The sequence below is a fragment of the Brevibacterium sp. VCM10 genome, from assembly GCF_000583215.1.
GTDB lineage: Bacteria > Actinomycetota > Actinomycetes > Actinomycetales > Brevibacteriaceae > Brevibacterium > Brevibacterium linens.
In genome coordinates this window covers 1-56,866 of the sequence record NZ_JAJB01000008.1, presented here as the reverse complement: position 1 = coordinate 56,866, position 56,866 = coordinate 1, and the positions used below count along the sequence as shown (strand labels likewise).

The 56,866-nt window shown below is 65.1% G+C and carries 54 protein-coding genes, 2 pseudogenes and 1 riboswitch (1 of these 57 cut by a window edge); of the genes and pseudogenes, 40 read left to right on the top strand and 16 right to left on the bottom strand.

The window, feature by feature from the left end; translation table 11 throughout:
* Nucleotides 1–370 carry the 5' end (the start) of an acyl-CoA thioesterase gene (locus tag AD89_RS19825; protein ID WP_155807349.1) on the bottom strand. Its footprint begins 470 nt before the window's first position, so only the first 370 of its 840 coding nucleotides appear in the window; its start codon is at nt 368–370; the stop codon falls past the left edge of the window.
* A gap of 233 nt (nt 371–603) precedes the next feature.
* On the opposite strand from AD89_RS19825, the gene AD89_RS20445 reads away from it, so the two are divergent.
* From AD89_RS20445 to AD89_RS0101665, 5 genes are all read left to right on the top strand, one after another.
* Nucleotides 604–1,290 carry a CoA transferase gene (locus AD89_RS20445; protein WP_155807348.1) on the top strand — a complete coding sequence of 229 codons (687 nt, stop codon included), beginning with the start codon at nt 604–606 and terminating at the stop codon, nt 1,288–1,290.
* Nucleotides 1,287–1,808: a CoA transferase gene (locus AD89_RS20440; RefSeq protein ID WP_155807347.1), complete on the top strand. Its 522-nt coding sequence runs from the start codon at nt 1,287–1,289 to the stop codon at nt 1,806–1,808. Before AD89_RS20445 ends, AD89_RS20440 begins: the two co-directional genes overlap by 4 nt.
* Nucleotides 1,809–1,811: 3 nt before the next feature.
* Nucleotides 1,812–2,990, top strand: a complete 1,179-nt coding sequence (locus AD89_RS0101675; protein ID WP_025776875.1) for a CaiB/BaiF CoA transferase family protein — start codon at nt 1,812–1,814, stop codon at nt 2,988–2,990.
* Between the two features lie 106 nt (nt 2,991–3,096).
* Complete coding sequence (locus AD89_RS0101670; protein ID WP_197021695.1) at nt 3,097–4,572, top strand: aldehyde dehydrogenase; 1,476 nt, start codon at nt 3,097–3,099, stop codon at nt 4,570–4,572.
* Nucleotides 4,573–4,618: 46 nt separating this feature from the next.
* Nucleotides 4,619–5,713, top strand: coding sequence for a Zn-dependent alcohol dehydrogenase (locus tag AD89_RS0101665; RefSeq protein ID WP_025776873.1), 1,095 nt, complete (start codon nt 4,619–4,621; stop codon nt 5,711–5,713).
* 540 nt (nt 5,714–6,253) lie between these two features.
* Here the strand turns inward: AD89_RS0101665 and AD89_RS0101660 are convergent.
* Entirely contained in the window at nt 6,254–6,706 is a 453-nt protein-coding gene (locus AD89_RS0101660; protein ID WP_025776872.1) for a MaoC family dehydratase, read from the bottom strand.
* 305 nt (nt 6,707–7,011) lie between these two features.
* Here AD89_RS0101660 and AD89_RS20275 point away from each other — a divergent pair.
* Both AD89_RS20275 and AD89_RS20270 read left to right on the top strand, forming a co-directional pair.
* Nucleotides 7,012–7,155, top strand: a pseudogene (locus AD89_RS20275) (DUF1990 family protein); the annotation flags it as partial.
* Between the two features lie 153 nt (nt 7,156–7,308).
* Nucleotides 7,309–7,593 carry a DUF1990 family protein gene (locus AD89_RS20270; protein ID WP_025776871.1) on the top strand — a complete coding sequence of 95 codons (285 nt, stop codon included), beginning with the start codon at nt 7,309–7,311 and terminating at the stop codon, nt 7,591–7,593.
* Nucleotides 7,594–7,602: 9 nt separating this feature from the next.
* On the opposite strand, the gene AD89_RS0101650 is transcribed toward AD89_RS20270, so the two are convergent.
* From AD89_RS0101650 to AD89_RS20600, 4 genes and pseudogenes are all read right to left on the bottom strand, one after another.
* Nucleotides 7,603–8,505: an alpha/beta hydrolase gene (locus AD89_RS0101650; protein ID WP_025776870.1), complete on the bottom strand. Its 903-nt coding sequence runs from the start codon at nt 8,503–8,505 to the stop codon at nt 7,603–7,605.
* A gap of 91 nt (nt 8,506–8,596) precedes the next feature.
* The gene (locus AD89_RS0101645; RefSeq protein WP_025776869.1) at nt 8,597–9,223 is read right to left on the bottom strand and encodes an SDR family oxidoreductase; all 627 of its coding nucleotides are present in this window, start codon (nt 9,221–9,223) and stop codon (nt 8,597–8,599) included.
* Nucleotides 9,224–9,283: 60 nt separating this feature from the next.
* Nucleotides 9,284–9,574 (bottom strand): hypothetical protein, encoded by a 291-nt coding sequence (locus AD89_RS20265; protein WP_231488351.1) that lies wholly within the window; start codon nt 9,572–9,574, stop codon nt 9,284–9,286.
* Between the two features lie 9 nt (nt 9,575–9,583).
* Nucleotides 9,584–10,093, bottom strand: a pseudogene (locus AD89_RS20600) (SDR family NAD(P)-dependent oxidoreductase); the annotation flags it as partial.
* A 215-nt stretch (nt 10,094–10,308) separates the two neighbouring features.
* Between AD89_RS20600 and AD89_RS20595 the strand changes: the two are divergent.
* Nucleotides 10,309–10,728, top strand: a complete 420-nt coding sequence (locus AD89_RS20595) for a hypothetical protein (protein WP_197021694.1) — start codon at nt 10,309–10,311, stop codon at nt 10,726–10,728.
* A gap of 243 nt (nt 10,729–10,971) precedes the next feature.
* On the opposite strand, the gene AD89_RS19810 is transcribed toward AD89_RS20595, so the two are convergent.
* Nucleotides 10,972–11,166: a hypothetical protein gene (locus AD89_RS19810; RefSeq protein ID WP_155807346.1), complete on the bottom strand. Its 195-nt coding sequence runs from the start codon at nt 11,164–11,166 to the stop codon at nt 10,972–10,974.
* Nucleotides 11,167–11,297: 131 nt separating this feature from the next.
* Between AD89_RS19810 and AD89_RS0101625 the strand changes: the two genes are divergently transcribed.
* Together AD89_RS0101625 and AD89_RS0101620 are read left to right on the top strand one after the other, a co-directional pair.
* Entirely contained in the window at nt 11,298–12,155 is an 858-nt protein-coding gene (locus tag AD89_RS0101625; protein WP_025776865.1) for a helix-turn-helix domain-containing protein, read from the top strand.
* 284 nt (nt 12,156–12,439) lie between these two features.
* Complete coding sequence (locus AD89_RS0101620) at nt 12,440–12,688, top strand: integrase core domain-containing protein (RefSeq protein ID WP_197021693.1); 249 nt, start codon at nt 12,440–12,442, stop codon at nt 12,686–12,688.
* 460 nt (nt 12,689–13,148) lie between these two features.
* Here the strand turns inward: AD89_RS0101620 and AD89_RS0101615 are convergent, their stop codons facing one another.
* On the bottom strand, nt 13,149–13,601 hold the full coding sequence (locus tag AD89_RS0101615; protein WP_155807344.1) for a hypothetical protein: 453 nt from the start codon (nt 13,599–13,601) through the stop codon (nt 13,149–13,151).
* Between the two features lie 183 nt (nt 13,602–13,784).
* Between AD89_RS0101615 and AD89_RS0101610 the strand changes: the two genes are divergently transcribed.
* From AD89_RS0101610 to AD89_RS0101530, 16 genes are all read left to right on the top strand, one after another.
* On the top strand, nt 13,785–14,870 hold the full coding sequence (locus AD89_RS0101610; protein WP_025776862.1) for a pseudouridine synthase: 1,086 nt from the start codon (nt 13,785–13,787) through the stop codon (nt 14,868–14,870).
* 9 nt (nt 14,871–14,879) lie between these two features.
* Nucleotides 14,880–15,542 (top strand): GntR family transcriptional regulator, encoded by a 663-nt coding sequence (locus tag AD89_RS0101605; RefSeq protein ID WP_025776861.1) that lies wholly within the window; start codon nt 14,880–14,882, stop codon nt 15,540–15,542.
* A gap of 134 nt (nt 15,543–15,676) precedes the next feature.
* On the top strand, nt 15,677–17,203 hold the full coding sequence (gene guaB / locus AD89_RS0101600; protein WP_025776860.1) for an IMP dehydrogenase: 1,527 nt from the start codon (nt 15,677–15,679) through the stop codon (nt 17,201–17,203).
* Nucleotides 17,204–17,644: 441 nt separating this feature from the next.
* Nucleotides 17,645–18,874 carry an MFS transporter gene (locus AD89_RS0101595; protein ID WP_025776859.1) on the top strand — a complete coding sequence of 410 codons (1,230 nt, stop codon included), beginning with the start codon at nt 17,645–17,647 and terminating at the stop codon, nt 18,872–18,874.
* A 678-nt stretch (nt 18,875–19,552) separates the two neighbouring features.
* On the top strand, nt 19,553–21,034 hold the full coding sequence (locus AD89_RS0101590) for a pyridoxal phosphate-dependent decarboxylase family protein (protein ID WP_081770308.1): 1,482 nt from the start codon (nt 19,553–19,555) through the stop codon (nt 21,032–21,034).
* A complete protein-coding gene (locus tag AD89_RS0101585; RefSeq protein ID WP_025776857.1) occupies nt 21,031–22,467 on the top strand; it encodes a lysine N(6)-hydroxylase/L-ornithine N(5)-oxygenase family protein in 1,437 nt (478 codons plus the stop codon). Before AD89_RS0101590 ends, AD89_RS0101585 begins: the two co-directional genes overlap by 4 nt.
* Nucleotides 22,464–25,223 (top strand): GNAT family N-acetyltransferase, encoded by a 2,760-nt coding sequence (locus AD89_RS0101580; protein ID WP_025776856.1) that lies wholly within the window; start codon nt 22,464–22,466, stop codon nt 25,221–25,223. The genes AD89_RS0101585 and AD89_RS0101580 overlap by 4 nt, the downstream gene beginning before the upstream one ends.
* A gap of 128 nt (nt 25,224–25,351) precedes the next feature.
* Nucleotides 25,352–25,699 carry a TfoX/Sxy family protein gene (locus AD89_RS0101575; protein WP_025776855.1) on the top strand — a complete coding sequence of 116 codons (348 nt, stop codon included), beginning with the start codon at nt 25,352–25,354 and terminating at the stop codon, nt 25,697–25,699.
* A gap of 321 nt (nt 25,700–26,020) precedes the next feature.
* The gene (locus tag AD89_RS0101570) at nt 26,021–27,118 is read left to right on the top strand and encodes a LacI family DNA-binding transcriptional regulator (RefSeq protein WP_025776854.1); all 1,098 of its coding nucleotides are present in this window, start codon (nt 26,021–26,023) and stop codon (nt 27,116–27,118) included.
* Between the two features lie 92 nt (nt 27,119–27,210).
* On the top strand, nt 27,211–28,305 hold the full coding sequence (locus AD89_RS0101565) for a substrate-binding domain-containing protein (RefSeq protein ID WP_025776853.1): 1,095 nt from the start codon (nt 27,211–27,213) through the stop codon (nt 28,303–28,305).
* A 98-nt stretch (nt 28,306–28,403) separates the two neighbouring features.
* Nucleotides 28,404–29,228 (top strand): ATP-binding cassette domain-containing protein, encoded by an 825-nt coding sequence (locus AD89_RS0101560; protein ID WP_025776852.1) that lies wholly within the window; start codon nt 28,404–28,406, stop codon nt 29,226–29,228.
* The gene (locus tag AD89_RS0101555; protein ID WP_025776851.1) at nt 29,225–30,436 is read left to right on the top strand and encodes a sugar ABC transporter permease; all 1,212 of its coding nucleotides are present in this window, start codon (nt 29,225–29,227) and stop codon (nt 30,434–30,436) included. Before AD89_RS0101560 ends, AD89_RS0101555 begins: the two co-directional genes overlap by 4 nt.
* 207 nt (nt 30,437–30,643) lie before the next feature.
* Nucleotides 30,644–30,777: riboswitch (TPP riboswitch) on the top strand.
* Complete coding sequence (locus AD89_RS0101545) at nt 30,765–31,694, top strand: hydroxyethylthiazole kinase (protein ID WP_025776849.1); 930 nt, start codon at nt 30,765–30,767, stop codon at nt 31,692–31,694. Its footprint overlaps the riboswitch before it by 13 nt.
* Complete coding sequence (thiE, locus tag AD89_RS0101540) at nt 31,691–32,506, top strand: thiamine phosphate synthase (RefSeq protein ID WP_025776848.1); 816 nt, start codon at nt 31,691–31,693, stop codon at nt 32,504–32,506. Before AD89_RS0101545 ends, thiE begins: the two co-directional genes overlap by 4 nt.
* Nucleotides 32,503–33,432, top strand: coding sequence for a bifunctional hydroxymethylpyrimidine kinase/phosphomethylpyrimidine kinase (gene thiD / locus AD89_RS0101535; RefSeq protein WP_025776847.1), 930 nt, complete (start codon nt 32,503–32,505; stop codon nt 33,430–33,432). The genes thiE and thiD overlap by 4 nt, the downstream gene beginning before the upstream one ends.
* 101 nt (nt 33,433–33,533) lie before the next feature.
* Nucleotides 33,534–34,274, top strand: a complete 741-nt coding sequence (locus AD89_RS0101530) for a TenA family protein (RefSeq protein WP_025776846.1) — start codon at nt 33,534–33,536, stop codon at nt 34,272–34,274.
* A gap of 53 nt (nt 34,275–34,327) precedes the next feature.
* Here the strand turns inward: AD89_RS0101530 and AD89_RS0101525 are convergent, their stop codons facing one another.
* From AD89_RS0101525 to nadA, 6 genes are all read right to left on the bottom strand, one after another.
* Nucleotides 34,328–34,852, bottom strand: a complete 525-nt coding sequence (locus AD89_RS0101525; protein ID WP_025776845.1) for a DUF1648 domain-containing protein — start codon at nt 34,850–34,852, stop codon at nt 34,328–34,330.
* Nucleotides 34,853–34,958: 106 nt separating this feature from the next.
* Nucleotides 34,959–35,174 (bottom strand): hypothetical protein, encoded by a 216-nt coding sequence (locus AD89_RS0101520; protein WP_025776844.1) that lies wholly within the window; start codon nt 35,172–35,174, stop codon nt 34,959–34,961.
* Between the two features lie 161 nt (nt 35,175–35,335).
* A complete protein-coding gene (locus AD89_RS0101515) occupies nt 35,336–36,553 on the bottom strand; it encodes a cysteine desulfurase family protein (protein WP_025776843.1) in 1,218 nt (405 codons plus the stop codon).
* Between the two features lie 2 nt (nt 36,554–36,555).
* Nucleotides 36,556–37,407 (bottom strand): carboxylating nicotinate-nucleotide diphosphorylase, encoded by an 852-nt coding sequence (gene nadC / locus AD89_RS0101510; RefSeq protein WP_025776842.1) that lies wholly within the window; start codon nt 37,405–37,407, stop codon nt 36,556–36,558.
* Entirely contained in the window at nt 37,401–39,074 is a 1,674-nt protein-coding gene (gene nadB, locus AD89_RS0101505; protein WP_025776841.1) for an L-aspartate oxidase, read from the bottom strand. Before nadB ends, nadC begins: the two co-directional genes overlap by 7 nt.
* Nucleotides 39,074–40,357, bottom strand: coding sequence for a quinolinate synthase NadA (nadA, locus tag AD89_RS0101500; RefSeq protein ID WP_025776840.1), 1,284 nt, complete (start codon nt 40,355–40,357; stop codon nt 39,074–39,076). Before nadA ends, nadB begins: the two co-directional genes overlap by 1 nt.
* 330 nt (nt 40,358–40,687) lie before the next feature.
* Here nadA and panB point away from each other — a divergent pair, with 330 nt between their 5' ends.
* The 3 genes from panB (at nt 40,688) to AD89_RS0101485 (ending at nt 44,206) form a co-directional block, all read left to right on the top strand.
* On the top strand, nt 40,688–41,683 hold the full coding sequence (panB, locus tag AD89_RS0101495) for a 3-methyl-2-oxobutanoate hydroxymethyltransferase (protein WP_025776839.1): 996 nt from the start codon (nt 40,688–40,690) through the stop codon (nt 41,681–41,683).
* On the top strand, nt 41,683–42,582 hold the full coding sequence (gene panC, locus AD89_RS0101490; protein WP_025776838.1) for a pantoate--beta-alanine ligase: 900 nt from the start codon (nt 41,683–41,685) through the stop codon (nt 42,580–42,582). Before panB ends, panC begins: the two co-directional genes overlap by 1 nt.
* A gap of 211 nt (nt 42,583–42,793) precedes the next feature.
* Nucleotides 42,794–44,206, top strand: a complete 1,413-nt coding sequence (locus tag AD89_RS0101485) for a mechanosensitive ion channel (protein WP_081770301.1) — start codon at nt 42,794–42,796, stop codon at nt 44,204–44,206.
* 90 nt (nt 44,207–44,296) lie between these two features.
* Here AD89_RS0101485 and AD89_RS0101480 read toward each other — a convergent pair whose 3' ends face one another.
* Nucleotides 44,297–45,085, bottom strand: a complete 789-nt coding sequence (locus tag AD89_RS0101480; protein WP_025776836.1) for a LysE family translocator — start codon at nt 45,083–45,085, stop codon at nt 44,297–44,299.
* A 179-nt stretch (nt 45,086–45,264) separates the two neighbouring features.
* Between AD89_RS0101480 and AD89_RS0101470 the strand changes: the two genes are divergently transcribed.
* The 10 genes from AD89_RS0101470 to AD89_RS0101420 all read left to right on the top strand — a co-directional run bounded on the left by AD89_RS0101470 (nt 45,265) and on the right by AD89_RS0101420 (nt 54,642).
* Nucleotides 45,265–46,167, top strand: coding sequence for a LysR family transcriptional regulator (locus AD89_RS0101470; protein WP_025776835.1), 903 nt, complete (start codon nt 45,265–45,267; stop codon nt 46,165–46,167).
* 135 nt (nt 46,168–46,302) lie between these two features.
* Nucleotides 46,303–47,436, top strand: a complete 1,134-nt coding sequence (locus AD89_RS0101465) for a GuaB3 family IMP dehydrogenase-related protein (RefSeq protein WP_025776834.1) — start codon at nt 46,303–46,305, stop codon at nt 47,434–47,436.
* Nucleotides 47,437–47,490: 54 nt separating this feature from the next.
* Complete coding sequence (locus AD89_RS0101460) at nt 47,491–48,441, top strand: SURF1 family protein (RefSeq protein ID WP_231488347.1); 951 nt, start codon at nt 47,491–47,493, stop codon at nt 48,439–48,441.
* Nucleotides 48,442–48,443: 2 nt separating this feature from the next.
* Entirely contained in the window at nt 48,444–48,881 is a 438-nt protein-coding gene (locus AD89_RS0101455) for a DUF3817 domain-containing protein (protein ID WP_025776832.1), read from the top strand.
* Between the two features lie 170 nt (nt 48,882–49,051).
* Nucleotides 49,052–50,635 carry a glutamine-hydrolyzing GMP synthase gene (guaA, locus tag AD89_RS0101445; protein ID WP_025776831.1) on the top strand — a complete coding sequence of 528 codons (1,584 nt, stop codon included), beginning with the start codon at nt 49,052–49,054 and terminating at the stop codon, nt 50,633–50,635.
* A gap of 182 nt (nt 50,636–50,817) precedes the next feature.
* The gene (locus AD89_RS0101440) at nt 50,818–51,474 is read left to right on the top strand and encodes a biotin transporter BioY (RefSeq protein ID WP_025776830.1); all 657 of its coding nucleotides are present in this window, start codon (nt 50,818–50,820) and stop codon (nt 51,472–51,474) included.
* Nucleotides 51,471–52,199: an energy-coupling factor ABC transporter ATP-binding protein gene (locus tag AD89_RS0101435; protein WP_025776829.1), complete on the top strand. Its 729-nt coding sequence runs from the start codon at nt 51,471–51,473 to the stop codon at nt 52,197–52,199. Before AD89_RS0101440 ends, AD89_RS0101435 begins: the two co-directional genes overlap by 4 nt.
* Nucleotides 52,196–52,846, top strand: coding sequence for an energy-coupling factor transporter transmembrane component T family protein (locus AD89_RS0101430; RefSeq protein WP_025776828.1), 651 nt, complete (start codon nt 52,196–52,198; stop codon nt 52,844–52,846). Before AD89_RS0101435 ends, AD89_RS0101430 begins: the two co-directional genes overlap by 4 nt.
* A 188-nt stretch (nt 52,847–53,034) precedes the next feature.
* Entirely contained in the window at nt 53,035–53,967 is a 933-nt protein-coding gene (locus AD89_RS19135; RefSeq protein ID WP_025776827.1) for a hypothetical protein, read from the top strand.
* 105 nt (nt 53,968–54,072) lie between these two features.
* Nucleotides 54,073–54,642 (top strand): cysteine hydrolase family protein, encoded by a 570-nt coding sequence (locus AD89_RS0101420; protein ID WP_231488344.1) that lies wholly within the window; start codon nt 54,073–54,075, stop codon nt 54,640–54,642.
* 247 nt (nt 54,643–54,889) lie between these two features.
* Here AD89_RS0101420 and AD89_RS0101415 read toward each other — a convergent pair whose 3' ends face one another.
* Nucleotides 54,890–56,071, bottom strand: a complete 1,182-nt coding sequence (locus AD89_RS0101415; protein WP_025776825.1) for a glycosyltransferase family 4 protein — start codon at nt 56,069–56,071, stop codon at nt 54,890–54,892.
* A gap of 193 nt (nt 56,072–56,264) precedes the next feature.
* Between AD89_RS0101415 and AD89_RS0101410 the strand changes: the two genes are divergently transcribed.
* A partial coding sequence (locus AD89_RS0101410) for a LemA family protein (protein WP_025776824.1) occupies nt 56,265–56,866 on the top strand: 602 nt, incomplete at its 3' end.

Below are 56,866 nucleotides of genomic sequence, written 5' to 3'. Positions count from 1 at the left end.
CTAGTTCGGTGAAGTCGACGACCGGCAGATCGAGCTGGGAGCCGTGTGTGCCGAGTTCAAGGCATGTGGCGGACAGAACTCCTGAGCTGGTGAGCAGATGTACGACTGCCCCATCGTGCTCTCCGCCGCCTACTAGCAGTGAGCGCACTGAGACCGATGAGGTAGAACGGAGTTCGCGATGGAAGCGCACATGCCACTGCCGCGGTGCCGGCTCAGCATCTGAGTGCGATGGCATGCTCGGTCGAACCGCCTCCGATGCATGCTGAAACGAACGGAAATAGTAGCGGGTGCTCCAGTGCCTGTTGTAGTCGAGCTCCCATGCCTCGACCCGAGTAAGATGACTGCGGATTCCAGCGTTGTTCCATTCCAAGGCGCCTCCTGAGCATCGAAAGTGTGCCGCGAGTCAGTGCTGTCGCGGCACCAACTTCTGAAAGACGCAACTCGCGAACGGCACGCAACTTGCTGTATAGAATATTTTATGTCCGTGCTAAAATGTAACTCAAATCTCGTTCGGTGTCACAGGTCATTGCTGGCCATCGCGTGCACGATGCCCGTCGCGAGCGAGCGTCGGGTGGCGCTATAGAGTACGGGAAGGAGGCAACGATGCCTGGAGCACTTGAAGGCGTTCGGATCTTCGACATGTCATCCAGCTTCATGGGGCCGTTCGCGACCCTTCTGTTGGCGGAGATGGGCGCCGAAGTCATCGAGGTCGAATCACCCGCGAGATACACGACCCGCGGAGTAGGGCTTTCACGACACGACGGGATGGCCGCAATCTTCTTGCACCTCAATCGGAACAAGAGGTCGCTGTGTCTCGACTTCAAAACTACCGAGGGCATCGAAGTACTCAAGGGGATGGCAAGGGTCGTGGACGTTGTTGTCTCGAGTCTGCGACCGGCAGCAGTCGAAAGGCTTGGCCTGTCCTATGAGTTGCTTTCCGAAGAGAACCCCGGGCTCGTCTACTGCTCGGTATACGGATTCGGCGAGGGCGGCCAGTATGCCGGCAAGCCCGCATACGACGACCTGATCCAAGCAGCTGTCGGTATGCCGTACCTGCAGAGTAAGAATGTCGGTGATCCGAAGTATGTTTCTTCGGCTATTGCCGACCGCATCGTCGGAATGTACGCCGCGATCGCTATCGCAGCAGCCGTTGCCGGAAAGGAGCGAGCCGGCGTCGGTCAGAAGGTTGACGTGCTGATGTTCGAGCCCTTCGCGCACTTCGTTAAAGGCGATCATCTCTATGGGCACTCATTCGTCCCCTCGATCGGAACTTCGGGTACGCGCGCATGATGAGTCAGGACCGACCTCCATACAAGACACTCGATGGATACATTGCCGACTCTGTCTATATTGACGAGCACTGGCAGCGGTTGTTCGAACTCACAAGGCACCCGGAGATGAACGAGGACGAGCGGTTCTGCACCATCGCCGGTCGCACCGAGAACATCGATTACCTCTGCAAATTCGTCAGCGACAGTTTGGAAACCAAGACGACTGACGAATGGGTGCGGCTGCTCGAAGACGCGGATATCCCCGTGATGCGTCTCAATACCCCCGAAAGTCTGATCGAGGATCCGCAGATGGACGATGTCGGGTTCTGGATCGAAGAAGAGCACCCGACCGAAGGTCTGATTCGACAGAAGGCGGTTCCGCACAAGTGGAGCGGCGGAGATCCTGGACTGCGGCATCCCGCTCCTCGACTGGGTGAGAACTCCACCGAGTTCTTGGAAGAGTTCAGCATTTCCAAGGACAGGATCGACGCGCTCCGGCAGAAGCGCATCCTGCTCGAACCGGATCAGGAGGGCTGAGCCTTGGCTGCAAAACAAAGCAGGAAGGGTCCGCTTGTTGGAATACGGGTCCTGGAACTGGGCGGAGTAGGACCGGGGCCGTTCGCATGCATGCTGCTTGCTGATCTCGGAGCGGAAGTCGTGCGAATCGACCGTCCGCCTGCCGGCTACGATGGTGGCGCGCCTGTCGAGTCCCGCTTCAATCTGCTGCAACGCAGCCGTCGAAGTCTCGGCCTCGACCTCAAGGCCGACGGTGCGAAGGACATCGTATTGCGCCTGGCGCGCGAGAGCGACGTGGTCATCGAAGGTTTCCGCCCAGGAGTCGCCGAACGCTTGGGTTTGGGCCCAAAAGCGTGCATGGCTGAGAATCCTCGATTGGTCTATGGACGAATGACCGGGTGGGGTCAGGACGGCCCACTGGCTCGGCAACCTGGACACGATATCAACTATGTCTCGCTCAGCGGCGTTCTCGGTGCCATCGGCGAGGCAGGGGGGCCACCGGTCATTCCTCTGAACCTCGGAGGTGACTTCGGAGGTGGATCCCTGTATCTGGTGATGGGAGTTCTCTCCGCTCTCATCGAGTGCCGAACCTCGGGATACGGTCAGGTCGTTGACGCGGCGATGATTGACGGCTCTTCCTCTTTGATGACGCTCTTCCACGGACTGACGGCGTCTGGATATTGGCAGGACCAGCGTGGTGTCAATCGCCTTGATTCGGGCGCACCGTGGTACTCAGTTTACGAAACATCCGACGGTCAGTGGATGAGCATCGGCGCGAGCGAAACACGGTTTTGGCGCAAAGCCTGCACCGTGCTCGGTCTCGTACCGGAAGACATGCCGGACCAGCACGACCAGAGTCGATGGCCCGAACTCAAGGCCAAGCTGGCAGCGCGATTCGGCGAGAAGACCAGGGAAGAGTGGACTCAACTAGCGGAGAAGGCCGACGCGTGCATCTCACCGGTAATGTCCCTTGGCGAGGTATCCCGCCACCCGCACCTGCAGGCACGCAACACATTCGTCGAGGTCGGAGACATCGAGCAGCCAGCACCTGCACCAAAGTTCAGTAGGACTCCGGGCGCAATCCAGAATTCTCCGCCGACGATCGGTGCCGACACGCTCGCAGTGCTCACTGAATGGGGATTCGAGCTGGAGGAAGTCCAGGCCTATCGAAAACGAGGCGCAATATTCGAATCATCTGGTTGAGACGGCCTCGGACATCAGGACGCAGGATCACCGGTGTAAACGGCCCTTGACGAACTGAGACGATGGCTGGGTGCAAATCACTGCGTTGGTCGCAGAGGACATGGCAATGAACGGAGAAGAAAAGATGACTGAAGCAATGTGGCAAGGAAACTATGGCAGCCTGTTCGTCGGCGGCGAATGGCTCCCGGGAACCAGCGGGGAGAAGCTCGAGGTGGTTTCTCCGTATACCGAGCAGACTATCGCCGAGGTGCCTCTCGGATCGAACGAGGACATCGACCGCGCAGTGGCCGCCGCCCGCCGTGCGTTTGACGAGGGACCGTGGCCGAAGATTAGCCTCGATGAGCGGATTGCGGTCGTCGAGCGACTCGCGGCAGAGATGAAAACGCACGAACTGGACATGGCCACCTTGGTCACGGCTGAGATGGGAACTCCGATCGCCCATTCAGTTCCGATTCAGGCCGAGCGGCCCCGCCGAGTAGTCGAAGAGATGATCGAGGTCGCCCGCACCTATCCTTTCGACGAAATCCGAGAGGCCGCGACCGGGCGGGCGAAAGTCACGCGCACGCCAAAGGGTGTGCTCGCCGCCATGGTCCCGTGGAATGCGCCGCACCTCATCACCATGTACAAGCTGACTCCAGCCCTCTTGACTGGCTGCACCGTCGTCGTCAAGTGCTCTCCCGAAGCGCCGCTGGACCAATATCTCCTGGCAGAGATGGCGACCCGCGCCGGCGTACCTGCCGGAGTCATCAACTTCGTCCCGGCACGACGTGGACCTAGCCAGCACCTGGTCCAGCACCCCGGCGTCGATATGGTCTCCTTCACGGGGTCCTCCCCGGTCGGCAAAGACATCGCATCCAAGTGCGCCCCCATGCTTCGTCCCTGCACTCTTGAGCTCGGTGGCAAGTCCGCGGCCCTAGTGCTCGACGACGTCGATGTGGACACGATCGCCAACGGCCTCATCCAGATGGCTTACCGCAGCAACGGCGAAGTCTGCACGGCGAAGACACGGTTCATTCTGCCGCGCAGCCGATCCCAAGAAGTGATCGAGGCAATGAAAGCCATTCTTGACGAACTCAAGATCGGTGATCCTTTTGATGACGAGACGTACTTCGGACCGCTTGTCAGCTCCGGACATAGAGACCGCGTTGCAGGCATGATTGAGCGAGCTATTGCCGACGGCGCCACTCCTGTTGTGGGCGGTGCCGGCCGGCCCGAAGGGCTCGATACAGGATGGTTCGTCCGTCCGACCCTCTTCACCAATGTCGAACGCGATTTTGAGGTGCATCAGGACGAAGTATTCGGCCCCGTCGGGATCGTCCTCGAGTACGACACCCTGGAGGAGGGAATCGAGATCGCCAACGATTCTCAGTACGGCCTCAGCGGTTCTGTTTTCAGCCAAGACGTGGACCGCGCAGTGGATGCGGCTTCTCGCATCGACACCGGCATGGTCGAGGTCAATGGAAATCCGGCTGGAATCGCCGCGCCATTCGGCGGTTGGAAAGACAGCGGCATCGGGTACGAACTCGGGTCGGAAGGGTTTGACGATCTTGTCATGCTCAAGAGCATCGGATTGCCTCGATAAGGCAACCAACACGAAAGACAAACGTACGCAAAGGAGCGCAAGGACTATGAAAGCAGCCGTGATGACCGAGGTGGGTAAACCCCTCGAGATCTTAGATGTCGACATCGACGACCCGCAGTCGCGCGAGGTGGTGGTGTCCGTCAAAGCCAGCGGACTCTGCCACAGCGATCTTCACACATTGAAGACCGACTTCGGATGGCCGGTCCCGTTGGTGCTCGGGCATGAGGCCGCCGGAGTAGTCGAAGAAGTCGGCTCGCTTGTGACTTCGGTCAAGGTCGGAGACCGGGTCGTGGGCAATCTGATTTCGAGTTGCGGAGAGTGCTCGCGCTGCCGCCAGGGCTATCCGACGATGTGCAGCAATCCGGACGCCATCCGACGCCCGGCCGGTGATCGTCCGCGGTACTCGATGAATGGCGAAACAGTCACGCAGATCGGTGACATCGGAGGCTTTGCCGAGAAGATCCTCGTGCACGAACGCAACGTGGTGAAGGTCGATGACGCCGTGCCGTTTGACCGAGCAGCATTGCTGGGTTGCGGGGTGATCACAGGAATCGGTGCCGTGAAGAATGTCGCCAAGGTGCAGCTCGGTGACACAGTCGCCGTGATCGGCTGCGGGGGAGTGGGACTCAACACGGTGCAGGGTGCTGCGCTTGCCGGGGCCCGCCGCATCATTGCAATTGACCTTCAGCCGACCAAGCTCGACCTGGCCCGTCGATTCGGAGCTACCGACGTCATCAACTCAGGTACGGAGGACGATGTCGTCGGCCGCGTACGAGAGATCGCAAGCGAGGGCGGAGTCGATCACGCTTTCGAGGTCATCGGCCTCGAAGCGACGGCACAGCTGGCCGTGGAGCTCACCCGCGTGGGCGGCGGGACCTACGTGATCGGCAAGGTCAAACCCGGTTCCGGCGTGCAGCTGAGCGCAGACGACCTTCTGAGGGGGCACAAGAAGCTTAAAGGCCTATTCATGGGCTATACGATCGCCGATCTCGATATCCCCCTCTACGCTGATCTCTACCAACAGGGACGCCTGAACCTCGACGATCTCGTCTCCGAGACAATCTCACTCGACCAGATCAACGAAGGGTACGAGAAGCTGGAATCCGGCGAGATTGCGCGCAGCGTCGTAGTCTTCGACTGACGACGAGCTCGGTTGCTGAGCCGAGTCGCCACGTGGCCAGGTCGCTACAGTCGACCGCCGACCACGGAGTCGGCCAAATCATGCAGTGCTGGGGCACACATCGCCACTTTCGGACGAAATGGCAAGCACAGCTTGGGAAAGGAAGGGAAGTCACAGCACTTGGACTCAACGGGCCACAATGCTCAAAGAACACCACGTGCCCAAGTACGACATCAGAGAGCTCAATATGAGATTGTCCCAGAACTCTCTGTCGCTCTGGCGTCCGGCGACCCGATCTCGCTCGGAGGGCGGAACGTCGAGGAGGAACACGTGTCGGCCGATGGTCTATTGGCTCTCCAGCAGCTGGACAGAGACTGTGCAACGGTCAGGGAAGTCGCTGCGGCTCAGGCCTCGACCACCGCTGCAGGCTGATCCCGATGCATGCGGGCAGAGGCCATCGTTGCACGTAGAATCTGCGTTTCTGCCGGACTGGGAATCGAGGCCGGAGAAGAGGCACCCGCGGCGGCGCGGGTCTCCACTCAGATCATTCGAGCCGCTGTTTCACTCGATGAGGAGGGTGACCACCTCGGCGATGCAGGCCGGGCGCTGCTCGCCTTCGATCTCGATCGTATGGGCAAGGATGACCTGGGTGCCCTTGTCGCCGCGGATGACGTCCTTGACCTCGACCTTGCCGCGCAGCCGCGACCCGACGACGACCGGCTGGAGGAAGCGGACCTTGTTGAGTCCGTAATTGATCTTCATCGACATTCCCTCGATCGAGAAGATCTCGGCCGAGAACTTCGGGATGAGGGAGAGAGTGAAGAAGCCGTGGACGATCGTCGCACCGTACGGGCCATCGGCTGCGCGCGCCTCGTCGACGTGGATCCACTGGTGATCATCGGTGACATCGGCGAAGGCGTTGATGTCGTCCTGGTCCTTCGTCGTCCACTCGGAGGTGCCGAGCTCCTGCCCGATGAGCGACTCGATGTCGTCGATGCCGTTGAGTGTGCGCATTGCGGTTCTCCTGTGATCCTGGGGCGTGGCGCCCCGCTGAGCGGTCGTGCATCATCGTCCGCAGCCACGCAACCATGGCGTGCGTCAGAGCGATGTGGCCGGTGAGCGGACACTCGATCAATGATGCGTCGTCATTGAGAACCGTACTTGGTCAGAGCGAAACTCGCGACGGCTTGTCCGGCATTCGGTAGGTTGGATGCACGGCCCGATCCCACCGCGAGCAGACGTCAGCCCCGGTCGAGTCGCGCGGCGGCCGCCCGCGAACGCTCACTGATCCGCACTCGCCGAGGCGGCTCGAGCGTCCCCACGGCTATCGGAACTTCGAAGCCGCGTACTTCGTCGGGCGTGGGAAGGAGACTTTCGATCGCTGCGCCGAGGAGGTCCTCAACTGGGAGGTGAAGACTCGCAGCGGATTCGACATAGAGATCGCCAAGGGGATGCCGGGGTAGGCTGGGGAGGACGCGAACACCGCACGAACTGACGCAGGCAGGGGGCAGCGGCCGGCCGCCGCGCGTCGAGGCAGGACAGGAGCCGACGATCAAGGTCCGGCTCGGGCCGTTCCGGCTGCCCGAGCCCTCCCGCGTCATCGAGACCGAGGACCGGTGCGGGTTTACCTTCGGCGCGAAGCCCGGGCATCGATCGCCGTCGAGGAGTCGTTCATCCTCATTCGCACCGCCGACGACCGTGTCTTCTTGGTGCTGCGGTCGGCCTCACGAGCAGGGTTCGGGATCTGGCGCCTCGGCGAAACTGTCGTCCGGCTCGCGCAGGTGATCTACCAGTGGCGCTACGGAAGGACTCTGCGTCGAAGTGCTATGTCCTGCTACGCGATGCGACGCACATGCGCCCTGCGGTCAGACTTGCACGGTCCGACCGCAGGGCGCATGTGAGGGTCGCGATTAAGCGCGGGTCAGGTGCTGATCGAAGAAGGGTCCGATCTTCTCCACTGCCGGATCGATGAACTCGGCTTTGTCATAGAGATCGACGTGTGAAGCACCCTCGATCAGGAACAGTTCCGCGGAGTCACCCGCTGCCGCCACGGCCTGCTCCGAATGGGGAAGGGTGTCGGCTTCGGTTCCTGCGACCATCAACAGGGGGCGCGGAGCCAGTTGATCGATGAAGCGGTACGACTCGTACTCGGCCATGCGATCGAAGCTGGACGGGTCTACTGTGTTCGGCGCACGGTCATCTTTCGCCCGGTCGGTGCGGTAGTAGTAGTACGCCTCCTGGAAGAGCGAGCGATCCGGCATGGAATCGGCGGCGTCTTTCGTCATGGGAATCATCGGCTGCGGTTCCACAGTCTTGCCGTTGGCCCGATCGGTCCGTGCCTGCGCCGCGGCTTCGAGCTGTTTGCGGAGCTCGTCAGGTTGGGAGCGATAGAGGTCACCGACATCGGCTCCACTGACCGTGGCGACGGCCTTGATACGGAGATCGGAGACCGCAGCGAAGGGAACGTATCCGCCTGAGGCGCAGATGCCAAGGGCGCCGATCCGCTCGGCGTCGACCTCATCCAGAGTGGTCAACCAGCTGACGGCGTCCTTGATGTTCTCGACACGAACGAACGGATCCTCGAGTTGTCGCGGTTCGCCGGTGCTCTCACCTTGGTAGGCGGCGTCAAAGGTCAGGACGACGAAACCGCGCTCGACGAGTCGGGTCGCGTAGTGGATCGGAGACTGTTGACGCACAGATCCGAACGGGTGGCTGACGACGATTGCGGCCGTTGGCCCCTGCACGTCGTCCGGGACGAAGAGTGAGCCGGCCACGGTCTGGCCCTGGCTGGGGAACGTGATGTCCTTTTGCATGGTGTTCCTTTCGTAGTCGAAGCGCGTCCTGCGCCTCGTGATCGGTGTGTCGGCGCGTGGACCGCGCCGACGGGTGGAATGGTGGTGCGGATCAGTACCAGGACGGCTTATCGCCGTCGGTTCCTGGCTTGTCGATACCGAGGTTCGCCCGAGAGTGCTGCTCGGGGTGAGAGACAACAACGGCGACAAACGCACCGACGCTCTTGCGGGAGACCTCTGTGCCTTTGTACTCCTCGTCACGGCCGGTCAACTCATAGTCGACCTCGCTCGTGTCAGTGAGCCATGCCGGGCGGATGATGGTGTAGTTGAGGTCGGAGGATTCTATGAGGTCCGCGGCCCGGCGGTAGACGTTCAGAACCTCTCCGATCATCTGACGGTTCCAGGTGTTGAAGGGCTCGGGGAGCTCATCGTAGATGCCCAGCGCCAGTACGAAGATCAGCCGGCGGACACCGGCACGGCCCATGGCGGCGATCAGGGTCTCGGCCTGCTCGTCGATTTCGCCCGCAAGGTTTGCATAGACAATGTCCTGGCCTTGCAGGGCCTCATCGAGCGCGGTCGTGTCGAGAACATCACCATCGATCACCCGGGCGCCGTCCGGTGCCACCACTTTGTCCGCGTTGCGGGCGAAGAGTGTCAGAGTTTCGCCCTGTTCGGCGAGGTAGGGAATGGCGTGGCGGGCGATCTGCCCGGAGGCGCCGAGGACGAGGACGTTGGACATGGTATCTCCGATCGTTGGGTGTCTTCGTTCGATGGTGAGGCTTGGAACGCGCCGGCATGCTTAAATCTGCAGGGCAGACTCCGTGAGGTTCTGTTGTCTGTCCCATTCTTCGAGTCGGGTCTTCTGATGCCCCCGGACCTCGTCCAGACCGTGGCCGAGGTAGAGGCGGAGCGGGGCGCCGTCCTCGGCAGTGATGCCGACGATCGAGCGTACAGCTCCTGCAAGGTTTCCGGGGGTCCAGTCGTAGAGTCCAGGCAGCTGATCGGTGATGGCGTCATAGTCGGCGACAGGGTGCTGGGGACGAGCCGCTGAGTTGCCGAGTTCAGTCTGGAATACGCCGGGTTCCACCATGGTCGTCTGTATGCCGAGGGACTTCAACTCGCGGTACAGAGATTCCGAGAGGCCCTCGACCGCGAACTTCGAAGCTGAGTATGCCGCGATTCGCGGGAGACCGATGAGTCCTGCACCCGATGAGAAGTTGATGATATGTCCTGTACCCCTCTCACGCATCATGGGGAGGACAGCCTGTGTCACAGAGACCAGTCCGAAGACATTGGTCTCGAACTGTCGCCTCCAGTCATCGACGCTGACTTCTTCGAGAGCTCCCTGGACGACCAGGCCCGCGACGTTGACGAGGACATCGATCGCCCCGTGCCTCGTCTGCGCCGAAGTGATGGCTTCGCCGACAGTGTCTGAGTCGGTGACGTCCAAGCGGAGCACCTGCACATTGTCCAGAGAGGCGAAGCTCTCCGGAGCTCTGTCAGGATCCCGCAAGGTGGCTGTGACGTGCCAACCCTCTGTCGCATAGGCCTCGACGAGAGCGGCGCCGAAGCCTGATGAGGTTCCAGTGAGTAATACATGCCGTGACATTGCGCAATCCTTGTCGTGTCGTGTGACGTTGTCGTGTTGTGCCAATTCCGCGCCGGATTCACCCCATCTGGGTGTCGAACCATGAGATGTGCTTTTGCCGGGTGGTCTCCGAAGTAGTTGTATGCGTAGAAGCGCTGGTTCGACTCTTCGATCCAGAAGAGCTCCTTCGTGTCCGAACCCAACGCGTCGAAGATCTCCTGTCCGTCCTTCTCCGCATGGATGAGGAAGTCACGCCGGAGCTGTGCCATGAGCGTGGGGACCGTCGCGGTGTGGGCATGGTGAAGCGGCGTCTGCTCGTCGAGGTGGAATCCAGTGAGCTTGCGGATGCGCGTGTCCAGACGCTCGGCGGCCTTGGCCGGGTTCTGCCGGGCAGCCTCCGCGGCCTTTTCGATGAATGCTCGCCTGCTGACCACGTTGACGACGGCCAGAACCTTGGTCTCGGCGCAATCCTCCGGGTAGAGGTCCATCGCCATGATCGTCGAGTTGCCGCCCATGCATCGGCTGCACAGGCCGATCGACATCTCCGGCCAGTGGCGCTTGGCATGGCGGACCGAACCGACTACGTACCTGCTCTCCACGAGCCCGAGACCGGAGGTTCCGGCCGGATCGCTTGCGCTGCGTCCGTGGTTGCGTAGATCGTAGGCGAGGATGTTGTATCCGGCATCGTGCAGTGCTCTGTACTCGGGCAGGAAGTTCACTTCGAAACCACCGGCCATCGTATTCCACGGAGTGAGGTGACCCGGGAAGCCGTAGCGATTGCAGGTCACCGGATGGTTGACGATCAGGAGCTTGTCTGAGCCGGCGGCCGGAATGAACCAGCTTTCGAGGGTCATGCCGTCGAGCGACGGAAAGAACACGTTCTCATAGTCCATGCCGTACTAGTCCGGCCGACGCAGGATCGGAGTCCGTTGACCGTGCGCGAACATCTGGGCATACGTCTCGACGATGACATCGAGCTTGGTCGAGATCTTGCTCTTGGCCGCTTTCGCGACTGCAGCGCCCATTGCAGTCGGCACGGCATCGTTCTGTCCGCGGTCGGCACTCTCATGGATGATTGTGTCCAGTTCGGTCACGTCATGGCCTTTCGCGTGGAGACGTTTGACCTCCAGGTTCGCAAGCGTGGCCGGTGCCCACAAGGGAAAAGATCATTCCTAGGACAAAACCATCACAGGACAATCTCCTCCAGCATGCCTATCCTGAGGACATGCCACCCACATCTCCCCAGCTCAAAGCTCTCGGCGATTTTCTGCGCGCCCGGAGGGCCGAGATCTCCCCTGAAACACTTCCGGGTCATGTCGTCAGGGGAGGGACCGCTCGCCGACGAGTGCCCGGGCTGCGGAGGGAAGAGGTGGCGCAAGCAGCCGGTGTCAGCAGCGACTACTGCACTCGTGTGGAACAGGGACGCCTTGCACCCTCGCCGGACATCCTGCTCAGCCTGTGTCGCGTGCTCAGGCTGAGTGCGGAACAGACGGCTTATGCCGAAGATCTTCTCGATGCGGCACGGGGGTTAGGCGGCTCCCGCCCCGCGCGCTCAGGCAGGAGCCAGAGGCTTCAGCTGCTGCTGGACCAGATCACGGAACTGCCGGCCGTGATATTGGGGCCACGCACGGACATCTTGGCCTGGAATCGTCTGGCTTCCGCGCTGCTCACGGACTTCTCCAGGCTTCCGTCCGACAGGCGGAACTACGTGTCACTGGTCTTCACTCAACCGGAGGTCCGTGCTCTCTATGAGGAGTGGGAGAGCGTGGCACGGACCTGCGTCGGAATCCTGCGGCGCGAGGCCGCGCATAACCCGAACGAACCCGAACTCGCGGCGTTGGTCGGACGGTTGTCCATTGAGGACGAGGACTTCCGCCGGTGGTGGGCTGAACACCGAATCGCCGAGCAGGACTTCGGTTCAAAAACTCTCAACCATCCGCTGGTCGGACGACTGACACTTGATTGGGACTCGTTCTCCTATGACGGCGCCGAGCGTCGGCAGCTCGTACTATGGTCGACCTCGCAGAGGACGGATGACGCGAAGAGGCTGGGGGCTTTGGCGGAGTCGCTCAACGGTCCTTGATCTGCTTGCGGGCGGGCACCACCGGTGGGGTGTCATACTCAGAGTGCATGAATTCCTCCGTTTTGGTCTGTCTGATCACCGTGATGGATATATTGGATCGCCCCGAGTCCAGTGGAGAGCTCATAGCGGTACGCCGACGCCCACTGGCCGGGTGGTACCAGTGTAGTAGTGCTCATCGAATTGCACTGGAGCGAGGTCTCTTCAGTACGAATGCGGGTTAATTCGGATCGCGGAGTTCAATTCCGGTCGATTCGCTATGGCGAGACCCTGGAAGGGGCAAGGTCGTGGCGTCTGTGGGCTCGGGTGAGGGTTCGTACATCAATGCTATGGCCGAAGCTCTGAACTTGGTATATCAAGCCGAGCTCATCGACCGGAAGGTGCGGTCGGGATTGATCGAGGTGATGGCGGAGACATCGAAGTGGGTGGCCTGGTACAACCAGGCCGGGTTGCATTCAGCGATCGACTACCGACTGCCATCCGAGGTCCATTCGGAATGGATCATCCAGTCCATGGCTGAGGTTGCGGGTGCGTAGGAAACCAAAGAAAGGAGCCTATACGAAACCCAGTGCTTGGCAGTAGGCATACAGCAAAAGCACCGGCAGCATGTCCGGGTCGTACCCAGCCTGCCCGGCTGTTGAGGTAGTCGCCGACCGTCGGCGACGCTTCGCGAAGGCACTTGTATCGAGGTCAGCGACCAGTGCTTCGATCCGTCACACCAAGTGATGGGACGGTAGCCATTTCCGCATATCGGGCGGGGGCAGGAACTGCTGATCACGATTGACCCGGCGATAGTTCTTAGCCATAGTCTATTGTCCCTAACCAGCAATCTATCCTGTTGACAAACACGCTCACACGATTTGGCAACAGGCGCTTGAAACTAGGCTAGTCAACTCAGACTGAATAGAACTGTTGTCCGGGCTGAACCGCCAGCGGCGGTGAGCGGGGCCGCGGCGGGCCCAACGATGGAAGAGCTGCGCCTGAGCTGTCGTGGACCTAACTGCGGCGGTGAGCGGAGACGCAGCGGCGGCGGTCGACGCGCATGACTCGGCCGCGATTGCGCAGTCGACGCTGAACGCAGTCCGGTGGTCCGTCGAAATCCGGTCGCGGAGTGCGAGAGACGACAGCAGGTTTGTGCTCGAAGGCAAATGAATCGGCCTCCCCTTCCGGGGCGCGTCGCGCACCGAACTCAGAAGTTTCGATGAACGACCGGAACTCCGCGACCAGGCGCTCCTGCATGTCGTAGAGGCTCTCATCGTTGCCTGGGTAGTCGAGGAGGACTTCAATGGCCTCCCCGGCGACGACTATCCGCGCGAAGAGCCGACGCTCGTCTTCGGTATCGCGGAGCATCGCGATGCTGTCCCACTCGTGATCGGCGAACATCGCGAGAACGATCGGAGTGACGACCTTCTCGCAGAGGACATCCTGCGTGAGTTCGATGCGGTCCATGCGTCCCACCATATGTGCTCAGTCGTCGGGAGTTCGAAGGCGTCTCGGAGTTTTGCGGAAACCGCGGCCGATCTGCGGTATGCGGCAGACTTCGTGCGGTTCCACGCCAATGCTTCCGCGACCGCGACGACGACGGGGCACCGCAAAGACTGGGACGAAGACGGCACCGCATAGACTGACAGCATGCCCCGCAGTCCGCTCCCGCCCCGAGAAGGAATCTCGGCGACCGCGCTGCGCGCCCCCGGCGGCAAGGCCACCCATGCGAAGAATCACCTGCCCGTTCCCGATTCGATCGGTCAGTGGCTCGAATCCGAATTCCCCGAGGCGGCCCCCGATTCCCGACGTGCGCTGCTGACGGATGGGGACATGCGCGACGAGGCGGGACTCCCGGTGACCTGGGACGACCCGGTCATTCCCGGTGGGTTCTACTTCTTCCACCGTCCGGTCCCTCCCGAAGAGCGAATCCCGTTCGAGGTCGGGATCGTCTTCGAAGATGAGGACCTGCTCGTCGTCGACAAACCCCATTTCCTCGCCTGCACCCCGAACGGACGCTTCGTCCGAGAATGCGTCGTCACTCGTCTGCGCGTCGACCTCGGCCAGCCCGATCTCGTCGCCATCCACCGCCTCGACCGGATCACCGCCGGACTGCTGGTCCTGTCGAAACGGCCTGAGACGCGCGGCAGCTACCAGCGCCTGTTCCAAGACCGACGAGTCAGCAAAACCTACCGCGCCCTGGCACCGGCCCCGCCGCCGGATCTCGAATTCCCGCTCGTCCGCGAATCGCGCCTGGTCAAACCCGTCGGCGGACGCCAGGTGAACGAAGTCGCAGGGGAGCCGAATGCGGTCAGTCGGATCCGACTGCTTCGGACCATCACCCCACCGGACGGCGAGCCATCACGAGGTGACACGGAGACCTCGCCGCCACCTCGGCGAGGGGGAGCTGACGGTGTCCCGTCCGAACGGGCGGGGGACGGAGACGGAGCACCGCCTCGGCGAAAGGATGCGATTGCCGAGTACGAGCTGAGTCCGGTCACGGGCAAGACGCACCAGCTGCGGGTGCACATGAACGCGCTCGGGCTGCCCATCCTCGGTGATCCGGTCTATCCGGTCGACCTCGCCCCGGACCCCTACGACTTCTCATCACCGCTGGAGCTGTTGGCCGCGAAGATCGAATTCGATGATCCGCTGACGGGGCTGAGCCGACGATTCGAGAGCGGACTCGAACTCGATCCCGCCGCAGTCAGCTCCGATCCAGGCGAAACCCGGTAGCCTGGTGTTATGAGTCCACACGCCCCCGGATGCACATCAGAGGCCATCGTCGCCCTTGTCCGCACCCGCATCACCGACGGTGAATACCCGGCAGGAAGCCCGGTCCGCGATGGTGCCTTGGCCAAGGAATTCAACGTTTCGCGCAACACCGCCCGCGAATCGCTGAGCCTGCTGCGCCACGCCGGGCTGCTCACTCAGGAGCCCAACCGGGGCTTCTTCGTCTCCACCTTCGGCATCGACGAACTCAAGGACCTCTACCGCGCCCGCCGGGTCTTCGAGATCCGCGCCGTCCAGGAATCTCAGGACGCCACCGACGAGGCGATGGCCGCCGTCGAAGCTTCCGTGGTCCGGGCCGAAACCGCGCCGAAGAACGAAACCTGGGCCGATGCTCAGGAGCACTCGGCATCGTTCCACCGTGCGATCGTCGGGCTGCTGGGCTCACCGCTGCTCGACGAGTTCTACCTCAACCTCATGGCCAGGCTGTCGACGACGTTCTCGCGCTCGCCCGAGCCCGGCAAATACCACTCGCACTGGGCGAATCCGCATCGGGACATCCTCGAGAAGATGAAATCCGGGGATCGGCAGGGGGCCGAAGGACTGCTGCGCATCCACCTCGACGACTCCGAAGCCTCGACCCTCGACCTCGCACGGTCAGTGGGGGAGGGGCGGTAGGGTTTCCCGCACGAATCCGACAGCTTTTCCTGTGTAGCCAGTCTCACAGTGCCCGGTGCTTGAACCCATAGCGGTCGACTCTCTCGCTCCGATAGCATTGAGCCACCGTATCTTCGCGTCGAAAGGCTGTTTTCATGGGAAACCCTGAGCAGGAATCACAGGCCGCAAACGATCCGTTCTCGCTGACGGGACTCACGTATGACGATGTCCTCCTCCTGCCAGGCGACACCGATGTCATCCCTTCCGAAGCCTCCACCGCCTCCCGGCTGACCAAGGAGATCGAGCTCAACATCCCGCTCGTCTCCGCGGCGATGGACACCGTGACCGAATCTCGGATGGCGATCGCCATGGCCCGCATCGGCGGTCTGGGCATCATCCACCGCAACCTCTCCGCCGAGGATCAGGCGAACCAGGTCGACTACGTCAAGCGCTCCGAATCGGGCATGATCAATGATCCGCTGACGATCACCCCGGACAAGACGCTGGAAGAGCTCGACGAGATCTGCGGCAAGTACCGCATTTCCGGCCTGCCCGTCGTCGATGAGAACAATGTGCTCGTCGGCATCGTGACCAACCGCGACCTGCGCTTCGTCACCCGCAGCGAATTCCCCACACGCACCGTCGCCGAGACGATGACGAAGATGCCGCTGGTCACCGCGCCCGTCGGCGTGGCCGCCGAGAAGGCCTTCGAGCTGCTCGCCGAGCACAAGGTCGAGAAGCTGCCTCTCGTCGATGACAACAACGTCATCCGGGGCCTCATCACCGTCAAGGACTTCGTCAAGACCGAGGAATACCCGCTGGCCACCAAGGACGACGAAGGTCGCCTGCGCGTCGGTGCCGCCGTCGGGTTCTACGGCGACGCCTACGAGCGTGCCGGAATGCTCGCCGAGGCGGGCGCCGACGTCCTCGTCGTCGACACCGCGAACGGCCACGCTCGCGGAGTCACCGACATGATCAGGAAGATCAAGTCCGACCCGGCGTTCTCCGCCGTGCAGATCATCGGCGGAAACGTCGCTACGAAGGAAGGCGCGCAGGCGCTCGTCGAGGCCGGAGTCGACGCCGTCAAGGTCGGCGTGGGACCCGGATCGATCTGCACCACCCGCGTCGTCGCCGGTGTCGGCGTCCCGCAGGTCACCGCCGTCCACCTCGCCGCTCAGGCCGCCCGAGCCGCCGGCGTCCCGGTCATCGCCGACGGCGGACTCCAGTACTCCGGTGACATCGGCAAGGCGCTGGTCGCCGGTGCCGACACCGTCATGCTCGGATCCCTGCTGGCCGGGTGCAACGAGTCGCCGGGCGAACTCATCTTCGTCAACGGCAAGCAGTACAAGGCCTACCGTGGCATGGGCTCGCTGGGCGCGATGGCTCCGCGCAAGGGCAAGTCGTATTCGAAGGACCGCTACTTCCAGGCCGATATCGCCACCGACACCGACCTCATCCCCGAGGGCATCGAAGGTCGTGTCGCCTATCGCGGTCACCTCAAGCAGGTCGCCCACCAGCTCACCGGAGGTCTGCGCCAGACGATGTTCTACGTCGGCGCCCGCACCGTTGACGAGCTCAAGGCCAAGGGCAAGTTCGTCCGTCTGACCACGGCTGGGTTGAAGGAAAGTCACCCGCACGATATCCAGATGACCGTCGAGGCCCCGAACTACGTCGTGAAGTGAGGTCGTGAGGTCCCCCGAAGGAGGGGTCTCTGGTCGATGGGAAGCCGCAGTTTCCGCATGTGCGCGGAGGCTGCGGCTTTTTTGTGCGTCTGCGAATGCGCGGGGGTTGCGGCTTTTTCGTGCGTTCGCGAGTGCGCGGCATTTCTAGGTCAGCATCGGATACTGTCTGACCGAAAGTAGGTCAGCATCGGATACTTTTCCGGCGACAGAAGTATCCGATGGTGACCTAAGTTTGCTTAGGCGGAGGGGCGAAGGTGGGGTACCGGACGATCCGTGCGGGATTCTGTGCTGAGACCCCGCACGGGGCGTCCGGAACTCAGCGAGCGTGGTGCCTCGCACTTGCCGTTCCTCTCTCCTTGCGCAGAGCTTCGGGCCGAGGCGCAGGCTCTTCTCCTTGCGCAGAGCAGCGGGTCGAGGCACAGACTCTCGTAGACTGACTAAATGTCGTTGAGCCGCAGCTTCCGAGTGCTGTGGGGAGCCAATGCACTCTCGAATCTCGCGGATGGCCTGGCCTTTGTCTCGATGCCCCTGCTCGCTGCGTCATTCACCGATGACCCGCGAAGCATCGCTGGTTTGGCTACCCTCTATGCGATCGTCCGCCTCTTCGTCGCATTGCCTATCGGTGTTGTCGTGGATCGACTTGAACGCCGGAAACTGATCGTCGTTGCCAATCTTCTGCGGGGACTCGCGCTGCTGGGATTCGCGCTCTCATTGCAGTTCGGGCTGTCGTCACTTGTCGCGCTCTACCTTGCCATGGCGGTGGTGGCCGCTTTGGAGAGCACTGCGGACAACGCTGCCGTCGCAATCCTGCCGTCGCTGGTCGACCGTGGAAGATTGGAGGCAGCAAATGGAAGAATCGCCGCTGCGCAACTCGTCGCCGATGAATTCGTAGGACCTCCGTTAGGAGGACTTCTCATTGCGATCGCAGCGTCAGCGCCGGTCTTCGCAATGGGAGGACTGTGGTCAGCAGCGGGTCTGATCGCTTTGGCTCTGCCCGCCCGCCGGGCCCGACGCGAACACGACCTGTCGTCACAGCAGCGGATCGCCGGGAGCTTCCCCTCGCCCATGGAGATGTACCGCGAATCCATGGACGGCCTTGCGTGGCTGGCTCGTCACAAACTCGTCGGTGGGCTTGCTCTGATCGGTGCCCTAGCCAGTATCGGATACATGCTGGCGTTTTCGATCCTCGTGCTGATCGCCCGAGACCGGCTCGGACTCGGTGAGACAGCCTATGGTTTCCTCCTCGCGTTCTCCGCACTCGGCGGTCTCCTCGCAACCTTTGCAGCACCCGCACTGCGACGCCGACTGGGCGCGAAACGGACCATCGCCGCGAGTCTTCTGCTCGGAGCGCTATCGCTGGGTGGGCTCACATTCACAACAGACCCGCTGATCGCAGGAGCCCTATTGGCCGTCTACATCTTCCACGCGGTCGTATGGAACATCTGCTCGACTTCGCTCCGCCAGAGGCTCGTGCCCGATTCGCTGCTGGGAAAGGTCGGCGGCGCGACTCGCGTCATGGGGCTGTCCGGACTTGCCATCGGCTCCTTGGCGGGAGGCCTTCTGGGCACAATCAGCCTGATGATTCCTGTGGCCACAGCCTCTGGAGTCTTCGTGATCTGCACGGTCCTGGCGGCGGTGCTGATCGACGACGAATCGTTCTGTGAGGATTGATCCAGGCGCCCAACGAGCGGCAGATCTAGGTCAGCATCGGATACGTTCCGACCGAAAGTAGGTCAGCACGCGGGGCATCGGATACTTTCCGACCGAAAGCAGGTCAGCATCGGATACTTTCCGGCGACAAAAGTATCCGATAGCGACCCATATTTGCTGTGGCGAAGCGGTAAAGGCCGAGTTCCGGACGATTTGTGCGGAATTTTGCCTCGGGACTCCGCACGGGGCGTCCGGAACTCGGGAGCCGGATCCGCCCGGAACGTCTCACGATGTTGGACAACACACCTGAATGTGACGAAGGCCACTCAGCGCTTTTCGGCCCGATGCACCCGTAGTGCGAACAGCCTCCTTGCCGCATAAAACCTGGGCGCGGGCACGGTCTTGCCCGACGGATGCGCGACGCCCGTAGTTGTCGGAACGGCGAAGACTCTCTTCGCCAGCCCGGAAAGTTAGGGTAGGTTTCCCTAACGCGAGCCGCGCCTTGCGGTGCGCATCATCGAAGGAGGAAACCTCACAGTGACGACTTCTCTGCTCTATGACACCGAAGCGACACCCACCTCAGCACCCCTTCAGACCCCCGAAATCCCCCACCCGGATGCCGTTGGCACCGTCAGCGATCATGACGCCCACACCGATGCCCTCCTCGGCGCCCACAGCGCAGGCGATTACACATCGCTCATGCATGACGTCGTCGACATCCTCGGCGAACGGTTCCGCACCACCGAGCGGGCCGCCTCGGCGAAGGATCGCTCCGGACTCCAGGCCGCCGTCGATGCCGTCGACCTCGACACCGCAGGCGTCGGCAACGCCGAAGCCCTGCGCGAGGTCGACGCCCTCTACGCCGACAATGCCGTGTGGTTCCACCATCCCAGCTACGTTGCCCACCTCAACTGCCCGGTCGCCGTATCCGCCGTCGCCGCCGAGGCAATGCTCGCCGCCATCAACACCTCGGTCGACACCTACGACCAATCCGAGGTCGCCACCCTCATGGAACGCCGCCTCATCGACTGGACCTGCGGCCACCTCGGCTTCGTCGGCGGCGACGGAATCTTCACCTCCGGAGGCACCCAGTCGAATCTCCAGGCACTTTTCCTCGCCCGCGAAAACGTCCTCGCCGAGGTGGCAGGACACTATGAGACCGAACCTCGCCGAGGCGGCCCTGGCCTGGGCGCGCCCACCCGTCGTGATCTGCTGCCTGGGCTGCGGATCCTTGCCACCGACCAGGCCCACTTCTCCGTGTCCCGCGCGGCATTCCTCCTCGGCCTCGACGCCGAGGCGGTCGTGACCGTCCCGACCGACGAGTCCGGCCGCATGGATGTCGAAGCCCTCAACGCCAGCCTGCTCGCCATCGAGGCGAACGACCAGATCCCCATGGCCGTCGTCGCCACCGCCGGCACCACCGACCGCGGCGTCATCGACCCGCTCGAGACCATCGCCGAGGTCTGCGCAGCAGCGAACGTGTGGCTGCACGTCGACGCCGCATACGGCGGCGGACTGCTCTGGGCCCCGGCTCGCGCCCACCTGCTCGACGGGATCTCGAAGGCCACCTCGGTGACCATTGACTTCCATAAGACGTTCTTCCAGCCGGTGTCCTCCTCGGCCCTGCTCATCAGGGACGCAAGCCTGTTCGCACCGACGATCCACCACCACGACTACCTCAACCCCGAAGCCGAAGCGCACAAAGCCGACGCCGAACCGAACCAGGTCGACAAGTCCCTGCAGACCACCCGCCGCTTCGACGCGCTCAAGCTCTGGACGACGCTGCGCGCCCGCGGGGCACGCGAGATCGGATCGATGCTCGACACCGTCTGCGACCTCGCGACCGACGTCCGGGAGCTGCTCGAGGCCCAGGCGGACTTCGAGGTGCTCGGCGCCTCGGACCTGTCCACGGTGCTGTTCCGCTTCGCCCCGGCGACCGCGGACCCGGCCACCTGCGACGAACTCGTCCCGCTCATCCGTCGAGTCCTCTTCCGCTCCGGCCGCGCGGCCATCGCCCGCACCGTCATCGACGGAACGCCGTGGCTCAAACTCACCCTGCTCAACCCCGACACCAGCATCGATGACGTCACCGCCGTGCTCGACCTCGTCCGTGCCACAGGGCACGGCATCCTCGCCGGCCGAGATCTCGAGGACGCCGCAACCGAAGGAGGCGCAGCATGAGCGCAGATTCCACGCCCATCCATGACATCCTCGGCGTCGGGATCGGCCCGTTCGGACTCGGCCTGGCCGCACTGTCGGAACCGCTCGACGACGTCGACGCGATCTTCGTCGACCAGCGCTCCGAATTCCGCTGGCACCCGGGCATGATGATCGAAGGCTCGACCATCCAGGTGCCGTTCCTCGCCGACCTCGTCACCATGGCCGACCCCACCTCCCCGTACTCGTTCCTCAACTTCCTCAAAGAGCGCCGGCGGCTCTACCCGTTCTACATCCGCGAATCGTTCTACCCCCTGCGCGCCGAATTCGACGAATACTGCCGCTGGGTTTCCGCCCAGTTGGATTCGCTGCGGTGGAACCGTCGCGTCGTGTCCGTGACCAGGGAGGACGGTGTGTTCACCGCCCTCGCCGAGGTGGCCGACGACTCCGGTTCGATTGTGGGCACCGAGACCTACCGCGCCCGGCATCTCGTGCTCGGCGTGGGAACAAAGCCCGTACTGCCACCTGCGCTGCAGGGGCTCGAGGGCGATGCCGGCGCTGGTGCGTCCGGCCCGGGCCCGGACGGTGCCGCCGGCTTGCCCGCTGCCGGGCCGCTCATCCACACCGCCGACTACCTCGAGAACCGGGAGGCGCTGCTCGACTCGGGGGCGATCACGATCGTCGGCAGCGGCCAGTCCGCCGCCGAGATCTACCGTGACCTCATCGACGACGCCGAAGACCGAGGCATACGCCTCGACTGGGTGACCCGGTCGCCGCGGTTCTTCCCGATGGAGTACACGAAGCTCACCCTTGAGATGACCTCCCCGGAGTACACCGACCACTTCCGTGCCCTGCCCGAGGAACTGCGCGAACGAGTCGGCCGGGAACAGCGCACCCTGTACAAGGGCATCTCCGCCGACCTCGTCGAAGACATCCACGACACTCTCTACCGACTCAGCCGCGGCGGGCGAGAACTGCTGACGAACCTCATCTCCGAAGCCGAACTCGTCACCGCCGAGATCGACCCGATCAGCGGCGAATACCTGCTCGGGTTCCGCAATACGGCACTGGGAAAGACCTTCATCAGGCGGTCCGGATCGGTCGTCGCCGCCACCGGATACAAACCGCAGGTGCCGGGCTTCCTCAGCCCTCTCGGTGACGAGATCCGCCTGGACTCCCGGGGCCGCCTCGACGTCAGCCGCCACTACACGATCAACGACGAAGGCACGATCCATGTCGTCGGCGGCGAAGAGCACACCCACGGCGTGACCGCCCCCGACCTCGGCTTCGGCCCGTGGCGGGCCTCGGTGGTGCTGGCCGCAGTGACCGGCCGGGAACCCTATCCGATCGAACGGACCATCGCCTTCCAGACCTTCGGGATTCCGGCCGACGAATCCGATGCCGTCCCCGATGCCGCCTTCGCACTCGAGAACTCCAAGGAGATGTCGCACGCATGACCACCGAACTCATCACCAGCCTGACCACCACCGAGGCGGACGAAACCGACCCGACCGATGCTGCGGTTGGTGCGAACGCCACCAGTACGCGCACGGACCGCAGTTCGGACGTGAAGCTCACGGCCGCCTCGGCGACAGTGACCATCCGTCCGCTCGACGTCGATCGGGACACCGCTCGGATCCACGAGTGGCTCACCCATCCGCGCGCCCACTACTGGATGATGACCGACCTCGACGAGAACGAGGTGCGGACCTACTTGGAGGGCATTCGCGACTCCGCGGACGACTCCGGTTGGGTCGGCTCCGTCGACGGCATCGACTGCTTCTACGTCGAGACTTACACCCCCGACAGCCTCATCCCGCGAAACGTCCTGGCCACCGGCGAGGGCGATATCGGGATGCACCTGCTCGTCGCACCGCCGGCAGGACCCGCCGTACACGGCCTCACCGACCGCATCATGGCCGAGGTCATCGACTTCTGCCTGAAGCCGGTTGACCAGGGAGGACGCGGCGCCGAGCGCGTCGTCGTCGAACCCGATGCCAGGAACGACGCGATCATCGAGAAGAACCGCGCCGCCGGTTTCACCCCCATCACCGAGGCGACCATCATGATGGGCGAGATCGAGAAACTGGCGCTCGTCAGCGTGTGCACTCGCGTAGATTTCGAGGCCAGCGCGCTGGCTCCGTTCGTCGGAGGCGCAGCTCGGGAGACGCGCGCGGCTGAAACCGGGGAACCGGACAGAGACCAGCGGTCCACCATGTCTCGCACGGGTCGGACGTCGTCAATGCCACCGACTCCGTATGCCCACCTCAACGGCGATGCGTTCGCCGTCGTGCAGCGCCACCTCGTCGCCAAAGCCCTGTCCGAATTCGCCCACGAACGACTCATCGCACCGGTGAGCGTCGGGGCGGGGAAGGGAGTCCTCGTGGACGGCGCCGCCGATGCGAATGGGGGAGCCGCCTCGGCGAATGGCGAGGGCCGGACCTGGGAACTGAGCATCGACAGGGCCAGCCGATACACGTTCACCGCGCGGGTGCTGCCGCTCGAGCACTGGGTGATCGACGAAGCGAGCATCACCCGGTGGCGTGACGGATCCGAGGTTCCGCTCGACGCACAGGAACTCGTCGTCGAACTCCAGGACGAACTCGCCATCCCCGAGGACCTCATCTCCACCTACCTCGAGGAGCTCGCGTCGACCCTGGCCGGGGCCGCGTTCAAACTCGAGGACTCTCGGGCCGGGCGCAGACCCGATGCACGGGCACTCGTTGACGCGGATTTCCAGACCACCGAGGCGGCCATGACTGAGGGCCATCCCGGGTTCCTCGCGAACAACGGTCGCATCGGCTTCGGCCTCAGCGACTTCCGCAAGTGGGCACCGGAGAACGGACAGCTCAACCGCATCGAATGGGTGGCGGTGAGGCGTGAACTCAGCCATCTGTCCTTAGGTGTCGGACTCGATGAGGAGAGCCACTTCGGTGAGGCTCTCAGCGAAGCCGAACGGGATCTCTTCGGTACCCGGATCCGGGCGGCGGGACAGGATCCTGCTGACTTCCATCTCATGCCGATCCATCCCTGGCAGGCCGACCACCGACTGGCGATCACCTTCGCTGCGGACATCGCTCGCGGCGACCTGCTGCCGCTCGGGGAGGGACTCGATAAGCATCAGGCGCAGCAGTCTCTGCGCACGTTCTTCAACCATTCGCGGACCGGCGCCCCGTATGTCAAGGTCGCGCTCGCCGTGCAGAACATGGGATTCCTGCGCGGGCTGTCGCCGAAGTACATGCGCGACACCCCGGCCATCAACGACTGGGTCGCGGGCTTGGTGGGATCCGACCCCGCCTTCGCCGAGGCGGGATTCCGAGTGCTGCGGGAGCGTGCCGCGCTTGGCTACACCGGGGACGTCTACCACCGGACGAAGGAGACGAATCCGCATCGGAAGATGCTCGCGGCCCTCTGGCGGGAGAACCCCGTTTCGCGTATCGAACCAGGTCAGAAGCTCATCACCATGGCCGCTCTGCTGCACCGGGACCATCATGGGGTGTCGCTGGCGGGTGAGCTCATCAGCGCATCCGGTCTGAGTGCCGGGGCGTGGCTGCGCAGCTACCTCCGGGCCTACCTGAAACCGCTCGTCCATGCGCTGCTCGCGCACGATCTCGTATTCATGCCGCACGGGGAGAACCTCATCCTCGTCCTCGACGGGCATGTGGTGACCGGGGCATTCATGAAGGACATCGGTGAGGAAGTCGCCGTGCTCGGCCACCGCGAACTGCCCGCCGATGTCGAACGCATTCGCGCCGTGGTGTCGGGGGAGGAGAAGGCATTGTCGGTCTTCACCGACATGTTCGACGGGGTCCTGCGGCACCTGTCGGGCATCCTCGACGCCGATGGACTGCTGCCTGCTGACAGGTTCTGGGCGATTGTCGGTGAGGTGCTTGATGAGTACGAAGCCGAACACCCGGCTGCGGGCCGCGGTGTCAGCGGAGACGTCGATCTGCGTGCCGACCACTTCGCTCATTCGTGCCTCAACCGGCTGCAGCTGAAGAACACGAAGCAGATGGTCGACATCGGCAACCAAGCAGAATCACTGCTCTACGCGGGCACGATGCCCAACCCCGTGGCTCGCAGAGGCGGCCTGACAGTCACCTCGCCGACCGCTCGCCCCAGCGCCGACCGCTCGCCGCATAACTTGATACAGCGACGGCAACTCGAGCGGTCGGTGAAGGAGGACTGGGCTAGAGCGTGCGCTCGCCGCTGAGCTGAGCGGTCGGTGAACCGACGAACAACCTCGCCGAGGCGGGACTCCTGAAACGAGTCCCGCCTCGGCGAGTACCATTCACAGTGAAAGCGACCTTGACTGCACCGCTGACCAGAGAAGAGCATGCGATGACACCCGAGCAGACTTCACTCGTCGAACGAACCCGTGCGCTCATTCCCGGAGAGTCCGTGGTCCGAGAGGTCTCGATGTTCGGCGGCCGCGCGGTCATGGTCAACGAGAAGATGATCGTCAGCGCTGGTAAGACGGGCGATCTGCTGGTGCGAGTCGATGCCGCTCGGCACGACGAGCTCCTCAAGCGACCGGATGCGGCCCAAGCCGAGATGGGAACCGGGCGAAACATGGGGCCGGGATGGATCAACGTGAGCGCAGAGTCTGTCCGTGATGACGAACAGCTGGCATTCTGGATCGAGACCGCCATGGACTTCAACCGGGCAGTGACGAGCCTGCCGGACTGATCCCGGGGACCGTTGACGCGGCCGCTATCTGCCGACCGCTCACCTCAGCGACACTGCAGCGAGCTATGCGGCGCGCGGTCGGCGCGGACTTGAGCGGTCGATGCGATGCGACCGAGCCGATGTGTGCGGTCGGCGCTGAGTTGAGCGGTGGGTGAGGCGCCGAAGTCCGAACACCGCAATCGCCGAGGTGGGGCTTCGCAACGGAGCCCCACCTCGGCGAGTGCGTTCATCCTTCACCTCAGCGGTTAGTATCATTCCAACGGTTGCCTGCGCATCGCTGCGCAGAGTCACGAATCGGTCCTCAGACTCAAAGGTGCGCACATGGCGAAGCAGAACGATCGGCCGACCCTGGCCACGGTCGCTGCCCGCGCCGGTGTGAGCATCAAGACGGCCTCCCGCGTCCTCAACGGCGAAAAGCACGTTGCCGCTTCGACCGCAGAGAAGGTCGAAGCCGCCGCCGAAGAGCTCGGATTCCGACTCAACCCCACGGCCCGGCGCTTGCGTGCCGGAGGCCGCTCACCCTATATCGGCGTGGTCCTCTCCGACGCCGGGGACGCCTTCCAGGCCCGTGCCTTCGCCGCCGTGGAAGCCGAACTCGCAGCCGTCGACCTGCGCCCTGTGGTGACCGTGGTCGGTGACGATCCCGACCGGGAGGAAGCCTTCCTCGACGAATGCCTCGCCAACGATCTGACCGGGATCATCGTCATCCGCGCCCACCCCGAGGCGGCCGAGACCTACGCACGAGCCGCCTCGGCGCCGGGCACCCGAATCGTCTCCCTCGACCCGGCGGTCGACAGTCCCGGCATCAGCATCGTCGCAGGTGATGACCGTGAAGCGGGACGCCTCGCGGCCGAGCAGCTGCTCGCACACGGACATATGGCACTCGGCGTCATCGGAGATCAATCGCCCAGCCTCATCACCACCCGCCGCCTGCAGGGAATCCAGGATGCCGTCGCCGGCCGTCGCGGCGTCGGCTGGCGCGCCTATATGCGCGAAGACGCCCACGACGAAGCCAGCGCAAAGAACGTCGTCGCCGCCTGGCTCGGCTCCCGCAGCGCCCCCGGTGCCCTCATCACCCTCTCGGCCACGCTCACGCAGGGCGCCATCGATGCCTGCCGCCGCCTCGGCGAATGGCCGGCCCTGGTGGGCATCGACGATTTCCCCACGGCCGAACTCCTCGACGTCACCGTCGTCGATCGCAACGTCGAGTCCCTTGCCGCCGAGGCGGTCCGCAGGCTCCGGGCCGGTGCGGAACCCAGCGGTGCCGGGGTGGGTGAAGGTCGCCTCGGTGAGGGAAACGGCCCGATCGCGGCGGAGGCGATGGGGCATGGTCGTGTCGACGACAGCGTGCCCGATTTCGACAACGCGCTGTGCGTCATCGCTCGTGGCAGCGGTGAAGAGCCGCCCGACACTCGCTGAGAACTTTTGCGAAAACAGTTGACAGCAGGCGGTCTTCAGCGAATCATATTCAACAGCCTGACAACGTTGTCAGATTGATTGAAAGGTTCACAATGAGGCATAACCTTAAGTCCCACAAGAAGCTGGCGCTCTTCGGCGCCTCGGTCGCGATCGGCGCTCTGGCGCTCAGCGGCTGCGGCAATCAGAAAGGGCAGGGAAACGACGAGGCGGACAGCGGATCCGGCGGCGACGGAGACGTCACGATCGCACTGCTGCTGCCCGAGTCGAAGACCACCAGATACGAGTCGCTCGACAAGCCGAACTTCGAGAAGTACGTCGCCGAGGCCAACCCCGACGCCAAGGTCGAATACCGCAATGCCAACCAGGACGCGACCCAGCAGCAGCAGCAGTTCGAAGCGGCCGTGACCGAAGGCGTCGACGCCATCGTGCTCGACCCCGTCGACGCCTCCGCGGTCGCCTCGGCGCTGTCGAAGGCCGAAGCCAAGAAGATCCCGGTCATCGCTTACGACCGCTTCTTCGAGGGCGCGGACTACTACACCTCGTTCGATAACAAGAAGATCGGCAACCTGCAGGGCCAGGCCGTCCTCGACGGACTCAAGGACACCGGAGTCGATCCGAAGTCGGGACCGGTGTGGATGGTCAACGGCGACCCGAAGGACCCGAACGCCGCAGACTTCAAGGCCGGCGCCGAGGAGACCCTCAAGGGTGCAGGCGTCGATATCGCTGCCAGCCATGACACCCTCGACTGGAACCCCGACGACGCCCGCCAGTGGGTCGAAGGTCAGCTGCAGGGGAAGGGTGAGAAGCCGATCGCCATCTACGCGGCCAACGACGGCACCGCCGGCGGCGTCATCGCCGCGACGAAGAAGGCCAAGGTCGAAACCGTGGTGACCGGCCAGGACGCTGAGGTCGACGGTCTGCAGAACATCCTCAAGGGTGATCAGTTCGCCACGATCTACAAGTCGATCCCACCGCAGGCGGAGTTCGCTGCCAAGGCCGCTGTGGCTCTGGCTGCGGGCGAGGACGTCGAAGCGAGCACGACCTACAAAGACACCCCGACGGACTTCGTCGAGGCCAAGGTCGTGACCAAGGACAACATCAAGGACATCGTCGGCGACCAGATCAAGGCCTCTGATATCTGCACGAGCAAGGTGGAGAAGCTCTGTGCCGATGCCGGCGTGAAGTGAGCACGTGTGCGCTCACGATCTGATGCGACCGACCTCGAGCCGGCGACCATCACCGGTCGCCGGCTGCCGGGGTCAACGACTGCGACAAGTAGGAACAGATGACACCAGAGACACCTGAACCGGCATCCGCAGCGACGCGGACGCCGGGCAGCGACAGCGAGCCGGTGCTCGAACTGCGCGGAATCAACAAGCGATTCGGTGCCGTTCAGGCACTGACCGACATCAATCTCAGCGTCGGCCGCGGCGAGGTCGTCGGCCTTGTCGGCGACAACGGCGCCGGCAAATCGACGCTGATCAAGGTCATCGCCGGAGTCCATGCCGCCGATGAGGGCGAGCTCATCATGAACGGAATGGCGCAGAGGTTCTCCTCCCCGAAGGACGCGCAGAGGGCCGGAGTGGCCACCGTGTTCCAAGACTTGGCCCTGTGCGAGAACCTCGACGTCGTCGCCAACCTCTTCCTCGGACATGAGAAGACCCGCGGCGGAGTGCTCGACGAGGTGTCCATGGAGGCCAAATCCTGGGAGCTGCTGCGCAGTCTGTCAGCGAAGATCCCGAGCGTGCGAGTGCCGATCGCGGCCCTGTCCGGCGGTCAGCGTCAGACCGTCGCGATCGCTCGCTCGCTGCTGGGCGAACCCTCCCTGGTCATGCTCGACGAGCCGACGGCGGCGCTCGGTGTCGCCCAGACGGCCGAGGTGCTCAACCTCATCGAACGGCTGAAGGAACGTGACCTCGGGGTGCTGCTCGTCAGCCACAATATGGCTGACGTGCAGGCTGTGTGCGAGCGGGTGCACGTGCTGCGCTTGGGCAAGGACGCCGGTGACTTCCCTGGCGACGAACGCACGGACGTGCTCGTGGCCGCGATCACCGGGGCCAGCGACAACGTCGTGACCAAGCGTGCGGCACGGAGGGGTGAGCGTCGATGACCCGCAATTCCTTCATCACCGACGAACGGATTACTCACGAAGGCGTCGTCGGAACGTTCCTGCGACGGGTCAAAGAGGGCCAGCTCGGATCGTTCCCGGTCATCTTCGCCCTCATCGTCATCGTCATCGTCTTCCAGACGGCCGACTCGAACTTCATCTCTCCGGCCAACCTCGTCAACCTCTCCACCCAGGTCGCATTCCTCGCGATACTTGCCCTGGGCATCAACCTCATCCTGCTCCTCGGCGAGATCGACCTCTCCCTGGCGCAGTTGGGCGGATTGGCCGCCTCGCTGCTCGGTGTTCTGGTGGTGAGGCAAGGTGTGCCGCCGGCCCTGGCGCTGGTCATCATGCTGCTGCTCGGCCTGGTCGTCGGTGCGATCCAGGGCTGGTTCTTCGCCGTCGTCGGCATCCCGGCGTTCGTGGTGACCCTGGCCGGCTTGCTCGCGTTCACCGGCCTGACGCTGACAACCCTGGGTACGCAGAAGAACCTGTCGATGTCGGACACCTTCGCCTTCGACTTCGCGAGCTTCTATTTCCCGGCGATCTGGGCCTATGTCTTCGGTGCGATCGCGATCATCGGATTCGGCGTCGGCATCATCTATTCGAAGTTGCGCCGCCACCGGGAGGGTCTCAGCGCTCCGAGCTGGACTTCGGTGACCGTGAGGATCGTCCTGCTGGCCGCGATCGTGTTCGGCTTCCTCATCCTCGTCAATCAGGACTTCGGTCTGGCGATGCCGTTCTTCCTCATGATCGTCATCGCGATCATCATCGACCTCGTGCTGCGCAAGACCCGTTATGGTCGTTCGATCTACGCCGTCGGCGGCAAGGTCGAAGCCGCCCGACGTGCCGGCATCCGCGTGACCTGGGTGCGCATCAGCGTGTTCATGGCTGCCGGAGTGCTGGCCGCTCTGTTCGGATTCATCAAGACCGGAGTGACGACGAACGCGGGATCGACGCTGGTGAGCACGCAGGACCTGCTCAACGCGATCGCTGCGGCCGTCATCGGCGGCACCTCGCTGTTCGGTGGTCGCGGAACCGCCTGGGCGGCAGTGCTCGGCGCACTGGTCGTCGGCGCGATCAACAACGGTCTCTACCTCATCGGCTTCAACTCCGATGCACAGCAGATCATCACCGCGCTCGTCTTGCTCACCGCCGTAGTCATCGATGCGCTCAGCCGCCGCGGCCAGAGGTACGTCGGGCGGGGGTAGTGCCGGGTCGGCGGCACAGGGGCGTCCGCTCAACGCTGAGCGCTCAAGCTGTCGTCGACCGCTCGGTTCCGCAAGAGCTCCCTCTGCCGACCGCTCGCCTGAGCGTCGAGCGCGCAATGCACAGCTTGATACAGCGACGTCAAGTCGAGCGGTCGGCACTGAGCATCCAAGGAGTCGCCGTGCCTCAGCCGGGCTGATACAGTCGGAGCCAATGACATGGGGTGCCTCATGAAGATCCGTTCGCACCGAAGAGCTGCGCACGGAGGACACCGAGGCTGAGAGAACACCCATCGAACCTGATCTGGGCCATACTAGCGAAGGGATCGTCATGGTTGACTTCGACCTGCGTTCTGCGAATGCGCGACTGCGCGCAAGCAATCCACTCATCCAATGCATCACGAACACCGTCGTGCAGCAGTTCAGCGCGAACGTGCTCCTGGCTGTCGGCGCCTCCCCGGCGATGCTCGACCACGAAGCCGACGCCGGACAGTTCGCCGGCATCGCCAGCGGAGTCCTCGTCAACTTCGGCACCGCCTCCAACCATCAGCTGCTCGCCGCCGATGCCGCCATCGACGTCGCCAACGCCGCCGGCAAACCCTGGGTCCTCGACCCCGTGAGCGTCGGCGCCGTCGACTTCCGCACCTCCCGCATCCGCCGCGCCGCCGCCGATCACCCCACCGCCATCCGCGGCAATGCCTCCGAGATCGCAGCTCTCGCCGGAGTCGGACTCGGCGGTCGCGGCGTCGACTCCACCGATGAAGTCGATGCCGTCCTCCCCGCCGCCGCAAAGCTGGCCAGGGAAACCGGGGCCATCGTCGCCGTGTCCGGACCCACCGATGCCGTCGTCGCCCATATCGACGGCACCGACCACGTCGCCCGCATCACCGGCGGACATGAGTTCATGCCGCTGGTCATCGGCACCGGGTGCTCTCTCGGCGCCGTCACCGTCGCCTACCTGGCTGCCGCCCGGGCAGGACTGGCCGACCCCGACGCCGATGCCTCGGCCGTCAACGCCACGAACGGGTCCGGGGACGGTGGGGCCGCCTCGGCGAGGTTCGAAGCCGTCGTCGCCGCCCACGCGCACTTCGCGGTCGCCGGCGAACTCGCCGCCGACGGCGCGAAGGGGCCGGGCAGCTACTCGGTGAACTTCCTCGACGCACTCCACGCCGTCGACGGTGACCGACTCGCACAGGCGAGAATCAGCCTCGACACGCTCACCACTGTCAGCGATACCGCCAACGAAGGCGTCCAGGCATGACCGCCGGATCCGCCCACATCGCTGACACCCCGGACCGCGCCGCCGCCCACATCGCTGACACCCCGGACCGCGCCGCCGCCCACATCGCTGACAACCCGAACGGCGCCGCCGCTAACCGCGCCGCCGTGACCGACCGCTTCGCCGGAATCGACACGCGCCTCTACCTCGTCACCGACTCCGCGCAATGCGAAACCGCCGGCCGCACCGTCGCCGAGACCGTGCAGGCCGCCGTCGCCGGGGGAGTGGGCATCGTCCAGGTCCGCGACAAGGACATCGACGACGCCGGCTTCTACTCGCTCACCCGCCAGGTCATCGCCGCCGTCGACGCCGCCACCCGCGACACCGACCGCACGGTCCCCGTCGTCCTCAACGACCGCGTCGAGGTGGCCCGCCGCCTCATCGACGAAGGCGAGACCGTGCACATCCACGTCGGCCAAACCGATGCCACCGTCGCCGAGGTGCGCGCCGCCCTGGGTGCGGCACCGCTCATCGGTCTCTCGGCCGCGAACAGCGACGAATTCGCCGCCGCCCGCAACTCCGGAGTCGTCGACCTCGTCGGCATCGGACCGGTCTATGACACCTCCACAAAAGCCGACGCCCCCGACGGCATCGGACCGGAGCGCCTCGGCGAGCTGGCGGCAGAAGCCGGCCTCCCCGCCGTCGCCATCGGCGGCATCACCGCCGACCGTGCCCCCGACCTGCACGGACGTGGACTGATCGGAATCTGTGTGGTCTCGGCGATCTGCCTGGCCGACGATCCGAAGTCGGCGGCCGAAGAGCTGCTGGCCGCTTTCACCGGGAGCGACCAGTGACGACCCGCCCGCCGATCACCTTGTCAATCGCCGGCACCGACCCCTCCGGCGGCGCCGGTATTCACGCCGACCTCAAGACCTTCACCGCGCGGAAGACCATGGGCACGACCGTCATTACCGCCCTCGTCGCGCAGAACACGCACGGGGTGTCGCGCGTCTATCCGATCGACGTCGATTTCGTCGCCGATCAGTTCGAGTCCGTGCTCGGCGACCTGCCCGTCGATGCGACGAAATCGGGGATGCTCGGCAGCCGTGACCTCGTCGAACTCGTCGTCGCCCGCGCCGCCGAAGGCCGGCTCGGCTTCTTCACCGTCGACCCGGTGATGATCGCGACCTCCGGCCATCGCCTCCTCGAGGCCGATGCCGTCGACGCCGTGCGCACCCACCTGCTGCCCGTCGCCGACCTCATCACCCCCAACCTCCCCGAGGCGGCCCTGCTCATCAGCGATGACGAACCCGAAGCGCAGACGACCGAAGCCATGCGTGACCAGGCCGGGCGCCTGCTCGAGCGGGGGCCCGGAGCGGTCCTGCTCAAGGGCGGACACGGCAGCGATGACGAGGTCATCGACATCCTCGCCACGAGCGACGGTCAGGTCCGGGAGTTCACCCACCCCCGCGTGACGACGATGAACACGCACGGAACAGGGTGCACTCTCTCGGCTGCGATCACCGCCGAGGTGGCCGTCCTCGGCCGTGAACGCGCAGCTGCCGCCGGGGGACCTGCCGATCCGGCGGCCCCGACCGGGAAAGATCGGTCACGCGCGGCGATCGGGTCCGACCTCCTCGGCGAGGCTGTCGGCAATGCCCTCGATTTTCTCGCTCGCGCCCTGAACTCGGCTGCGGACTGGCAGCTGAGTCTGGATCCGGAGGGCGCCCACGGACCCGTCGACCACCAGGTCGACGTCGTCCGCGGTCGACCGGCCTGAGGTATCCATCCCGCCTGACCACCACCTCACCGGAACCGCCAACTCACTCGAACCACCACGTCATACGAATCACCATGTCACACGAGCACAAAGGAGTTCCCATGACCGTCACCTTTACCGCCGGCCCACTGACCACCCAGCTGTGGGACCGCGTTCGCCCCATCATCAAGCAGATCGAAGAGCTGCCGTTCCTCGCCCAGCTCGCCGACGGCAGCCTCGATCCGAAGGCCTTCGTCAATTACATCTCGCAGGACAGCCTCTACCTGAACGGATATGCCAAGGCCATGTCGTTCCTGGCCGCGAAGACCGTCGACCGTGACGAATCCCGATTCTGGGCCGGATCTGCCGCCGAGGCGATCACCGTCGAAGAGGAGATGCACGCAGAGCTGCTCGCCGACGCCCGACTCGCCTCGGCGCTGGAGGAGCTCACCGCGGAAGGCTCCCGATTCAAGGCCTCCCCGAACACGCTCGGCTACGTGTCCTTCCTCGTGGCCACGGCCGCCAGCCGTTCCTACGGCGAAGGCGTCGCCTCAGTGCTGCCCTGCTTCTGGGTGTACGCCCACATGGGCAAGGTGCTGATCGACCAGGCCGGCCAGATGTCCGATGACCACCCCTACCGCACCTGGGTGCAGACCTACGACTCACCGGAATTCGACGAATCGACCCGCCACGCCGTGCACATCCTCGAACAGGAACTCGCGAAGGCCCCGAGCGAGGAATCTGCCCGCATGCGAGCAGCCTTCGAACAGGCCTGCGTATACGAACTCCACTTCTGGGCGTCGGCCCACGCGATGCAGAACTGGGACGTCTCCGTGTTCCTGCCCCAAGAAGTCACCGTCTGATCCCGGGGAGCATCGGATCTCCTTCGGCGGGGTGGCCGCAGCCGACGACGTGGTCACCTCGGCGGGGTGAGTCTGCGGTAGAAGCGCCAGACGGCGAGTCCCGTGGCGACGAGGAAGACGGCCGTCGGCACGACGGTCAGCCATTCCGGCATCGTCGCCGAACGTGCTGTCTCCGCGATGATGACGAGGATGGCTGCGATGAGCAGTGCGGTGAGTCCGGCGGTGATGCGCAGGAGTTCCATGAGGCAGTCGACGAGGTAGGTCTTGTCGCCTCGCTCGATCCAATACTCCTTGTGTGGGGCATTGATGAGCGAGATCGGCAGCTTGGCAATCAACGGCCGGATCGACATGAGGGTGGGCAGGCCGAGCCCCACAGGCACGAAGATCCCCAGAAGTCCGGCTTTCGACGTCCAGTCATCGGGCTGACCGCCGGAATCGAAATGGGTGGCCACGGTGTCCGGGGCCTGCACCCAGAACCAGACGGAGAACCCGAGGAAGACGAGGATCGAGAGACACGCAAAGATGAGCGCGGCGGTTCCACTCGGTGGGTTCCGATGCGGTTGAGAAGGGGAAGGCATGTTGTCACTCTAACAACAGCTGTGCGCAACGGGCCTGCGGCGATCGTCCGGCAGGTTCGCTCCGACTGAGGCAACGGAGGTTCGCCCCGGCTGGGGCAGCAGAGCCTCAGGCTCGGGATGCGCCCGAGGGATCTTCCGGGTAGTGAGTGAGCGGTCCGAAGGATCCGAGCACATGCCAACCGCGGCGCAGGGCGGTCCAGAGGAGCACGTGATCGACCTCGATGAGGGGCACTCGGTCATGCTTCGGGCAGGCGTATCGTCCGATGACGAAGACGATCGTCGCGAACATCACTGCGATCATGAATAGAATCAGAAGATCCATGGCGGCCCCCTCACACCCTGAGACGAATGCTTCTCTTTCAGTCTCGCCCCAAAGTACCGAGAAAGATAGGGGTATCCCACCTGGTGAGCGCGAAGGTGATCAAAAGCACGCCCGAGTGAGACGAAGCTCGCTTCAGCGGCCTCAAAAGGCCTCAAAAGGCCTCAGGCGAAGCTCGTGGCCAGGCTCTCGGCGGCGGCGATGACGGACTGCGCGGCAGCGCGTCCCTGCTCGTCGGTGATCGAGGACGGGAAGGTGAAGCGCACACTCGTCTGCGCAACCTCGGCGGCGATCCCCAATGCCGTGAGCACATGCGAGGGCTCGTCGGAGCCGACCGCGCAGGCCGAACCACTCGACGCCGTCACCCCGCGGCGTTCGAGCTCGAGCAGCACCGCCTCTCCGGAGGTGTGCGAGAAGCAGAACGACGAATGGTTCGGAGTCCGAGTCTCCCGACCGTCAGACCCGGCCGTGCCCGCCGCGCCTGTGAGGAACGCCCCGGGCACGCTGTCGACAACAGCGGCGATGAACTCATCGCGGACGGCCCGGACTCGATCGGCGGCCTCACGCCGCTCCGCCTCGGCGAGTTCGAGTGCCGTGGCGAACGCGACGGCCAGAGCCACGTTCTCCGTGCCCGAACGGCGTCCGGACTCCTGCCCGCCGCCGTGGATGAGCGGTTCGACGGGGACGCGGGCGCGGATCGCGGCCACACCGATGCCCTTCGGCGCACCGACCTTGTGCCCGGCCAAACTGAGCGCATCGACGCCCAACCCGGTCAGCGGTAGCCAGCCGGCCGCCTGCACCGCATCCGTGTGGAAGAGGGCGCCGGCGTCATGGGCGATGCTGGCCAAGCTCGGAATGTCGGCGACGGTGCCGATCTCATTGTTCGCATAGCCCACGGTCACGAGCACGGTGTCGGGGCGCACGGCCGCGGCCAGCGCCTGTTCGGTCACGGTCCCGTCGGAGGTCGGGGCCACCTCGGTGACGGTGAATCCATGGACGCGGGCCAGGAACTCGACCGAGGCGAGCACCGCTTCGTGTTCGATGGGGGAGGTGACGATATGTCGCCGAGGCGGCACCGCGGTCCCGGCCCGACGCTGGGTCTGAGCCCGACCCTGGGTTTGGTGCCCGAGGGCCATGCCGATGATCGCGAGATTGTCCGCCTCGGTGCCGCCGCTGGTGAACGTGATGTCCGTGGCTCTCATTCCCAGCACCTTCGCCACCCGAGCCCGGGCGTCGGTGAGAGCGTCGGCGGGTCCGCGACCGAACTCGTGATGGCTCGACGGATTGCCGAACGCGCCGGCCAGATACGGCCACGCGGCTTCGAGGGCCTCCCGGCGTACGGGGGCCGCAGCCGCGGTGTCGAGGTAGAGGCGCCCGGTCATCCTCAGGCCTCGAGGGTCAGGTCGAGACCGAGATCGATCGCACGGACACTGTGGGTCAGCGCGCCCGAGGAGATGACGTCGACGCCGGTGGCGGCGATCTCCGGGATCGTCTCCAGAGTGACATTGCCGCTGGCCTCGACGACGGCACGACCATCGATGAGTGCGACGCCGTCGCGCAGCTGAGCCGGGGTGAAGTTGTCGAGCATGATGACATCGGCGCCGCCGTCGAGCACCGCGGGCACCTGGTCGAGCCGGTCGACCTCGACCTCGATCCTCGTCGTGTGCGGCAGACGGGCACGGGCGGTGCGGATCGCCTCGGCGACGGACAGCCCGGCACCGGTGAGCACGGCGAGATGATTGTCCTTGGCCATGACCGCATCGGAGAGCCCGAAACGGTGATTGTGCCCGCCGCCGCAGACCACGGCGTGCTTCTCGAACGCCCGCAGGCCCGGGGTGGTCTTGCGGGTGTCGACGATGCGTGCGCGCCCGGCAGCGGCATCGACAAAGGCGTAAGTCTGGGTGGCGATTCCGCTCATCCGCTGGCAGAAGTTCAACGCGATCCGCTCCGCCTGCAGCACCGCTCGTGCAGGGCCCGCGACCGTGGCAAGCACCTGACCTGCGGTGAAAGAGTCTCCGTCGGCAGCGGCGAGGTCGACCGTGACATTCGGGTCGACGAGGGCGAAGGCGCGGGCGAAGACCTCGATTCCGGCGAGCACTCCGTCGTCGCGGGCACGCAGTTCGGCCCTCGCCGAGGCGGTGGCGGGGATGAAGACTTCGCCGGTGATATCGCCCCAGGGCGCGTCTTCGTCGAGGGCTGTGCGCAGTGCGGAATCGATGGTTGATGCGGTCAGCATGCGGTGGCCTCCTGAAGCAGAGCGGTGGGCGAAGTGGCGGTGGACGGCGCGGTCGTCGACGACGCGAGTGTCGTGTCGGTGCGGGTATGCGCGCCGAGGCTGTGCTCGCGGGCCAGGGCATGCCGAGCCATATGTTCGGCGATGAGGGCGAGATTCGCGGTCTCGAGTGCCTCGATTCGGGCCGCAGCCGGGGCGGTGGGGTGATCATCGGCGTTGCGGGCACCGTCGGTGGAGGTGCCGGCAATGCGGGCGCTGTTGGTGGTGGTGCTGGCTTTGCGGGCGCTGTTGGTGGTGGTGCCGGCTTTGCGGGCATCGTCACCGAGGCGGTCGAGCAGGGTCCGCAGGCCCGCGGCCGTGCGCTCCACACCCAGATGAGCCCAGGTCAGGCCCTGCAGCTCGGTTCGTGTCAGTGCCGTCTGGTGGAATGAACGGAACTGGGGGAGTGGGAGTTCATGGTCTCTGTTGACCGGCAGTGCGTCGATCGCCGCGGCGGCGCGGGCGGCGAAGACCGCGCCCTCGAGCAGAGAGTTCGAGGCCAGCCGATTGGCGCCGTGGACTCCGGTGCACGCGACCTCCCCGACAGCGAAGAGTCCCTCGATGCTCGTGCGACCGTCTCGATCCGTGGCCACCCCGCCCATGAAGTAGTGGGCGGCGGGAGTGACGGGAATGAGATCCCGGGACAGATCAAGTCCTTGAGAGGCCAGACCGGCGGTGATGCTCGGGAACTTGGCCTTCCCATCCGGGACGGCCCGCGCATCGAGGAAGCACGGACGTCCGTCCTGCTCCGCCTGGCGCCGGTGCAGGGCGAGAGCGACGACATCACGGGAGGCGAGCTCGGCACGATCGTCGACATCAGCCATGAACCGGCGGCCCCGCTCATCGAGGAGGAGAGCGCCGGCACCGCGGACGGCCTCGGAGATGAGGAAGCCGGGGCCGACAAGGGCGGTGGGATGGAACTGGAAGAACTCGAGATCGGCGACCTCGGCACCGGCACGGATGGCGGCGGCCAAACCGTCTCCGGTAGCAGCTGCAGGGTTCGTCGTGTGTGCGAAGAGCTGTCCAGCACCGCCGGTGGCCAGCACGATCGCATCGGCAGCCCGGGTCTCGACGCTGCCGTCGCGGAGCACGGTGATCCCGGTGGCTGTGGCGACTTCGGTGGCTCGACCCGGCCGGCGATCGTCGTCGCTGGTGAGGATGTCGACGAGCATCGTGTCCTCGAGCAGGGTGACTCGTCCTGCGGCGACCTCGGTGCGCAGCTTCTGCGCCAGTGCGGTGCTGATCGCCTGTCCGGTCGCATCGCCTCCGGAATGGAAGATGCGCGGGTATGAATGCGCCCCCTCCATTCCCCTGGCCCAGACTCCGGCCGGGTCGGTGTCGAAGTCCACCCCAGCCTCGGCGAGGGAGACGATCGCGTCCGAACCGGCTTCGCAGAGGGTGTGCACGGCTTCCGGATCACAGTGTCCGGCACCTGCGGTGAGCGTATCGGCGACATGAGCGTCGACCGTGTCGTCGGGGCCGATGACACCGGCGATGCCGCCCTGCGCCCACTCGGTGTTCGACTCGCCGAGGCGATCCTTCGTCACGAGCGTGACCGTGTGACGGCCCGACAGGCGCAGTGCCGCGGTCAGCCCCGCGATTCCGGAGCCTGCGACGATGACGCGGCTCATCAGATCCGCGGCTTCGCGGCGAGCATCCGCTCCAGGGACACGCGGGCGGGATCGGCCACCTCGGCGTCGACGGAGATCTGGTTGACGACCTGTCCGTCGATGAGGGATTCGAGGACCCACGCGATGTAGCCGGGGTGGATGCGGTACATCGTCGAGCACGGGCAGATGACGGGATCGAGGCAGAAGATCTCATGCTGCGGATGCTCGGCTGCCAGCCGCTGGACGAGGTTGATCTCTGTTCCGATGGCGAACGTGGTCGGTTCGGTCGCCTCGGCGATGGCCTTCGTGATGTACGCGGTCGACCCGGCCTCATCGGCGGCCTCGACAGTCTCACGCGGGCATTCGGGGTGGACGATCACGCGCACGTCCGGATGGTCGGTGCGGGCCTTGGCGATCTGGGCCGGGGTGAAGCGCTTATGCACGGAGCAGAAGCCCTGCCACAGGATGACGCGGGCCTCACCCAGGGTCTGTTCGTCGTTGTTGCCCAGCGGCCGGGCCGGGTTCCACAGCGGCATCTCGTCCAGACCGATGCCCATGTTCACCGCGGTGTTGCGGCCCAGGTGCTGGTCGGGGAAGAACAGGACGCGCTGTCCGCGTTCGAAGGCCCATTCCAGGACCACCTCGGCGTTCGAGGAGGTGCACACGATTCCGCCGTTGCGGCCGCAGAAGCCCTTGATCGCGGCCGAGGAATTCATGTAGGTGACGGGGATGACCGGGACGCGACCGTCGGCATCGGGTTCGGTGCCGAAGAGTTCGGCCAGCTGCTCCCAGCAGTCCTCTACCTGATCGATGCTGGCCATATCGGCCATCGAACAGCCGGCGGCGAGGTTGGGCAGGATGACCGACTGCTCCGGTTTCGACAGCAGATCGGCGGTCTCGGCCATGAAGTGGACACCGCAGAAGACGATGGCCTCGGCCTCCGGATGATTCTGGGCAGCCCGGGCCAGCATGAACGAGTCGCCGATGTAATCGGCGTGTTCGACGACCTCGACCCTCTGGTAGTGGTGGCCGAGCATGACGACGCGATCACCGAGGGTGGCCTTGGCGGCGCGGATGCGGGCGTCGAGCTCCTCCGGCGAGGCCTGCTTGTATCCGTCGGGAATATCGCCCTGACGTGGAGCGGCGACCGGGATCGGGTCGGCCATCGAGGAACCGGGACCGTAGCCGGAGCGTTCGTCGACGTCCCACGGCGCATCGAGCAGCTCCGTCGAGCACATGTCGTCGTTCGCGCCCGAGGCAGAGATGTCCTTGAGGGTGAGTTCGATCGAAGCTGTCGTGGTCATCATCGTCCTTCGCTCGGTGGGCGGAACCCGCGCCTCGCACGAGGTGAAACCGCCCGAAATGTTTTGCGCACTTGTGCGTTTATTTCTTTGCGCAGATTTGAGCTTAATCCTGGGGGCGGGCAATATACAACTCGGAGGTCGATGGCTCTGCGCTGTGACGGTCGATGGCTCTGCGCTCGGTGATGCAATAGGCTGTGGTCTGGCTCGCAATCCGAGTCGATGCGCACTGCGGTGGGCGCCCCCGTGAGAGTCACCGAGGCTTCGGATCGAAGCGTCGGCCTCGCCCCGCCCGCGCCGGCACCGACGACATCGCTTATCCGAAGGATTCCCATGCCCGAAGCGGCACATTCGAACCAGTTCACCTCCACGCCCGACACCGACGGGGCCGGCAGTGCGACTTCCGGCAACGGGATTGACGGCAACGTGACAGCCGGCAGCGGGACTGCCGGCGGCAGTGCCCCGGCAGGGGCCGCCTCGGCCGAGCAGCCCGCCCCCTACGGCGGTCCGGTGTCCGCGCCGGCGGCGCCGCCTCGGCGAATCCGGACCCTCGACCTCATCAAAGCCAAGGCCGAAGGCCGGCGGTGGGCGATGCTGACCAGCTACGACCAGTACACGGCGGCCCTGTTCGAACAGGCCGGGGTCGAGGCCCTGCTCATCGGCGACTCCGCGGCGAACAACGTCTACGGCCATGCGACCACCCTGCCGGTCACGGTCGACGAACTCATCCCGCTCGCCCGGGCCGTCGCCTCGGCGACGAGCCGAGCACTCATCGTCGCCGACCTGCCCTTCGGAAGCTACGAGATCTCCGATGAGCAGGCCGTGGCCACGGCCGTGCGCTTCATGAAGGAAGCCGGAGTCCACGCGGTCAAACTCGAAGGCGGGGCACGGATGGCCTCCCGGATCAAGGCGATCACGACGGCGGGCATCCCCGTCATGGCGCACATCGGCTTCACCCCGCAGGCCGAGCACAACCTCGGCGGCTACAAGGTCCAGGGCCGCGGCGAAGCCGGCACGGCGCTGCTCGACGACGCCCGCGCCGTCGCCGAGGCGGGCGCTTTCTCCGTGGTCATGGAGATGGTGCCCTCCGGGCTGGCCGGCCAGGTCACCGCCGAACTGCCGATCCCGACCGTGGGCATCGGCGCCGGCGCGGACTGCGACGCCCAGGTCCTCGTGTGGCAGGACATGGCGGGCCTGCGCACGGGGAGGGCCCCGCGCTTCGTCAAGCGCTACGCCGACCTGCATTCCGTGCTCACCGAGGCTGTCGGTTCCTATGTCGAGGACGTGAAGTCCGGGGTCTTCCCCGAGCCCGAGAGGAGTTTCGACTGATGGAGGTCGGCGGCATCCAGGCGCTGCGTCGGTGGCGGGCAGAACAGTCCGGCCGCGTCGGACTCGTCCCGACGATGGGTGCCCTGCACTCCGGGCATCAGGCGCTCATGACTCGTGCCCGATCCGAGTCGGATCTCGTCGTGGCCTCGATCTTCGTCAATCCGCTCCAGTTCGGCGCCGACGAGGACTTCGTCCAGTACCCGCGACCGATCGAAGAGGACCTGAAGAAATGCGAGGAGGCAGGAGTCGACTTCGTCTTCGCTCCGGCGCTCGCGGAGATGTACCCGTCCGCGCCCGAGGTGCGGGTCGTCGCCGGGCGCATGGGGGCGGTGTTCGAAGGCGCGGCCAGACCCGGGCACTTCGACGGGGTGCTCACCGTCGTGGCGAAGCTCTTCACTCTCATCGCTCCCGATGTCACGGTCTTCGGGCTCAAGGACATTCAGCAGTTCGTCCTGGTCAAACGCATGATCGCCGACCTCAATTTCGATATCGAGCTCATCGGTCTGCCTGTCGTCCGTGACGCCGACGGGTTGGCCATGTCGAGCCGCAATTCCTACCTGGCCGCCGACGATCGTGCCCGTGCCCTGGCGATTCCGCGGGCCCTCGATGCCGCCGCCGAGGCGGCCGAGCGGGGCCGTGGAACGGCGGAGCCCAGCGCCGGTGGCGGCAGCAGCGGCAGTGGCACAGGTGCAGGCCTGCCGGCCGCCGTCGAGGCGGCCGCGCTCGCCGAACTCGAACCGGCGGCCGAGCGCGGCGATCTCGAGATCATCTACTGCAGCCTCGTCGAGGCCGCAACCCTGCAGCCGTGCCCACCGGATTTCACGGGGTCCGCACTCCTGCTCGTCTCAGCGACGGTCGGCGGGACTCATCTCATCGACAATCTGCCGCTGGAATTCTGATTCGAGATGGGATTGTGATCGGTTTATGACGATTCTGTTGAGCGATCGACATATGCCTATGTAATCGACCGGGATGCGTCGACATCTGTGGTTTCAATTGTCAGCTATCCGCCGCTGGACCCTTGTTCTCAGTGTTCTCTGAGAATAGACTCAAAATCAGCAAGAGGAAACAGAACTTGTCGATTCGCTGAGTTCGAAGGAGATAAGCGACATGCAAGGTATGGATATCTGGTCGGTCCTGGCGAAAGTCGGGCTGGCAATCGTCATTCTCATCGTCACCTGGATTCTCGCCGCCATCGTCAAATGGGCGATCGGCAAACTCGTCACCAAGGTCCCTGCTCTGCAGCGGGACGGAAGCAATGGTCAGCAGATCGGCAAGTCGGTCGGGCAGATCGCCGGACTCGTCATCTGGCTGCTCGGACTCATCGCCGTTCTCCAGCTGTTCAACCTCGATCAGGTGCTTTCTCCGCTGCAGGGTCTGCTCGATGGAATCTTCGGATTCCTGCCGAACATCATCGGCGCAGGATTCATCTTCTTCATCGGCTATGTCTTCGCGAAGATCGCCAAACAGCTCGTCCAGACCGCACTCAATGCTGTGGATCTGACGAAGCTGACGTCGAAGTTCCGCTCACTCGGCGACAAGGCCACCGGGGTGGCCGAAGGTGCCGGACATGCTCAACCGCAACCCGGTGCCACCCAGCAGTATCCCGCACAGGGTCAGCCGGGCGGTCAGCCAGGCATGCCGCCGCAGGGTCAACAGGGCATGCCGCCGCAGGGCGGCCACCCCGGCCATGCGCCGAACCCGGACGCGGAGGCGAACGCGAAGATCTCGAACCTCATCGGCAACCTGGTCTTCGGGATCATCATCATCGTCGTTGCGATCTCGGCGCTGCAGGTTCTCGGCATCAGGGCGATTTCGGAGCCGGCCCAGCAGATGCTCCAGATATTCCTCAACGCGATCCCGCTCATCATCGCCGCCGGCATCCTGCTGGTCATCGGCTTCGTCATCGCCAAGTTCCTCGGCAATCTGCTCGAGCAGATCCTCCAGGGCATCGGCACCGACACAGCCATCAATGAGATCGGGATCGTGCCCGAAGGCACCAGTGCTTCCAATGTGATCACCCGTCTCGTGCAGGTGGCCATCATGATCTTCTTCGCGATCATGGCCGCTCGGATGCTCGGATTCCCCGAGATTACGAACATCCTCAATGAGATCCTCGACCTCGGCGGCAGCGTGCTCTTCGGCGCTGCGATCATCGCCGCAGGATTCCTCATCGCCGCGATCATCGGCAAGTTCATCACGAACAACCTCGCGTCCAAGGTGCTGCGCTACTCGGCGATCGCCCTGTTCATCGCGATGGGCCTGCGTTACATGGGCCTGGCCGATTCGATCATCAACCTCGCCTTCGGAGCCGTCGTCATCGGCGGTGCTGCGGCAGCCGCTCTGGCCTTCGGCCTCGGCGGACGGGACGCGGCCGCGAAGGTGCTCGACAAGGTCGACCTCGCCGAGGCGGCCGAGAAGACGAACCCGGACGCCGTCGACAGCGGCACACCGGGGACCGGAACGCGCACTGACGGCGGTGGCAGCGGAAGTGGGGGAGCCTCCTCGGCGAATGAGAGCTGAGTGAGCGTCTGCGCACCGAACCGAAGGGGCGGGGCAGCCGAGGATCGACCTCGGACCCCGCCCCTTTCGTGTGCTCGGGGAATCCGCGCATCAGAGGGGGATCGCGATGACCGCGACGCCGATGATGAGCAGGATGAGCGTGGAAGCGGCCTCGATGACGAAGTCGGCGCTGCGGTGGGCCATCGCCGATGCGGCGAGGCTGGCCAGGCAAGCGAGGACGAGCTGGTAGGACAGGAGCACGCCGAGGATCAGAGCGACGAGCACTGTGTAGTCGATGCCGGTCGGGGAGGCGGGCACGAGGGTCGGCAGGATCGCGAGGAAGAACAGGCCGACCTTCGGGTTGGACAGCGAGGAGATGATGCCGCGGCGATAGGACACGAGCGAGCGCAGGTGGCCCCATGAGGTCGTCTCCATGGCGTGGGCGATCTCCGTGACGGGGCCGTCGGGAGTGCCGGAAGCGGCGGACGCTGCGGGCCCGGATGATCCAGGCACCGTCGCTGCGGGCCCGGCCGATGCGGGCCCGGTCGACGACGCGGGGGAGACATCCGCGGTGGGGCCACCAGCCGCCTCGGCGGCCTTCACCTCACGGCGCAGGCGAAGGGCCTGCCGACCGGCGAGGACGCCGAGGAGACAGAGATAGAGGCCGCCGCCGATCTTGAGCACCTGGACTGCGGCAGGGTAGACGGTCAGCAGGGCGGAGACGCCGGTGAGCGCGAGGATCATCCAGACCACGGTCCCCGTGGCCGTGCCGAGCGCATAGACGAGCCCGGCCTTGCGGCGCAGCGAGGACAGGCGAATCGTCAGGATCGTCTCGGGGCCGGGCGTGACGGCAAGCGCGGCCGCAGCTCCGGTGATGGTGAGGATCTCGGGTCCGGTCACGGCACTCCTTCGGGGGTGAGGACGGTCGGCGGGGATGAAGTATCACGGTGGTCTCCGATGTCGGCGGAGCCGAGCACCATTCTGCCGGAAACGATCAATCGGGAAAAGCAATTGATCGTGAACGATCATCAGGTCATGCCTAATGATATTTCGGGTGGTCGGCGACTACTCTTGAGGGCATGTGGGATCTCAATCGTCTGCGGGTCTGGCGGGCCGTCGCGGCCACCGGCTCCGTGGTCGCCGCGGCGAAGAACCTCAACTACACCCCGGCGACCGTCAGTCAGCACATCACCACCCTGCAGAAGGCCGTCGGGGCGCCGCTCTACCGGCGGTCGGGCCGCGGCATCGAGATCACCGAACTCGGCCGACGCCTGGCCGATGACTCCGCGGAGGTCTTCACCGCTGTGAGCCGCCTCGATGATCTGGTCGAGGGATTCCGCAACGTCAGCAGGCCCCGGCTGCGGATCGCGGCGTTCACCTCGTTCAACGCGCGTCTGCTGCCGGGCATCATCGATGCTGTGGCCCGGGATCATCCGAATCTGCGATTCGATATCCAGCTCAACGAGCCGGCGAAGAATCGGCGCGGGCACTGCCTCATCGAGATCCGCGCCGAAGCCCCGCAGGACGGGGAGAACCACCTGCCGGAGATGACGCGGATTCCGCTCTTCGACGATGACTATCGGGTCGTGGTTCCCGAGGGGCACCGGTTCGCGAGTCGTCAGTCCGTGCCGTTCATCGATCTCGAGGACGAGCACTGGGTCGACTACGACATGTGGGCCGGGCCCTCGAGCAAGGTCGTCGACCATGCGTGCGCCGCGGCCGGATTCGAACGCAAGAGCTTCGCCGCCTGCGAGGACGACTTCGCGGCTCTGGCTTTGGTGGCGTCGCATATGGGCGTCACGGTCCTCCCGCGGCTCTCGACTCTGCAGCTGCCGCCCGGCCTGACCGCCGTCGACCTCACCGACCCCGTCCCGATGCGTCGAGTCGTCATGCACATCCGCGACAAAGACGCGCACTTACCCCACGTCCGTGCCTTCGCCACAGCAGCGAAGGAAGCCGTCGCACCCCACCTCACCCCTTAACTGCTACCCGACGGGGGCCCAGCAACCTCGCGCCAGGTTGCTGGGCCCCCGTCGGGTAGTCCTGGGAGGGGAGATGCGCTGTTCCTCATAGTGGGCTGAGACCCCGCCGGGAGGGTGGTGGGATAGGCTGTTGGGGTGAGTTCTGAAATCGAAATCGGCAGAGGCAAGCGCGGCCGTCGCGCCTATTCGCTCGATGACATCGCCATCGTCCCCGCTCGCCGCACCCGTGACCCCGAAGACGTGTCCCTGAGCTGGCAGATCGACGCCTACCAGTTCGAGCTGCCCTTCATCGGCGCCCCCATGGACTCGGCCATGTCCCCGGAGACCGTCATCGCCCTCGGTCGATTCGGCGGCCTCGGCGTCCTCGACCTCGAAGGGCTGTGGACCCGGTACGAGGATCCGACCCCGCAGCTGGCCGAAATCGCCCAGCTGCCGGCGGAGATGGCGACCTCCCGGATGCAGGAGCTCTACTCCGCACCCATCCAAGCCGAACTCATCACCGCCCGCCTCGAGCAGATCCGCGAGGCCGGAGTCACCGTCGCCGGTGCCCTGACCCCGCAGCGGACCCAGGAGTTCTACAAGACCGTCATCGACGCCGGTGTCGACATCTTCGTCATCCGCGGCACCACGGTCTCGGCCGAGCACGTCTCGACCCACACCGAACCGCTCAACCTCAAACAGTTCATCTACGAACTCGATGTGCCCGTCATCGTCGGCGGAGCCGCCACCTACACCGCGGCCCTGCACCTCATGCGCACCGGTGCCGCCGGTGTCCTCGTCGGCTTCGGCGGGGGAGCGGCGGCCACCACCCGCAAGACCTTGGGCATCCACGCCCCGATGGCCACGGCCGTCGCCGACGTCCACGCCGCCCGACGCGACTATATGGACGAATCCGGTGGCCGCTACGTCCATGTCATCGCCGACGGCGGACTCGGCACCAGCGGCGAGATCGTCAAGGCCTTCGGAGTCGGCGCCGACGCCGTCATGCTCGGCACCGCCCTGGCCCGGTCGACCGAAGCCCCCGGTCGCGGCATGCACTGGGGTGCCGAAGCCCACCACCCGGACCTGCCGCGCGGCCACCGCGTGGAACTGGGCACCGTCGGCAGCCTCGAACAGGTCCTCTTCGGCCCCGGCCGCACCGCGATCGGCGAACTCAACCTCGCCGGTGCCCTGCGGCGGGCACTGGCGACCACCGGCTACCTCGACCTCAAGGAATTCCAACGCGTCGACGTCACCGTCTCGCCCTACCAGACCGGTTCGGTGGTCTGACTGTTCCGCCTGGCACTGACTCCCAAATGGCTGGGGTCCCTGCTCCTCGTCCTGGTGCTCGTCACCTGCTTCGTCGGACTCTCCGCATGGCAGGTCGACCGGGCCCAGCACAAGAACGACGTCGCGGAATCGTCCGCAGTCGATGAACTCAAGGACTTCAACGACGTCATGGATGCCCAGGCCCCGATGCCCGGCATCCTCGCCGACCAGCGGGTCAGCCTGTCAGGACACTGGATCCCCGACGCCCAGATCGTCGTCCCCGGTCGCGTCCAGGACGGTGAGACCGGGTATTGGGTCGTCACGATGTTCGCCCCCGACGGGGGCCACCTCGGTGAGGGGGTCAAGGTTGCGAACGCCGAGAAGAAGACGATCGCGATCCCCGTCGTCCGCGGTTTCACCACCGACGAGGACACGGCGATGACGTCGACCGCCCGGGACGGCCAGGTCGAACTGACCGCGCGCATCGGACCCATCGAAGGCCCCGTCGAGGGCAACGATCTGCCCGAGGGGCAGGTGCACACGGTCTCGACCTCGCAGATCATCAACCTGTTCCCCGACCTGCTCACCTACTCCGGATTCCTCATCCCGGAGAAGGCCACCGGTGCCGCCGCCTCCGTGGGCACCGACGGCCTCGAACAGGTTCCGACCACGACGACGCGCGACGCAGGCGGATTTGATCTGCAGTCGGCGGTCTACGCCCTCGAATGGATCATCTTCGCAGCCATGGCCCTCTACATGTGGGGCCAGCTGCTGCGCGACGACTACCTCAGGCGCCGCCTCGGCGAGGATTCCCAGGAATCGGAGAAGCGCGTCGAGTATGTTGTCGTCAAGCCCGCAGGCGACGCGACCATCGACCCCGAGGTGATGTCCGGACTGACCGGACTGCCGGCCCATCGTCACGGTGGACGGAAAACCGGGAAGACACCCGGGAAGAGACCCGGGAAGAAGGCCGGAGACACGCCCGGCCCGACCGACACCGACACTTCCACGACCGGAGGAAACTGAGCGTGAGCGAAGAACACGAGTCCTTGGACTCCCGCCCCGATTTCGACGAGAACGAGGTGTGGAGCGTCAAACGCTTCACCTCGGCCCGCAATGCGCTGAAGTTCTACCGCGTGATGGCGTTCATCACCGGCACGATGCTGCTCATCCTCACGGTCGAGATGATCTACAAGTACCTCATCGCCGCCGACTCGGAGACAGCCCTGAACTTCGGCGGCTTCAACCTCGCCGCGGCCATCGCGATCTGCCACGGCTGGTGCTATGTCGTCTACCTCATCGGGTGCTTCTGGCTCAATCAGCAGATGCGATGGAGCCTCGGCCGCTACCTCATCCTCGCCCTGGCCGGCGTCGTGCCCGTGATGTCGTTCATCTTGGAGCGCCGCATCCACCGTCAGGTCGACGCGGAGCTCGAAGCCGCCGTCGTCGTCGCCCCCAGGTCCTAGGACAGCATCCACCCTCACCGAGGCGGCCCGCCGTTCCGTACTCGACCGTGGTGGCGAAACCGGTCCGGTTCACCCCCACCGAGGCGGCCCGCCGACTCGTGCGCATCGTCCCCGAGGACAGTGCTGGCCCCGAATTCGGGCGTTCGGTCGCCGACGCTTAGAATTGGATCATGACGCAATCCCAGAGCACGCAGGTGCCCCCTGTCCTCGTCGTCGATTTCGGCGCCCAGTACGCCCAGCTCATCGCGCGCCGCATCCGCGAAGCCGGTCTGTACTCGGAGATCATCGCCCACGACGCCCCGGCGTCCGAGTTCGCCGCGAAGAACCCTGTGGCCATCGTGCTCTCCGGTGGCCCCTCGAGCGTCAACGACGCCGGCGCACCGAGCTTCGACACGTCCGTGTTCGACCTCGGAGTGCCCACGATGGGCATCTGCTACGGCTTCCAGCTGATGTCGACCGCGCTCGGCGGACGCGTGGCCAAGACCGATAAGCGCGAATACGGATCGACCCCGGTCTCCGTGTCCCAGACCGGAGCACTGCTGGCCGAGACCCCGGGCAACTACAAGGTCTGGATGTCCCATGGGGACTCCGTCGCCGAGGCGCCCGCCGGCTTCGACGTCCTCGCCTCCACCCCTGACACTCCCGTCGCGGCCTTCGAATGCGAGGCGAAGAGGTTCGCCGGCGTGCAGTGGCACCCCGAGGTCCTCCACTCGGAGAACGGGCAGAAGATCCTCGAGAACTTCCTGTTCAACGTCGCCGGCCTCGAAGCCGACTGGACGAACGAATCCGTCATCGACGAGCAGGTCGAACTCATCCGCGCCCGAGTCGGGAACAAGAAGGTCATCTGCGGCCTGTCCGGCGGAGTCGACTCCTCCGTGGCCGCAGCACTGGTCCATAAGGCCATCGGCGACCAGCTCACCTGTGTCTTCGTCGACCACGGTCTGCTGCGTCAGGACGAGCGCGTCCAGGTCGAGAAGGACTACGTCGATTCGATCGGCGTCCGCCTGGTCACCGTCGACGCCCGTGAGCAGTTCCTGTCGCAGCTCGCCGGGGTCACCGACCCGGAGGAGAAGCGCAAGATCATCGGCCGCGAGTTCATCCGCACCTTCGAGACCGCTGCCGCCGACCTCGTGCTCGAGGCCCAGGAGGGCGAAGGCGAAGAGATCGCGTTCCTCGTCCAGGGCACCCTCTACCCCGACGTCGTCGAATCCGGCGGGGGATCGGGCACCGCGAACATCAAGAGCCACCACAACGTCGGCGGCCTGCCTGATGACATCCAGTTCCAGCTCATCGAACCCCTGCGCGCCCTGTTCAAGGACGAGGTCCGCGCCATCGGCCGCGAACTCGGCGTGCCCGAGGTCATCGTCTCCCGCCAGCCGTTCCCCGGGCCCGGCCTGGGCATCCGCATCATCGGCGAAGTCACCGAGGAGCGCCTGACCATCCTGCGCAAGGCCGATGCGATCGCCCGCGCAGAGCTGACGAAGGCCGGCCTCGACGGAGAGATCTGGCAGTGTCCGGTCGTGCTCCTGGCCGATGTCCGCTCCGTCGGCGTCCAGGGCGACGGCCGCACCTACGGCCACCCCGTCGTGCTGCGCCCGGTCTCGAGCGAGGACGCGATGACCGCCGACTGGACGCGCATCCCCTACGATGTGCTCTGCGTGATCTCGAACCGCATCACCAACGAGGTCGATGACATCAACCGCGTCGTCCTCGACGTCACCTCGAAGCCTCCGGGCACGATCGAATGGGAGTGACCCTCCGCGACCGTTGAGGGGGTCCTGCGCACGTGAACGTGCGGACACCCTCGCCGAGGCGGCCCCGACCGCGACCCCGACTACCGTTCCTGAACACCGTTCAGTTACAGTGGAAGGGTGCTCGGGGCCGCCTCGAGCGTCCCCGATCCCGGTCGGGGAGGATCACGACCGATGGAGTACTCATGACACCGACCCACAGCACCACCTCGGCGGGCATCACCCGTCCTCGCTCGGCCGGCAGCGATATCGCCCTCGTCGCGGTCTTCGCGGCGATGCTCGCCGCCTTCGCGATGATGCCGCCGGTCCCGGTCGGTCCCCTCGGTGTGCCGATCACCCTGCAGACCTTCGCTATCGCCCTGTGCGGGATGGTGCTCGGACCCTGGCGCGGCTTCTCAGCCACCCTGCTCTACGTCGTCCTCGGGCTCATCGGACTCCCGATCTTCTCGGGGATGCGCGGCGGAATCGGCGTCCTCGCCGGCCCGAGCGCCGGCTATATCCTCTCCTTCGCCCTCTACGCCCTCCTCGCCGGGTTCATCGCCCGTTGGGCCGTGCGCCGCTTCAGAGGAATGAAGCTCGGTGTGGTGCTGTTCCTCGGCGGCTTCGGCGGCAGCCTCCTGCTCAACCACCCGCTGGGCATTCTCGGCATGTCGATCAACGGCGATCTGCCGCTCGGCGTGGCTGCGGTCGCGGACCTCGCCTACTGGCCCGGTGACATTGTCAAGAACATCCTGGCCGCCTCGGTGGCGGTGCTCATCCACCGTGCGTTCCCCGATGTGCTGCGTCGTCGCGGCATCAGCGTGGAATCGGCGGCGACCGGTCAGGAGCGGGACGCGAAGTGACACGTGAGATCCGGTTGAGCGACGTCGGCGTCGGAGTCCTCGATGACGGACCCGACGGCGATGTCGTGCGCCCGATCCTCACACACATCACCCTCACCCTCACCGAGGATGTCGTCGCCGTCATCGGCGCCAACGGCTCAGGCAAATCGACCCTGCTGCAGCTGTTCAACGGGCTGGTCACCGCGAATGCCGGCGAGGTCCTCGTCGACGGTATCGACCCGCGCCGGCAGCCGACGAAGGTGCGCTCTCGCGTCGGTTTCGTCTTCACCGATCCGGCCGCGCAGCTGGTCATGCCGACCCCGATCGAGGACATCGAGCTGTCCCTGCGCAAGTCCGTGCCCAAGCGTGAGCGGCGGGCCGCGGCCCTGGCGGTGCTCGACGAGCTCGGCATCGCCGACCTCGCCGAACGCAGCGTCTACGAACTCTCCGGCGGTCAGCGTCAGCTCGTGGCCCTGGCTGCGGTGCTCGCGGTCGATCCGCAGATCCTCGTCCTCGACGAGCCGACGACCCTGCTCGACCTGCGCAACCAGGAGCGCCTGCGCGTGCATCTGCAGAATCTCGTGTCCAGGCGCGGGGTGCGCATCATCCTCACCACCCATGACCTCGAGTTCGCGCAGATCGCCCAGCGCGCGATCGTCGTCGACGACGGTCGGATCGCTGCTGATTCCACCCCCGCCGAGGCGGTCGCCGCCTACCGGAACCTCATCATGAGCGATACGCCATGACCCGGTCGGTGACGTGGCGGACGAACGCCGGCATCAAGGCCAGGCCGCAGCTCTTCGGGAAGGTGGCGCATCCTCGGGGATGGCTGCATTCGGTGCCGACGGGGGTGAAGCTGGGGGTGATCGCCGTTATCGGCATCGTCGCGCTCATCTTCCGCGACGCGGCGATCAACTGGTCGATGTTCGCTGTCCTCGTCGTCGTCGGCTTCACCGCCCGGCTGCGGGTGACGCACTTCCTGCGCACATGGAACTATGTGGCGGTGCTCGTGGCCATCGTCATGGGGCTGCAGTACCTCTTCGGGTCCGTGGAGTCGGGTCTGGCCGTCGGCGGGACCGTGTTCGCCTGTGTGCAGGCGGCCCTGATCCTCACCCTGACTACGTCGGTGGCGCAGCTGCTCGACACGTTCACGGTGCTGGTCTCACCCTTGCGCTTCGTCGGCGCGAACACCGAGGCGATCGCACTGACCGCGAGCCTCATGGTCCGGGCGATCTCGCATATCTCCGGTCTGCTCGGCGAGGCCGAACGCGCCGCCCGGGCCAGGGGACTGGACTCGAGCATCAAGGCCCGAGTGGTGCCGGCGATCCTGCGGTCGGTGAAATACGCGCAGGACACGGGACGAGCCCTCGACGCCCGCGGCATCGTGGACTGACCGTCTCGATCGACCGCTCGAGTTGCCGTCGATCGCTCATCGCATAGCTTGATACAACGATGCGGACTTGAGCGGTCGGCGAAGCGGCTGAATGAAAAGCCGGCGGGGCGGTGCTGTGTCAGCACCGCCCCGTAGTGTTCGTCGCACGTTGTCGAAAACGGACAGCTGTTTCGGATGAGAGCGGAGCCATGTCGAGCCCGAGCCTGCAGGCGCCTGTACTGGAGAGGTTCTACCTCTCAGCTGCCCCGAACCCGATCGCGTTCATCGACGAGTCGATGAGGCAGCCGGCCGTCGCGGGGGAGGGCAGAGTCGGGCAGGAGGTGTCGTTCTATCAGATGGCCGCGGTCATCTTCTCCTCTGCTCGCTTGGACTCCGTTCGCGAGCGACTCGTGGGTGTGGCCGGCGGAACCTATTGGCACACGAACAGGAAGTTCCGCGGAAGCGATGTCGACCGCGGTGACATCGTCGAGATGATCGAGGCGGTCACCGAGGAATCGGTGTGGAACGTCATCGCAGTGAAGATGCCGATGGCAGGTGACGCTCGGAGAGACATAGCTCGCGCCAGGGCGCTGTGCCTGGACCGGCTCGTCCGCAACCTCACGAGCGGCACCGGAGACGAGGCCGTGCGCGGGATCGTCGCTGACAACAACAGGGATCAGAAGCTCAACGCTGTTGATGAGCAGGTCGTCGATAAGCTGCGCCGGTCGGGTGCGATTCACTCCGATGTGGCGTTTGCCCACGGTCGAATGGGGTCTGAACCGCTGTTGTGGTCGGCGGACGTGATGTCATGGGCGGTGCAGCGGAACATCGCCCGGGACGATGCGAGATTTATTGAGCCGACACTGCGAGAGGGAAAGCTGACGATGGTCAATGCCGTCGATGGAAAGCCCTTGAATATGAAGCACCCCCTGGGTGCTTCCGCATTCACCAGGGGGCCGTCTTCCCAAGGGCCGGGATTATCCGGTAGCCCGGGGCATGACGTTGCTTCACCATCCATGATACCAGCGCGTTTTTGGGTCGACAACGGCGCACTGTTCGCTCCCGGCCAGTCGGCAGGCCGTGATCTGCAGCGACAGATCCGCGCCCTGGGTGAAGCGGCTCGGCGGGCAATCGGACGATGAACCCGAAGACCCAGCGCATCTGAAGATCGGTCTCAGCGGATCATCCGGTATGAGGAGTAGCCTCGGCGACAGAGGGGGCGAACCCCCACCCGAACCGAAGGAGACATGATGACCGGCACCGCGAACACCGTCCTGTTGGCCATGGACTTCCAGAACGGCATCGCCGGCGACGAGGCTTTCGCTGCGACCGGTGTGCTCGAACGCGCACGGGACGCCGTCGCCGCGGCCCGCAGCCACGACATCCCCGTCGTCTGGGTGCGTGTGGCCCTGCGCGAGGGACACCCGGAGTTGGCCGCAACGGCATCGTTCGCGCAGATCGCCGCCCATGGTGACCTCGATGAGGCGCATGCCTCGACGAGCATCCACGACACTCTTGACCGTCATCAGGGGGAACCGATCGTGACGAAGCGCCGCATCAGCGCCTTCACCGGCAGCGACCTCGAAGTTCTGCTGCGCGGCTACGCGGCGACGTCGCTCGTGCTCGCCGGTGTGGCCACGAGCGGTGTCGTGCTCTCGACGGTGCGTCAGGCTGCCGATCTCGACTTCGAACTCACGGTGCTCTCCGACGCCTGCGCCGACCGCGACCCCGAGGTCCACCAGGTGCTCACCGAGAAGGTGTTCCCCAAACAGGCGGCAGTGCTCACCGTCGCCGACTGGTCGGCGAACCTCGGCTGAGTGCATCAGCTTCTCAGCGCCGACCGCTCACGTCAGCGTCGACCGCTCACCTCAGCGGCTCGCGCTTTCGCCGACCGCTCACCTGCGCGCCGACCGCTCACCTCAGCGTCCAACGCTCACCTCAGCGGCCCGCGTTTTCGTCGACTGCTCACCTCAGCGTCCAGCGCTCACTGTATAACTTGATACAGCGACGGTAAGGTGAGCGGTCGGTGAAAGAGCCGCCGGCAGTCAGGCAGCGTGGGCACTGTCAGTAGGGCAGAGGGTTCTCGAGCCCGGAGTTGACCATCGAGCTGAACCCGCGGCCGAGCACCTGCGGGGCGGGATTCTCGATCGCCCGCGAATAGTGGCCGACGAGCTGCGAGCACACGCTCTTCCAACTCCTGGCCCGCACCTGCTCACGGCCGGCGACCCCGAAGGCCCGACGTTTCGCCTCGTCGCCGAGGAGGTCCGCCGCATGCGCTCGCATGGCCCGCAGGTCTTTCGGGGTGTAGAGCCACCCGGTCCGCGATGAGTCGACGAGGTCGAGCGGGCCGCCTCGGGCAGGGGCGATGACCGGCACCTCGGAGGCCATGGCCTCCTGGATGGTCTGGCAGAAGGTCTCGAGTTCGCCCGGTGCGACCATGAGGTCGAAGCTCGCCACCGCCTGGGCCAGGGCATCTCCGCCGAGGAACCCGGTGAAATGCGCCTCCGGCAGCAGCCGCTGCAGACGCGTCCGCCAAGGACCGTCACCGACGATGACAACCTTCGCCCCGGGCAGATCGGTGAGCGCGGCAAGGTCGTCGACCTGCTTCTCCGCGGCCAACCTGCCGACGAAGCCGATGATCTTCTCCCCCTCCGGGGCAACGCTTCGACGCCACGCCTCGGACCGGTGACCCGGGTCGAAGCGGGAGGAATCGACCCCACGGGCCCACAGGGCCACCTCGGCGACACCGAGCCCTTCCAGTTGATCGATCGTGTACGACGACGGGGCCAGAGTCAGAGAGGAATGCTGGTGGATATTGCGCACATGGTTCCACAGCATGGCTTCGATGCCGTGCATGCCGTATCGGGCGGCATAGGCGGGAACCTCGGTCTGGTAGATCGCCACGGTCGGCAGATTGAGCGCCTGGGCAGCCAGCACCCCACGCCAACCGAGGACGAACGGGCTGGCCAGGTGGACGACGTCCGGGGCGAAGCGCTGCAGCAGCCGGCGGATGCGGGTGACGCCGCCGGGAGCCACGCGGATGCGCCGATACTTCGGCAAGGCGATCGAGGGAACCCGGACGATGCGGGCGCCTGCGACCTCCTTCGGACCGTCCCTGCGCGTGCCCGGAGCGATGACGAGGACCTCGTCACCGCGGTCGGCCAGATGGTCGAGGACCCGCAGGAGTGAGTGGGTGACCCCATTCATGTTGGGGAGGAAGGATTCTGCAATGATCGCTACTCTCACGATTCCCAGCTAAGGTCTCCCGGGTGACGATTGCGTGACCCGAAGGCGACCGGTCGGCGACATCTGGCCGAAATCGGACCAGCGCACAGACGCTCCGGTGTCCGGGTGGTGGCCTGTTCGCGACGAGTCTGAACCCCGCGTAAACTGAGGTGTCGGAAAAGCTCGCGCAGCACAGGGAACGAGGAGATCGGCCATGGTCTGGTTCATCGTCGGCGGTTGTGTACTCGCCGCCCTCATCGTCCTCTTCGTCGTCCTCATCGTCCTGCGCTTCAATCAGCTGTCCATGGCCCGGTCGCTGTGCGACGAGGCCAGACGCCAGCTCATCGGTGAGATCCGCGCCCGCCACGCTCTCGTACCCGCCTATATCGGCACGCTCCAGCAAATCGCCGGGCACGACCTGTCCCGGCTCGAACTCGCGCTCGCCTCCGCCGAACGGGCTCCCTTCGACCACCGTGGAGCCGCGGCCGAGAACGCCCTGACCGCCGCCGTCGACGACGCCGCCCTCATCCCCGCGACGCGGCCGGAGAGGTCCCTGACCTCGGACTCTGCCCGGTCCCAGCAGGCAGCGGTCAACGACGAGGTCGACACGACGATCCAGCTGCTGCACGGTCAGCTGCAGGTGCTCACCGAACGGATCCTCGCAGGCTCCCGCTTCTACAATACGAACGTCGACCGCTATCACCGACAGCGGGAGCGACTGGTCTCCCGTCTCTTCGGCGGGGTCTTCAAGCCCCGCGCCCCGTTCACCGAAGCGATCGATGACGACGGCGGGCCCGGCTTGGCGGGCCCCGCCTC

Excerpts from the sequence above, each read along its gene's own strand:
- AD89_RS20445 (WP_155807348.1), top strand. The coding sequence starts at position 604 with ATGCCTGGAGCACTTGAAGGCGTTCGGATCTTCGACATGTCATCCAGC.
- AD89_RS20440 (WP_155807347.1), top strand. The coding sequence starts at position 1,287 with ATGATGAGTCAGGACCGACCTCCATACAAGACACTCGATGGATACATT.
- AD89_RS0101670 (WP_197021695.1), top strand. The coding sequence starts at position 3,097 with ATGAACGGAGAAGAAAAGATGACTGAAGCAATGTGGCAAGGAAACTAT.
- AD89_RS0101665 (WP_025776873.1), top strand. The coding sequence starts at position 4,619 with ATGAAAGCAGCCGTGATGACCGAGGTGGGTAAACCCCTCGAGATCTTA.
- AD89_RS0101660 (WP_025776872.1), bottom strand. The coding sequence starts at position 6,706 with ATGCGCACACTCAACGGCATCGACGACATCGAGTCGCTCATCGGGCAG.
- AD89_RS0101650 (WP_025776870.1), bottom strand. The coding sequence starts at position 8,505 with ATGCAAAAGGACATCACGTTCCCCAGCCAGGGCCAGACCGTGGCCGGC.
- AD89_RS0101645 (WP_025776869.1), bottom strand. The coding sequence starts at position 9,223 with ATGTCCAACGTCCTCGTCCTCGGCGCCTCCGGGCAGATCGCCCGCCAC.
- AD89_RS20265 (WP_231488351.1), bottom strand. The coding sequence starts at position 9,574 with ATGGTGGAACCCGGCGTATTCCAGACTGAACTCGGCAACTCAGCGGCT.
- AD89_RS20595 (WP_197021694.1), top strand. The coding sequence starts at position 10,309 with ATGGATGAGGAAGTCACGCCGGAGCTGTGCCATGAGCGTGGGGACCGT.
- AD89_RS0101625 (WP_025776865.1), top strand. The coding sequence starts at position 11,298 with ATGCCACCCACATCTCCCCAGCTCAAAGCTCTCGGCGATTTTCTGCGC.
- AD89_RS0101615 (WP_155807344.1), bottom strand. The coding sequence starts at position 13,601 with ATGGACCGCATCGAACTCACGCAGGATGTCCTCTGCGAGAAGGTCGTC.
- AD89_RS0101610 (WP_025776862.1), top strand. The coding sequence starts at position 13,785 with ATGCCCCGCAGTCCGCTCCCGCCCCGAGAAGGAATCTCGGCGACCGCG.
- AD89_RS0101605 (WP_025776861.1), top strand. The coding sequence starts at position 14,880 with ATGAGTCCACACGCCCCCGGATGCACATCAGAGGCCATCGTCGCCCTT.
- guaB (WP_025776860.1), top strand. The coding sequence starts at position 15,677 with ATGGGAAACCCTGAGCAGGAATCACAGGCCGCAAACGATCCGTTCTCG.
- AD89_RS0101595 (WP_025776859.1), top strand. The coding sequence starts at position 17,645 with ATGTCGTTGAGCCGCAGCTTCCGAGTGCTGTGGGGAGCCAATGCACTC.
- AD89_RS0101590 (WP_081770308.1), top strand. The coding sequence starts at position 19,553 with ATGCATGACGTCGTCGACATCCTCGGCGAACGGTTCCGCACCACCGAG.
- AD89_RS0101585 (WP_025776857.1), top strand. The coding sequence starts at position 21,031 with ATGAGCGCAGATTCCACGCCCATCCATGACATCCTCGGCGTCGGGATC.
- AD89_RS0101580 (WP_025776856.1), top strand. The coding sequence starts at position 22,464 with ATGACCACCGAACTCATCACCAGCCTGACCACCACCGAGGCGGACGAA.
- AD89_RS0101575 (WP_025776855.1), top strand. The coding sequence starts at position 25,352 with ATGACACCCGAGCAGACTTCACTCGTCGAACGAACCCGTGCGCTCATT.
- AD89_RS0101570 (WP_025776854.1), top strand. The coding sequence starts at position 26,021 with ATGGCGAAGCAGAACGATCGGCCGACCCTGGCCACGGTCGCTGCCCGC.
- AD89_RS0101565 (WP_025776853.1), top strand. The coding sequence starts at position 27,211 with ATGAGGCATAACCTTAAGTCCCACAAGAAGCTGGCGCTCTTCGGCGCC.
- AD89_RS0101560 (WP_025776852.1), top strand. The coding sequence starts at position 28,404 with ATGACACCAGAGACACCTGAACCGGCATCCGCAGCGACGCGGACGCCG.
- AD89_RS0101555 (WP_025776851.1), top strand. The coding sequence starts at position 29,225 with ATGACCCGCAATTCCTTCATCACCGACGAACGGATTACTCACGAAGGC.
- AD89_RS0101545 (WP_025776849.1), top strand. The coding sequence starts at position 30,765 with ATGGTTGACTTCGACCTGCGTTCTGCGAATGCGCGACTGCGCGCAAGC.
- thiE (WP_025776848.1), top strand. The coding sequence starts at position 31,691 with ATGACCGCCGGATCCGCCCACATCGCTGACACCCCGGACCGCGCCGCC.
- AD89_RS0101530 (WP_025776846.1), top strand. The coding sequence starts at position 33,534 with ATGACCGTCACCTTTACCGCCGGCCCACTGACCACCCAGCTGTGGGAC.
- AD89_RS0101525 (WP_025776845.1), bottom strand. The coding sequence starts at position 34,852 with ATGCCTTCCCCTTCTCAACCGCATCGGAACCCACCGAGTGGAACCGCC.
- AD89_RS0101520 (WP_025776844.1), bottom strand. The coding sequence starts at position 35,174 with ATGGATCTTCTGATTCTATTCATGATCGCAGTGATGTTCGCGACGATC.
- AD89_RS0101515 (WP_025776843.1), bottom strand. The coding sequence starts at position 36,553 with ATGACCGGGCGCCTCTACCTCGACACCGCGGCTGCGGCCCCCGTACGC.
- nadC (WP_025776842.1), bottom strand. The coding sequence starts at position 37,407 with ATGCTGACCGCATCAACCATCGATTCCGCACTGCGCACAGCCCTCGAC.
- nadB (WP_025776841.1), bottom strand. The coding sequence starts at position 39,074 with ATGAGCCGCGTCATCGTCGCAGGCTCCGGAATCGCGGGGCTGACCGCG.
- nadA (WP_025776840.1), bottom strand. The coding sequence starts at position 40,357 with ATGACCACGACAGCTTCGATCGAACTCACCCTCAAGGACATCTCTGCC.
- panB (WP_025776839.1), top strand. The coding sequence starts at position 40,688 with ATGCCCGAAGCGGCACATTCGAACCAGTTCACCTCCACGCCCGACACC.
- panC (WP_025776838.1), top strand. The coding sequence starts at position 41,683 with ATGGAGGTCGGCGGCATCCAGGCGCTGCGTCGGTGGCGGGCAGAACAG.
- AD89_RS0101485 (WP_081770301.1), top strand. The coding sequence starts at position 42,794 with ATGCAAGGTATGGATATCTGGTCGGTCCTGGCGAAAGTCGGGCTGGCA.
- AD89_RS0101470 (WP_025776835.1), top strand. The coding sequence starts at position 45,265 with ATGTGGGATCTCAATCGTCTGCGGGTCTGGCGGGCCGTCGCGGCCACC.
- guaA (WP_025776831.1), top strand. The coding sequence starts at position 49,052 with ATGACGCAATCCCAGAGCACGCAGGTGCCCCCTGTCCTCGTCGTCGAT.
- AD89_RS0101440 (WP_025776830.1), top strand. The coding sequence starts at position 50,818 with ATGACACCGACCCACAGCACCACCTCGGCGGGCATCACCCGTCCTCGC.
- AD89_RS0101430 (WP_025776828.1), top strand. The coding sequence starts at position 52,196 with ATGACCCGGTCGGTGACGTGGCGGACGAACGCCGGCATCAAGGCCAGG.
- AD89_RS19135 (WP_025776827.1), top strand. The coding sequence starts at position 53,035 with ATGTCGAGCCCGAGCCTGCAGGCGCCTGTACTGGAGAGGTTCTACCTC.
- AD89_RS0101420 (WP_231488344.1), top strand. The coding sequence starts at position 54,073 with ATGATGACCGGCACCGCGAACACCGTCCTGTTGGCCATGGACTTCCAG.